A 56,812-nucleotide genomic window follows, 5' to 3' on the forward strand; every position below is an offset into this window, starting at 1 on the left:
AGGGCGAGCGCCGTGCCGGGCGTCAACTGGATGGTCGGGCGGGCCAGCGCCGGAGGTGCGGGCGTCGATGGCCTGGCCGGAGTGACTGCGGTCGGCGCAACAGTGGCGGGCGTGGTGACCGGGACGGTCGGTTGCGGCATGGTGGGGATCTTCGGCCGGATCATGAGCAGGGCTCCTTACGGGTCACTTGACGAGGGAGTCGATGACGGGCGCCAGCAGGCTGTCGGTCAGCAGGTAGCCGCCGAGGAGGAGCACGGCGACAAGCCACCAGGGCGGGCGGATGAGCTTGACGCCCAGGACCGTGACGCAGAGCAGGGCGAGCCAAAGCGGGACGCGCATGCGGTGATCTCCTGTCAGGCCGAGCAGCGGTGGGTGCGGGCGGCGAGTTCGGCGGCGGCGCGGGAGTCGTACTCGGCCGAAAAGTCGCAGCGGGGTGCGGTGCAGGCGGCCAAGTGGCGGTGCCTGCCGCGGTCGATGTAGGAGGCGACGTTCACGGGGCCGATACGGCGGACGTTGCGGAAGCGGCGGTTCATGGCGGTGCTCCTCTCACAGGTGGGCGGCAACGGAGGCGGTCATGGACGGGGGAAGGCCGAGCCGGGCGCGGACGGCGTCGGGGTCGGCGGGGCGGCCGGTGGTCGAGCGTTGTTCGTCGGCCAGTGCCCGGGCGCGCTGGATAAGGGCGGGTGGGAGCGTGACGGCGGGACCGGGCGGAGGCGGAGCCGGGACGGCTTCCGGTTCGGCGGGGGCGGGAACGGGGGTTGGTGCCGGCAGGTCTTCCGGCTCCGGACCGTCGACAGCAGCCGGAGCAGGGTCTCGTTGGTCGTGCGGAGTAGCCGTCGGCGAGTCTGTGAGCACCGGAGATTCCTGGCCGGGCGGTGTGTGGGCCAGCAGAGTGCCGCCGAAGAAGGCGATGGCGGGCCAGCCCGCGACCACCACGCGGAGCGAAGCGGGAACGTGGTCCAGGTCGAGGAGTCCGGCAGTGGCGACGTTGGCGCCGAGGGAGGCGGCAAGGGCCACCAGGAACCACAGCCGGGGACTACCCGCCGCCTGCCCCGTTCGCTGCAACTGGCGCATCCGGCGCCAGGAGGCGACCAGCAACAGGTCGACGCTGACGGGATAGGCCCACGCCTTCCATCCGCCCTGTCCGGCCGCTGCGGCGAGGTCGTGCAAGTGGGAGAAGGACAGGGCGCCCGCGATGACGGCCTGGACGACGACGGCGTCCACACGGACCAGGTGGGCACGCATCGGCTCCGGTTCCTTCCTGTTTCGGGCATGGGAGGGGTAGGGACATGGCGTGAGGCGGTCACGCCGGCCGTAGGGGGGAGGGAACGTGCTACTCGGTCACCGGGCGCGCGGTGGGCGTGGCGCCGGTCGAGGGGGACGGCCCGGCCGATGCGACGGCGACGGCGAGCCGGAAGCGGTCGAGCCGGGGCAGTTCAGGGACCAGAGCCGAGGTGCCGCGGCAGACGGCCGCCGCCTCTTCGAGCGAGAGAAGAGGAGAGCGGACGCGGGACCATCCGCCGGACGAGTCGCCGACGACCGCGACGCCGGGCCGGTCGGCAGGAATGGACGTGGCGGCCAGCGCTGCTTCGGGAGAGATGTCGGCCAGGGCCATGTTCGCCGACGCTTCGTCATTGACGCGGTGGCAAACGCGGCCGGTCAGTTGGGCACGCAGCATGGTGGCGCCCTTGCCGAGTTCCGAGCCGAAGCGCTGCCCGCAGACTTCGAGGTAGATGCCGGCCGCGCGGCCGAGCTGGGCGAGGCGGATGAGCTTGGTGACCAACGCGTCGCGCCGCTTCTCGTCATCCCGGTTCGCGGCGAGGAAGAGTTCCGCCACCTCGTCAACGACCAGCACTACCGGGACTGGCCGTACGGCGTCCGGCAGCCCCCAGACGTCCGAGGTGAGAACAGCGTCCGGATCGGCACCGCTGAGCCCGATCAGCCGAAACCGGTCTTCCATCTCTTCCAGCAGCGCGTCGAGGAGGTCGTTCGCCCGATCCGGGTCGTCGGCCAGCGCCGACAACCGGGGTGCGAAGGGCGCCAGTTCGACACCCCATTTGCAGTCGATCCCGACGAGGACGACCCGCTGCCGGGCCAGGCCGCACAGCAGGTTGCGCAGGTAGACGGACTTTCCGGACTGCGTGGCGCCGAGGATCAGTTCGTGCGGCACGGTGCGAAAGTCGCGTACGTGCCAGTCGCCGTCCTCTCGCAGCGCCAGCGGCAGGCAAAGCGGCTCGGCCGCAGCCTGACGCCGGGCGGGCCGCACATCGGCGAGCATGTCCCACCCGACGAGCCGCAGTTCGAGCCAGCCGGGTTTCATGGGGCGTACGTGGACGGCGTGGGCGCCCCAGGCATGGCGCAGTCGGTCGGCCGAGGCGGTGAAGTCCTCGGGCGCCTGCCCGGTCGCCATGCGCAGCCGCATGACGAGACCGGATGCGTTGGGCCGGGGGAAGGACCGCCGGGGCGGCACGGGTGCCGCCTGCCGCCCGATCACCCGGGCCGTGGCGACCCGGACGGCGGAAGCCGGGACCGTCAGGCCGCACGCGTCCATCGTCGCCCGGTACGACAGCAGCACCCGCAACGCGACGACCGGATACCCGACCAGCCACCAGAACACCACCGGCATCCGCCGACGGACCACCAGCAGCGCGACCACAAGGAGCAGGACCAGCAGCAGCACCCAGGTAACGTCAGTCATGGCGATCAACCCTGGGCCGCAACCGGCGCGTTGACCATGACAGCGTCGGCCCGGTAGGCGATGCCGTGACGGCTACGCCCGCCGAACTCGCTCTCCCACGGCCGGGCGACCAGGCCCGACAGGATGACCGGCGCGCCCATGACCAGGCCGTCTCCGATCCCCTCTTCGGGAATGGTCACCTTGATCATGTCCGAGCCGCCGGCCGCGATGAACACCAGCTCCAGCGTCATGAGCCGCTGGTTGGTCACCGGGTCCACGGCGACCTCGCCGGTCTGACGGTCCCTGACCTTGACCTCGGGGAGCTTGGTGACGAGCAGCGTCGCGGCGGAGGTGTCTACGGGGATCACACGCACTGTCAGTACCTCACGGAGTCTTCGGGCGCCCTGAGATCGGCGCCGAGCGGGCTGAATAGCCCCCTAGACAGCAGCGGGGGCGACCACCCCAACTGTCTAGGGGGGTTGACAGTGAAGGTAGCCGACGACCCATCAACTGTCTAGGGGGGTATACGGCGTGGCCGCGAAACCGTGCGAGAGGGCTATCGAACGGCCCAGTGGAGGACGGTCGCGTCGTCGTGCGCCTTGCCTCGCGGCCAGCGCCGACCGTCGGGGTCGCTCTTCTCGGCCTCTCGCACACGGCGGATCAGTTCGTCCGGCCCGGAGGAAGCAAGCACGTCCAAGTACTCTGCCCAGTCGGCGATTTGGAAGCGATCGACGAGCCGGGTCGCGCCGTCACTCAGAAGCGTCACGGTGGACAGCGAGTCAAGCGCCACCGTGCCGGCCAGCGCGTGTTCGGCCGCCTGCGGGTCGGGGCCGGCGATCCAGAAGCCGTCCGGCTGGTTGCGCAGACCGGTCAAAGCCTCCCGGTAGTCGGCGAGCGCGGCGGAATGCTCGGGTGAGCCGGTGGGCAGCGCGTCGACCGGCCCGCGCAGTCGCTTGCCGACTTCGTCCAGGCGCCGGTCGGTGACGACGGTCGCACTGCCGTCCTCCTCCTCCAGGAGCAACGAGGAATCACCCAGGACCAGGTACTCCAGCCTTTCCCCGTTGATCCGTGCGGCGACGACCGTACTGGTGGGACTGGCCCGGTACGCCAGGTCACAGCTGTCGCCGTGCAGCGAGCGGACGCGGCCGATCGAGTCGGCCAGGCACTCGGTGAGCGGCCGGGCGGGGGACCTGGAGATGGCTTGGAGCAGCAGGCCGCCCAGCGTCCCGGAGAACCAGGCGACACCGTGCGTGCACCCAGTCTCGGCACCACCGACGCCGGCGCCGTCGAGGAGCACGACCGCTCCGGGAGCGGCGGCGGCGAAGTCCTCGTTCTCTCGTTCCGGGTCGGCGGGGAGCGTGGCGAGGTCGACCCTCACACCGCCGTCTCCTCGTCGTGCCGGTACAGGGGGCAGAGCAGTTCCACGGACTGCGGTTCGCTGGTCTCGGGGTCGTACTCGACACCCACCAGAGTGGAGAACCGGCGGTCGCCGACCTGGCCCCACATCACGTTCAGGTCGTTGGCGAGGAGCTGCACGACACCGAGGGAACCTTGCGTGTGGATACCGGCGATCGCGAGCAGCGAGCCGTTTCCGTCCGGTCGCGGCAGCCGGCCGAGGTAGCCGACGTCGTACGGCCGGACCGGGTCGCTGTCCTGCCCCGAGCGGTACACGGTGCCGGTCTGCCGGTCCACGACGGTCCAGGGCCCGTCTTCCGCACGCTCCCAGTGGAGAACCGGGTCCTGGGCGTAGGTGTCCCACATGGCCTGGGACATGCGGGGGCCGCAGACCACGATCAGGCCGTCCCGGTTGAGGTCGATCTCGCCGGTCACCGGCACATGCTCCGAGGCGACGTCGAGCCCGTACGACCGCGCCAGGTCTTCCAGCCGCTTGCCGGAACTGACGTCGTCCACGGCGACGACGGTCCGACCGCGTTCGTCGTCCCGCCGCAACGGTGTGGCGACGGTGACGGCGCCCCGGCCGAGGAAGGCCCCTTCCGGCGCCGGACCGGTGTGCCGGATCTGGTGGATCCGCCCGCGGCTCAGGCCGGCCTTCGCGGCGATCTGCGCGTACGACAACCCTTGGGCGTGCAGGTCCTGAACCACTCGGCGACGAAGGCGGGCCAGCTCAGTCACCTCTTGCTGCGCGTCCGCCAAGCGAGTCGTCACCTCGCGCAACAGCAGGTACGGATCATCGATCGTCATGATCCGTTGGAGCTCGTCCGACATGACCTCACCTCCTAGCAGTACCCAGGAGTCTAGGGCCCTAGACGGAATGGGAGGCAGCCGCCGCCCGGTACGCACACCGATCACGTAGAAGCGCGATCTCCTCCGGGGGACACCTCTCGGGCTCACACCTCACCGCCAACTATGCGAACCCGCGATCGCACCGCTTTCTGCGCCCTCATACGCTCGCCCGCACCAGATCGGCCCAGACGAAGCGCCCGTCAGGCAAGATCGTGTAGCCCCAGTTCTTCGCCAAGGCATCGATCAGCCGTAGCCCACGACCTCCCTCTTCACGGCTGGTGACGGGGCACAGGTGAGGCACGCGAGCGCCGCCCTGGTCGACCACCTTGATGCGCACGAGATCGTCACCAAGGCCGACGACCACCAAGAACCACCCACCAGGCATGCCACTCCGCGTATGCCGCAGGGCGTTCGTCGCCAGCTCGCTCACGACCAGGACGGCGTCTTCGACCGGACCACGGTCCGCGAGCAGGGAGGCCACGAAGTGACGGGCATTGGACACCTCTTCCGGCAGGCCGGGGAAGACACGGCACCACTTGGTGAGCATGGGAACCTCTCCGTTCGTCTAGGGGGCTAGACAGCGTGACGGCAGAGTATTCCCAGCGATGAGCAGCATTCTAGGCATGTCGAGGAATTATTCCTCTATTGGGTGAGGGCATCCCCCAGGTCGCGGAACTCCTTCATCACCCGCAACAGCAGCTCGCGCACCTCATCACCGAAGACGGCAGCGCGCTCGAAGCGCTCGAAGGTCTCCTCGTAGGCGGCCACTTCAGCAGCGTCAGTGGACACCCGTTCGTTGTCGAAGGTCTCGATCACGACCGCCCGCTGGTCGCACAAGGTGAAGCCGTGCCGCGGCAGCACCGGCACCGGCCGGCGCCAGGGAATCACCCCCAGCCGTACCGTGCTCAGACTCTCCACCGCCAGCAGCCGGTCGAACTGCGCCAGCATCAGCGCCGGACTCCCGGGCCAGGTCCGCAACACGGCCTCGGTGACCACGAACACCGACTCCCGCCCCGGCTCGTACAGGACGCTCTGCCGATCCACACGGGCAGCGACGGCCCGACCGACAGCCTCGGGTGTCGAGCGCGGGGCGCTCTGGAAGACGTGCCGGGCGTACTCCGCGCTCTGCAACATGGCCGGCAGTACGACGCACTGGAACGAGCGCACGGACTGAGCGGACCGCACCTCTTCATCAACGGTCGTGCCCTCGGCGACGTCAACAGCGGTCGACTCGTCGTCCTCGGCGGCAAGCACGCCCGCCAGCAGCTCCCACACCTCACGAGAGACCGACTCATCCACGCCGAGGGCGCCCACGATCCGGTCGAGCACATCCCGGCTCGGAACCATGCGCCCGGTCTCGATCTTCGACACGGTCGGCTGACCTACGCCGGCCCGCTGTGCCAGCACGGCACCCGTCAGACCCGACTCTCCACGAAGCACACGAAGACGCGCACCCAGCGCCTTCATCCGCTCCCGCCGCTCACTCCCCATGTCCAGGGTTCTACACCACCCGCCACCAGGCACCCGTACGACCGGACACAGCGACCACCAACCGAACGTGATTCAAACTTTCTCTACTGGTTCAAGGCCCGCGCACGGCGCGGGCGCGCGCCGCCTCTGCGGCGCGGCCTGCCTCCTGTCTTCGCCCCGGCTGGCCGCGCCCGGCGGCGCGCTCGGCGACTGCGGGAACATCGTGGGGAGAAACCCGCTGCGGCTGGGGCGGTCGGCTCCACGGCTTCAGGCAGCCAATTTGGCGCGAGCCTCGAAGATCATGACCCAAGATCGGGCACTAACGGGCAGGCTTACAAACCTGCGCGATCCGCGGGATAGTGTAATGGGCCATGATCACTCGCGCCAAATCAGCTCCAGCTCAAAGCCGCACCACCGACCTGATCCGCGATCGCTAGCTTTTCGGATCCCACTCAGCCAAATAGCTCTTCCGTGTCGCAGAGTTCAGAATTTGATTGGAAATGTCATCCATCATTTTGACGATTTCCACTCTGACGTCATTCCAGTCGGTAAGCCTGATGTAGTCTTCTTCGCCGTGAGCGATTCTGTTTCGAGCCGCAAGCAATTGCTCATCGATCAGGTCTTCGTACGATGCGTATCGAGAAAAGTCACACCCCACCGAACACAAAATGTCACAGAGTCGCTCGTAGTTCAGATTCGAGAAAGTCCTGACCGCGTCACGACTGGTGGGAATCTTGGCGCGGGATGACGCATCCTCTCGAATATCGCGAATTAGGGTCGCATGTATAAACGATCTATTCGTTGTCTCGAATTCCTCAAGCCTTGCCCGCATTGCCAGCGCCGCCAGCTCTGGACGCAGTTGCACATAAGACAACCTGAGGGATGCTAGGTAGCACAAGTAGGCGTGCGCGCAGTTCTTCACGAACCCTTCCCAATGGGCATAGAGAAGAGCAATAGAAGCACGGAGCAACGCGGGGCGAATACCGAATTCAGCCCTCTCCACCTGCCCCTTGAAAACGCTGAGCTCTTTTTTCCTCCAGCCCAGATCTGCCGAGATATAGTCGTAGAGACCTTCGGTCGTGCGAATCTTCATTTGAGCGACCTCAGGGGCGGAAAAAGTCCTTGGCGGCAGGAATGGTAAGCGGAATGCGCGTGGTTCCACGTACGCCACCACGAGCCTGCGAACGGAAGAAGGTCTCTGACCACATGTCTTCGACACGCCCTCGGAGCGCCCCCGCTCGATCCTCTTCTGGCACTCGAGCCCACGCCTCCAGGTTGCTTGCGACCCCGACTGAAATGGCTTCAAACGCGGAGACCGAGAAACCTCCGAGAAACCGCCCCTTCGAATTGTCATAACGCCTGAAGGAGTCAGATTCCAGAGCCTCGGAAAGGAGGGAAAAGGTGTCCCGGAAGACCTTCCCCCAACTCGGCCTATCAAAGCCTTCACTGCCCGCCAATTCGAGCATCTTATCCGTCAAGAAGACGTCGACGCTCTCCATTTCCTTCAGCTCCTGAAGGGTGCTTGAGATAAGACTGAGGAATCGACAGACAAGTTCGAGATCGTACTGCTCTTCAGCGGCCCGGCTAGAGATTAGTGCACAGGCATTGAAGCTGGAATCATTCCGCAGCTCCTCAAGCCAGAGGAAAAAATCACGGTTCCTCATGATGAGCTGGCAGTTTCTGACCTCTTGGGCCGAGGGTACTTCGCCACCAGAGTTCAAGCGATCAAAGAGCTCATACTTTGCTTTCTCGTCGCTTTCAGGCAATAGAATTTTGAAGTCAAGCTTGCTCCTCTTGAGGGAAACCCTCTGCCCAGGGGTGAGCGCTGCACCTTCTTCTGTGCCCTCGAAGCTCAAACCCTCCAGGGAGGGAAGGTAGCGCGTCCCCTGCAGTTGGCTCGGCGGGAGTAGCTCGCCTTTCTCCTCATCCCTCAGCTCGCCCATGAACTCCAAAATCGTTGAAAGCCTTTGGAGGCCATCAATCACTTCCCAGACTCCGTCGTGCCGCTGCATGACGAAGATCGAAGGAAGTGGGATACCTAGGAGAATACTTTCAATCAGTCGCGACTTCTTCGGCGGTGTCCAGCGAAAGAGGCGCTGGAATTCCGGCCGAATCACCAATTCACGATCACGGTATAGATTCACGATCTCACCGATGGACATTGCGTAGGCGTCTGCCTTGACCGTCGAGCGACCAGCCTCGATCTCGTCCTGCAGGGTCATTTCACGCACACTCCAAGTCAGTTAGTCCACGGCTGGGATCATCATTCCATCTCAGGCCCGGCTTAGGCATGGCACTGCCGCACCTCTCGCGAAGGAGCGAAGTAGACCAGCATGAGGCAGGTGACGGCACACGAGCAAGCGCCCTCCCTGGCCGTCTCCGGGCCGTGGAAGGGCGCTCCATGGTGACCAACGTCGACAGGTGCCGACAGCTCGGCAGCAGGTCAGGGCGCTGATCGATCCGGCGGCCGCAGGTCACGGCCGCCCGTGATCAGTTGTGGCTGAACTGGCTCCTAACGGCCAGACTCGCGCTCAACTCTCCTGGTCGTCGATCCCGCCGATGGCGTCAGGGAATGACTCCAGGAACTCGCGCCGCGCAGGATCCTGCTCCGCTTCGGCCAGGTCGGCGAGCACCTTAAGGAACCGTTCGCGTTGGTCTGAGGGCAGTTGCAGCAGCACCCAGCCCACGCTCTCCATCATCTTCACCGCGGAGTCCGGATCCACTTCCTCATCCCCGCAGCTCTCCAGCCACCAAACGATGTCCACGAGCAGGCCGGTGAGTGCCGGCACGAGCGGATCCGTGTCAGTCATCCGTACAACGTAGCCGAGCCCTCCGACACCGCTTTCGTCGACAGTGCGCTGGCAGCTCGGCAGCAGGTCAGGACAGCGACAGAACACAGACGCAGCGTGGCTGAGGCCGGTGGGGGCTCAGCGAGGCATACGCGCGCCTGACCGGTCGGCGCACCCGCCGTCGTGGCTGGCTGTCGTCGGCTGAGGCTCATTAGGGTGCTCCGCATGACCGCCGAAGCCCCCGCCTGTCCCGAGTGCAGCCAGCCCATGCGGTTCGGCGGCTTCGTGCTCTGCAAGCGGGAGGACGAGGGCCGGCGGGCGTGCCGGGCGCTGTGGCGGTGTGCCGGTCGGCATGTTTGGTGGGCTGGGCCGACCGGCCGGATGAGCCACTGGAGATATGCCCCTCCCCGAAGCTGTTCCGCTGACATCCACGAGTGACATCAACGGCGACGGACGGCGACGCCAACTAGCGGCCGTGTGCGGCACCGGTGTCCGAGGCGAGCCCCGGCCGGATCGGGACGAGAACGAACTTGTAAAGCGGCGCTCAGCCCAGTCAGTTCAAGGTGAGAAAGAAAAGCCGGCGGACTGGTCGAGGTGAAACGGTGAGCCCGCGCGAGTGGGCACCCAACCCTGCTGCAGGGCGGCCTTGACGGCGTCGGCGACATCGGAGGGCACTACCGCCTTGACCAGGCGTTCAAGCCAGTTGCCAGTGTGAGCCTGGTCCGTCGTGACGATGAGAGTCGTCCCAGGATGAACCGCATGCTTCACGGCGTAAGTGCACGGCGACCAACAGAGAGCCTGGCCGTAGGTGGGCCTACGTCGCAGCCACCAGCGATAGCCCGTGCCGTCGACGACTATGCGCCACGCTCCCTTACGGCCCAGTGCCATATCTGCCCCCTCGATGCCGGGATGTTAGCGGACCAGGCCAACAGGGAGGCCCGGTAGATGGCCGGGCCGTCCAAGGTCACCCAACGCCAACCGAGAACGATAGAAGCCCACGGCATCTGAGCAGCTCAGAGCCGTGGGCCTCTTCAGTCCGGCTGGTCAGCGAGACCGCGATCAGCAGACCGGCAAGTCGGGCTGCCTGGAGAGGCAGTCGCGGCATGCCAGTCGCGTGTCGGGATCGCGTGGTCGATCGCGGCGAGCACTTGGTAACCGGCGAACCGCTCACCAGGCGTCAATACCGCTTCACCGCAGATCAGCGGGGTAGCTGCCACCGAGAACCCCAAGCCCCCACAAGCTGATGCCTGGAAAGAGTGGTCTTCTTGTCAGTGCCAGCCACTACTGTGTTGCAAGATCGTCGTGTCGACGCTGACGCAGGGGGATGCATGGGTGGTCAATTGCGCGTTGGTCAGGTGTATCGCTACGCCAATGGCAAGGACCCCGGCCCGGCGATGCTGGACGGGTACCCCAACTTCCACCACGTGACTCACTCACCAAAGCTCCCACGCGCCTTGCTTGAGGCTGGCATCAACGGCATGGCGAAGGTGCGCACGCCGGATGGGGAGAGGCGACCGGTCATTCTCATCCGCTCCAGCCCCTGGAAGGCGGGCACCGAGCAGACTCCTTGGCATGACGTGTTCGACATGGACAATGGGCACGTCCGCTACTTCGGCGACCACAAGGTCACCACCACTGTCGATCCCGGAAAGACCAACGGAAACGCTGCCCTACTTGATGCCTTCAATGGGCACCAGGGACGTACACCGGAAGAACGTGCCAGCGCCGTCCCGTTGCTGCTATTCCGCGCGGTCTCGCGTAGCGGCAAGGTGAAGGGACACGTCGAGTTCTGCGGACTGGGCATCATCGAGCGAGCCGAGCGACTGGTCCAGTGGGGCGGCAGCGAGCACACAACGTTCACGAACTACGTCTACGACATAGCGCTCATCGACCTGACTCACGAGGACGACAAGATCTCGTGGGAGTGGATCGGCTCCCGTAGAGACAAGTCCGTGACCGACGCCGCGGCGCTCGAACTCGCTCCGCGGGCTTGGCGCGAGTGGGTCAAACACGGAAACTCAGCGCTACCAAGGCTTCGCCGGCGGGTTGCTCGCGCCAAGGTGACCAAGGTGCCCGAACAGCGACCCAAGCCGGGTACCACCGAGGCCAAGGACCTGGAGCTGATCTACAAGTACTTCGACGGACGCAAGCACGACTTTGAGGCTATCGCCTCTGCGGTCGCAGCCCGTGTACTGCGCGGTGCTGGCAACAGCTACGTCGAGGGATGGCTGACGCGGCGGTCCGGAGACGGAGGAGCGGACTTTGTCGGTCGACTCGACATCGGCAGCGGACTGGCTGGCACTAGTCTCGTCGTCCTCGGACAGGCGAAGTGCGTCAAGCTCGACAGCCTCGTGACGGCCGAGCAGATTGCTCGCGTCGTCGCTCGGCTTAGACGCGGCTGGATCGGGGTGTATGTCACCACTGGTGCCTACTCTGTTCCCGCGCAGACCGAGATGGTCGAGGACCAATACCCGATCGTGCTGATCAATGGATTGAATCTGGCTCGGGAACTCAGGAGCATGGCCCGTGACGATCACGGGGGAGACCTCGAAGCCTGCATCGAGCACATACTGACCGTGCGCGAGACCACGGTCACGAATCGGCGCCCTGAAGAGATTCTGTTGGAGTAACGCCCTTGCGCCTACGGCCGGTTCATAAACGGCTGCAGTGAATGATAGGCATAGTCGCACGCTGACCGGCGGAAACGCGGACTGCCTAGGCACCCGAGTTACGTGCCTGGCCCGGATGCTGGCGTGTCGTAGAGCCTGGCGTACTCCTTCGCTGGCGAGCCCTGCCTTGTGATGGCCCGGGACGGAGGAACGTCAGCCCAAGGTCGCGCACCCCCCCAATTTGAGATGAAGTGCATGGCCAGCAATCGCAGGGCACCTCAGGTGCTCATACGCGCGATCGCGAACAGGCTCCGATGTACTAGAGGTCCATGCACGGGTCAGGGTCTGGCTCGAGATTTGCTTGATTACTTTCCTCACCCTTCCAGAGGGTGAGCTTCTCAAGCAAATCGTCCGATGGCGGGGACCATCCGAACACGGCGCTTAGCACGTGGATGCCAAGGCGAGGCGGGACAGCATTTCCGATTTGTTGACCAACGTCGTTCCCAGACCACGGATAATCCCAAGGAAACGTTTGCAGCTTACCGGCCTCCGAAAAGGTGAATCGCTGGAGCTCTTCACCGGTCTCGGAAACTAGGCGATTACGCGAGATTTTTCCCGTTACCGTGGCCGAAGGCTCCCACGACCCTCGGCGTCCTCGCGCCCTGGGGTTTCCTCCCGTGCCATAATTGGAGATCACGAAGAAGGGATACGGGCGATTCAATACATCCCCCATGCTCACCCAAGGGTTCAGGCGACTATCGCCAATCGCGCGGTCGACGCCTTTTCGGTACGCCCGATGAGTAGGCTCGGGAAGACTCACCTTTTTCGCGTCTTTGCGAGCGATAAGAACCGCCCTTTTACGCGTCTGCGGTACGCCATATTCCTCGGTACGGAGGATCCCGCTGTCTGCTGCATACCCCTCAGCCGCCAGGACCTCCTCGTAGGCTTGCCAAACTGGCAGCACGGCTGGGACCTGTTCAAGCACAATAGCCTTGAATGGTCTGCCGCTGTCGATCGCCTCTAGAGCCCAACGCAAGGGTTCCAATACAAGCCCGGTTCGCTCGTCCTCCATTTTTGCAAGGTCACGATCAATTTGATCACGAGGCTCCCGAGCGGCGACGCGCTTAATGAAGGCCAATACATCATCGAGTGCTCTGCGCCCAGCGCCGCTGCCGGCAACCGTGAAGGTCTGGCATGGTGGCCCGCCTGCAAGAACATCTGCGTCAGGGAAATCCGATGGTCCGTAGTCGCGGACATCACCCTCGATCGTTGCCAGGCCGGCCGCGCGTCGGGTTGCGCAAGCGGCTCCGTCCCACTCGATGCCTACAGTCGCGACACCGAGCTTCTCTGCTGCCACGTCAAGCCCGCCAGGGCCAGCAAAGAGGTCCACGATCTGGGTAGGTTGCACTTGATCTCCAGGAGTCGTTGCGGTCTGACCCGGCACGTCAGCTCACAAGCGATCGTTCAGCAGCAATCGATGAGCGTACCGGACGGCACTGACAACAGGACTCGCAGCGAGGTCATCCGTCCACACACGACGCAGGCTGAGTCCTCGTGGCACAGATCGGTAGATGTGGCGTCAGATATCGAGCACATGCAGGTTGTGCGAGGCTAGAACAAGAAGTCTGCGTCTACGCCCCTCCTTTGGTCCGCCGATTCATCGGGAATGGCGACCCAGTCCCCTGGCCCCAGGGTAAATCCATGGCCTTGCGCCACGGTTCGATCGCTGACCCACGTGCCGCACAGGAGAAGGATTCCTTGTTTTGCAGCTTTCTCCTTGATTGCGCGAGCCCGGCGCATAGGGTCTTGATTTCCCGCACACACCGTGAGTATGACGCTTCTCTCGATCACAATCTTGGGCAGGTAGGTGAACAACCTGAGTAGCCTCACCTCCTGCCCTCGCCCGAGCTCGAATACTTGGTTTGCTTGAATCTTAGAAAGTAGGGTGAGCGGATTTATCGGCAACGGGGTCCAGTCATACAGAGGAACGCCCCATTGATTGCGGGCGTCCACGGCGATGCCTCGCTTTCCGTCCTTGTTCCCTTTACCTCTATAAAGCCATGATGTATGAGTTCGAATCAACCAGCTGCGATGAACGTTGTCTTTCAGGCGCATCTGGGTGCAGATGCACAGGTGGCAATGTGCCTCTGTCGGGATCGCCCAGTTGTCGCCCACCGTGCTCTTCAAGTCGACCGGCACACCCGCGAGCTCAATATCAAGCGGCCTGGCCTTCTTCCATTTGAAAACACGCTGCACTTCATATTCCAGCTTTGCCCCGACGGACGCGCGCTCTCCTGGATGAACATCCTCCGATAGAAGGTCATAGCGACCAGTGCGCGCACCATCGAGAACGTAGTCAATTGAAGATCGGATGGCTTCCGTGAAGCCAGCAGCCAAGTCGTACTTCCTCAGCTCCCCGAGGACGAGTTGGAGTTCCTTGTCATCCGCGGGGCCGTGCAAGACCCGTCCTTCCGACCGGCAGTCCTCGCCTTGGCACGCCGAACCCAACGGCTGTAGCTTCAGTCTCCCCACGACTGCCCCACCCTCGTCATGTAGCTCGATGTCGCAGGCAGCCTAGCCAGATGGTCTGACAGGATCCGAGCCAACCCCGTTGCGCAGGTGGACTGTTCTGTGGACCATTCATGGACGAATCGGTTGCAGTTGACCGCTCACGGGCTCAATAACCAGGTCAAATACCCGGGACGGCAACGGCCTCCGGAGCCGTGTGCGCAGGTTCGAATCCTGCCGGGGGCACTTCGCAGGGAGTGTCCGAAACCCCGTAGTCAGTGGAAACACTGGGTGCGGGGTTTTCTGCGTCCCGGGTGGAGGAATCAGAGGGCGCCCCGGTTCTGGGTTCGGGTGGGCGGGCTCGTGGGCTCTTCGCGTGTGCGGGCCGGGCTTGGGGGCGGTTTCGAGGGGGTGCCCGCTGTGCGCATGCGGGCGTAGGAGTAGACGCAGGCCGCCAGGGCCAGGTCCGACAGGAGCATGTAGGCGATGGAGTACGAGGACTTGGCGCTGTAGACGGCGCCCATGACCAGGGGCGGGACGAAGCCGCCCAGGCCGCCTGTCGCGCCGACGATGCCCGTGACGCTGCCCACCTGGGGCTGGGGGGTGACCCGGGAGACCAGGGCGAAGACCGAGCCGCTGGCCGTGCCGAGGCCCGCCGCCATCAGCAGGAGGCAGATCGTGGCGGTGGGGACCAGGACCGGGTCGAAGGACTGGATGATCGCCAGGACCGCCACCAGGCCGAGCGCCCACGCGGTGACGACGGCCGGGTGGACGCGGTCGGCGAGCCAGCCGCCGAGGGGGCGGAAGACCACCGTGACGAGGGCGAAGCCGGCCGCTCGGGTGCCGGCGTCGGTGGGAGTGAGGCCGTACCAGGTGCGCAGGTAGGTGGGGAGGTAGACGCCGAACGCGACGATGCCGCCGAAGCCGATCGCGTAGAGCGCCGACAGTTCCCAGGTGACGCGGAGACGGGCGGCCCGGCCGAGGCGCGCGGCGAGCGGCGTCGAGGGGATCTCGCGGTCGGGGCGGTCGTTGATCAGGAAGGCGGCCAGGACGGCGTACACCGCCAGCGCGATCGCCATCACCAGGAACGGCAGGTTCTCGCCCCGGTGGTACATGCGCGGGGTGAGGAAGCCGGACAGCGCCACCCCGCCCATCCCCATGCCGAAGATGCCGAGGGCCGCGCCCCGGTGCGCGGGCGGGAACCAGGAGTTGACCAGCGGCACGCCGATCGCGAACGTAGTGCCGCCGAGGCCCAGCACGAAGCCCACCAGGAGCAGGGCCGCGTACGACGACCGGGCCGGGATCAGGAGCAGCACGGGGATGATCGTCAGCGCGCTGGTCAGCGGGAACATCAGGCGGGCGCCGTAGCGGTCGGTGAGCGCGCCGACCGGGACCCGGCCGAGTGAGCCGACCAGCACCGGGACCGCCACCAGGAGGGACTGGGCCGAGGCGCCCATGTGCAGCCGGTCGTCGAAGTCGCCGGCGAGCGGGGCGACGAGGTTCCAGGCCCAGAAGGTGAGGGTGAAGCCGACGGTGGCCATGACCAGGTTGCGCCAGGCCGCCGCGGAGGGTCTGTCACCGGTCATCGCTCACACTCCCAGGAGGTCGGCCGCCCAGACTGCCCCTCCCCTCGCGACGACTCCCATGGTCGGGGACCGGGTGGCGGTCCGCATCCCGGGCGTCCCGGCGGGCCCGCGCCGGCTCAGTCGCCCTCCGGCGGACTCCACGCGGCGACGAGGTCCAGCAGGCCGGGGAAGCGGGCGTTCAGGTCGGCCACCCGGACCCGGCTGCGGCGCTCCAGGCCGTACTGGCGCTGCCGGGTGACGCCCGCCTCGCGCAGGGCCCGGAAGTGGTGGGTCAGCGAGGACTTGGGCCGGTCCAGGCCGAACCAGCCGCAGGTGTGGTCGTACTCCTGCGACTCCAGGAGGAGTTTGCGGACGATCCGCAGTCTGAGCGGGTCGCTGAGCGCGCCCAGCACGGTTTCCAGCCTGATGTCGGCGACGGCCGGCTCGGGCAGCGGGTCCGGGAGGCCGGAGGGCTCCGGCGGCTCCTCGATGCCCACGGCCGTCTGGGTCGCTTCGGTCCTGTGCCCGGTCACTGCGGCTCCCTCTCGCGGACTTTCTGTACGACTCAGATCGTACTGCATGCTAGGTTCGACTCCTCTCGTACAAGTACGGCTTGACTCGTACTGCGTTCTGACATCCAAGGGAGGACTGTGTGATGACGACGGCGACGACCGGTGCGCGCGCCCGGGAAGCGGTGGACGGCGGCGAGGTGCCCGTCCGGTGGGTGTGGCTCGCCGCCTGGCCGGTGACGGCGGTGTTCGTGCTGTCCAACGCGGCCACCCCGCTGTATGTGCTGTGGCAGCGCGAGCTGGGGTTCGGCCGGGGCACGCTGACGGTGGTCTTCGCCTGCTACATCGCCGGGCTGCTCGGGTCCCTGCTGGTTTCCGGGGTCGTCTCCGACCGGCTCGGGCGCAAGCCGGTGCTGCTGCCCGCGCTGGGGCTCGCCCTCGTCGCCTGCCTGGTCTTCGCGACGGCCGGCGGGGTGGGGGCGCTGATCGCGGCACGGTTGTGCACCGGGGTCGCGGTGGGGGCGGTGGTCTCGGCCGGGATGGCCGCGGTGACGGATGTGGCGGGGCCCGGCCGGCGGCGGCTCGCGGCGCTGCTCGCCTCCTGCGCGATGGTGTTCGGGGCGGGCGTGGGACCGCTGCTGGCCGGCGTGCTGTCCGAGACGCTGCCCGGGCCCGCGGTCACCGTGTTCGCGGTGGAGGCGGTGCTGCTGGTGTCGGCCGTCGTGGTGGTCCTCCGCATGCCGGCACGGGGGCCGGTGCGCAGGGACGCCGGCGGCGGATGGTTCCGGGTGCCGGGAGTGCCCCGGGGGGCCGGGTGGCAGCTCGCCCTCGGGATCGCCGTGTTCGCGCCCGGCATCACCGCCACGTCCTTCGTGCTGTCGCTCGGGCCGTCGTTGCTGGCCGGACTGCTCGGCACGGGCAGCCGGGCCGTCTCCGGGGCGCTGGCGTTCGCGATGTTCCTGTGCGCCACGGGGGTGCAGTTCGCGGTGCGGCGGCTGGCGCGGCGTACGGTGCTGGCCGCGGGTGCCGGGGCGACCGCGCTCGGCATGGCCGCGCTCGTCTGCGCCGTGCACACCGGGTCGGTCGCGGCGCTGGCCGGGGCGGCGCTGCTGGCCGGGGCCGGACAGGGGATGGGGCAGCTCGGAGGGTTGTCGCTGCTGAACTCGGCGGTGCCCGGGGCGCGGCTGGCCGAGGCCAACGCGGCGTTCAATGTGGGAGGTTACCTTCCCGCCGGGCTGCTTCCGGTGAGCGCGGGATATCTGAGTGACGCGGTGGGGCTGACGGCGGGGGCGACGGTCTTCGGTACGGCGCTGGCGGGGCTGGCCGTGGCGGGCGGCGCGGTGGTGCTGCTCGGGCGGAGGCGCGTGACCGAGGCCGGCTGACCGGCCCGCCGTCCTCCCCCGGCGCCCCTCACGCCGTTCGCTTGCGGGACGCGGTCTTCTTCGCCGCGGTCTTCGTCGCCGTCTTCGCCGTCGTCTTCTTTCCCGCCGTGCTCTTCGCCGTCGACGTCTTCTTCGCCGTCCCCTCCCCCGCCTTGGACGTCGACTTGCGGGCGGGAGCCGTCTTCTTCGCGGCCGGGGTCTTCTTCGCCGACGTGGACTTCCTGGTGCCCGTCTCCTTCGGCTCCGAAGCGCTCCGGCGGAGCTGCCTGACCTCGGCCTCCTCGTCCGGGGCGGCGCGGGACTCGCGGGCCGCCCGGACGCTGTTCTCCAGGGCGGCCATCAGGTCCAGCACCTTGCCGCCGGTGGCGGGCGCCGGGGTCTCGGGCGGGACCTCGCCGGTGGCCTTCGCGGCGATGACCTCCTCCAGCGCCTCCCGGTACTCGTCGTGCAGGTCCTCCAGGTCGACCTCGCCGAGCGTGTCCATCAGGGCGTCCGCGAGGTCCAGCTCCTTGTCGCGGATGGTGACGTGCTCGTCCGGCGCGACGCCCTCCGGGGCCCGGACCTCGTCCGGCCACAGCAGGCCGTGCATGGCGATGGCGTCGTCGACCACGCGCAGCATGCCGAGCCGCTCCCGGCCGCGCAGCGCGTACTTGGCGATGGCGACCTTGTGGCTGCGCTTGAGTGCCTCGCGCAGCAGCGTGTACGGCTTGGCGGCCTGGGCCCCGCCGGCCGCGAGGTAGTACGCCGCGCCCATCTGGAGCGGGTCGATCCGGTCGGCCGGCACGAAGGCCACGATCTCGATGGTGCGGGCGGTGGGGATGGGCAGGTGGGAGAGGTCGTCGTCGGTGATCGGGATCATCGTGCCGTCGGCGTCCTCGTACGCCTTGCCGATCTCGGCCTGGGCGACCTCGCGGTCCTCCAGCTCGCACACCTTGCGGTAGCGGATGCGGCCGTTGTCCTCGGTGTGGATCTGGCGGAAGGAGATGGCGTGGCTCTCCGTGGCGTTCACCAGCTTGATCGGGATGCTGACCAGGCCGAAGGAGATCGCGCCGTTCCAAATCGATCGCACGTGCCGCACCCTTCCATCGCCGTTTTTTCCGGTTCGTCTGGGATTGTCATCCTATGACGCCTATCACGGAGGTGGAGGGGCGCCGGGTCGCGCTCAGCAACCTGGAGAAGGTGCTCTATCCGGAGACCGGCTTCACCAAAGGTGAGCTGCTGCACTACTACGCGACCACCGCCGCCGCCCTGCTGCCCCACCTGCGCGACCGGGCGGTGTCCTTCCTGCGCTATCCGGACGGTCCCGGAGGCCAGCTGTTCTTCACCAAGAACGTGCCGCCGGGTACGCCCGAGTGGGTCACCACCGCCGAGGTCCCCCGGTCCTCCGCGGACAGCCCGGCCCGGATGGTGGTCGTACAGGATCTGCCGAGCCTGGTGTGGGCGGCGAACCTGGTCACCGAGTTCCACACCCACCAGTGGCTGGTGCAGCGCCCCGAGGAGGCGGACCGGCTGGTCTTCGACCTGGACCCGGGGCCGCCCGCGCACATCGTGCACTGCTGCGAGGTCGCCTGGTGGCTGCGCGAGCGGCTCGCGGCGGACGGGATCGAGGCGTACCCGAAGACCGCCGGGTCCAAGGGGCTGCATCTGCTGGCGGCGGTGCGCGGCAGCTCGCCGGAGCGGACGTCGGAGTACGCGAAGGCGCTCGCGGTGGAGGCGGAGCGGGCACTGCCCCGGCTGGTGGTGCACCGGATGACGAAGAGCCTCCGGCCGGGGAAGGTGTTCGTCGACTGGAGCCAGAACGCGGCCCGCAAGACCACGGCCGCCCCCTACACCGTGCGCGCCCGCCCGGCCCCGCTGGTGTCCGCTCCGGTGACCTGGCAGGAGGTCGCCGACTGCCGCGCCCCCGCGCAGCTGGAGTTCCGGCCCGAGGACCTCGCCCCGCGCCTGACGGACCACGGCGACCTGATGGCACCCCTCCTGGACGCGAAGTCGGCCACCGTGCTGCCGTGACCGGCGACCGCCCGCCGCCCTGACCTGACCGGCGACACCCCTCCGCACCGCCCCGCCCGGCGACCGCCCACCACCCAGCCCCGCCCGGCGACCGCCCACCGCGATCCGCGACCGCCCGCCGCCCTACCGTGACCGGCGCCGTCCGCCGCGCTCAGACCCTTCGCCAGACGTTCCGGTCCCGGGCCATCCCGTGCAGTGCCTCCACGTCCGCCGGCTTGAGCACCCCGCCCAGCCGGGCCAGGTCCGCCAGCTCCGGGTCCCGCAGGACGCGCACTCCCCGCGGCGCCGTCGCCACGGTGACCTCGGCCGGGTCCACCAGTGCCAGCACCGGGCGGACCTCGGCGGTCAGCGCGTAGGAGGCGCGGTCGGCGGCGGAGCGCAGCGGGCGCAGCAGCGGCTCGGGCTCGCGGCGGCCCAGGGCGACCATCGGGTCGGCGATCCGGACCCGGGCCCGGCGGGCGTACACGGCGTGGACGGCGAACAGGCCGCCGGGGCCGATCACCAGGTGGTGGATGCGGTCGCCGCCGGGCAGCGGGACGGAGTGCAGGGTGTGCCAGCCGGCGCCCTCCAGCGCGTCCAGCGCCCGGCCGGCGGCCTGCTCGGCGGTCAGGGCGCGCCGCCGGGGGTCGGGGCGCAGGCGGTGCGCGGGGCCGGGACGGCGGTCCAGGGCGACGAGCAGGGCCTCGCCGGGGCGGTTGGGGGCCAGATCGTCGTCGGGGTGCAGGGTCAGCCGGGCGAGTTCGGCGGGGGTCGGCACGGGCGGCGGGCCCACGGTCACCGGGCCGGTGAGGAAGGGTTTCAGGGCCTCGAGCACGGCGTCCCGGCTGTCCTCGCCGAGGAGGTTGACCCGGCCGGTCTCACGGTCGTACCAGGCGACGCCGGCTCCGTCCTCGCGGCAGACGTACAGCCGCTCACCACCGTGCCGGAAGGCCGGCACCACGCGCAGTCCGCTCATGCGCCATCACCCCTCGACCATGGGAACAGGCGGGGTGCTCCGGGGGCAAGACCGGTTACCGTGGAGGGCGGCCCTGTGCGGGGAGTTGGGGAGGCGCCGTTGCGGACCCGCGGAATACAGCCCGACGTGCCGGCTCCGCAGAGCCCGTGGAACGAGATCGTGCCCGGTCTGTGGATGGGCGGCCACGAGTTCCTGGACCGTTCCGGGCGGCTGGAGCCCGCCGTCGTACGAGACGAGTTCGACGTGGTGCAGACGCTGCTGCGGCTGCCGGGGCACGGGCCCGGTCCTGGTGTGGAGCACCGTGTGTGGCCGATCCCGGACGGGCCGCTGGACGGCACGCAGCTGGCCGGGGTGATCCGGCTGGCCCGTGCGGTGAACGAGGCGCTGGAGGCCGGCCGCCGGGTGCTGGTGCGCTGTTTCCACGGGTACAACCGCTCGGGGCTGGTCGTCGCGCACGCGTTGGTCCAACGGGGTGACACGGCCGACCAGGCGATCCAGTTGATCCGGGCCCGGCGCTCGGCGTGGGCGCTGCACAACGAGCTGTTCGTGGAGTACCTGCGGACGGGGCTCGCGACCGTACGGCTGCTGGAGGAGCTGTCCGAGTAGCGCCTTGCCTCCTCGCTCCCGGTACGCGAAGCAGTACAAAGCAGACTTCCGTCAGAATGTAGGGATGCCAGCCCGTCGTTCCGCGCGTACCGCCCTCTCCCTGGCCGCCGCCGTCCTGCTGTCGGCGTCGGCGGCGGCCTGCGGGGACACCGGTGCGTTGCGCGGCGCCGGGCCCACCACGACCGCCGTCAGCCCCACCCGCCTGTGGCCGGACCTCAGGCCGGCGTCCAGCCCGGCCTACCCGTACGCCGTGGCGACGCGGGAGACCGTCAAGGGCGTCACGGTGCCCGCCGGCGGCGCCCGGAAGGTGGACCCGGTGGACGTGGTCGAGGCGGAGCTGGCGGCACATCCCGGCGACTACGGGTCCAAGGGGGCGTACCACGCGACGGTGGACCGGGTGCGGCAGTGCCGGCCGGGCGGGCAGCGGGCCCGCTGTCCGCTGCTCAAGCCGTACTACCGGGACCTGACCGGGGACGGCCGGGCGGACCTGACGCTCGGTTTCCGGCTGTACCCGACCAACCAGACGGCGGTGCGGGTCTACACCGTCGAGGGGCGCCGGCTGGTGCAGGTGCTGGCCGACAACGACGCGCTCACCGGCGTGGAGCTGGCCGGCCGGGCGCTGATCGAGCGCTCCCCCGCCGACACCTCCGGCTACGAGTACCGCACCACCTGGGTGTGGGACCCGGGCCAGCGCGCGATGGTGTTCTCCCGCGACGAGTACCTGCACGTCGGCGACGGACGGCACGGCAAGAAGAAGCCGTCCCCGTCGCCCTCCGCCTCCCCGGGTGCGCGATGAGGCTCGCGCTGCCGCACTGGTCCGGGACGCTCGCCGTCAAGGCCGCCGCGTTCATGACGGTGATGTGCTGCGCGCTGGCCGCGCTGCTCGGTGTGCTGGTGCACGTCTCGGTGACCGACCAGACCGTCGGCCAGGCCCGTGACCTGGCGCTGTCCCGGCTGGCGGACGCCACCGAGGCGTACGAGGCCGGGGACAGGCTGCTGCCGGGCGCCCGGGTGGACCCCGCGGAGCTGCCGCCGGCGCTGCGCCGGCTGGCGCTGGCCGGACAGCGCGGCACGATGGTCGCGGCGTACCGGGGGCGCCCGGCCATGTGGGCGGCGGGGCCGGTGGCCGGGCACCGGGCGCTGGGTGTGGCGGTCGACTACTCGCAGCAGTCCCGCACCATCGCCGGTCTCGACCGGTCGATCGTGTGGTCGTCGGGACTGGCGATCGGGGCGACCGTGCTGGTCGGCGTGTTCGCGGTGACCCGGGTGACGCGGCGGCTGCACGGCACCGCGCGGGTGGCGCGCAGGATCACCGCCGGCGACCTGGACGCCCGGGTGAACGACCCCCGTACGAAGGACCCGTCCCGGCCGCCGGACGAGGTCGCCGCGGTGGCCGCCGCGCTGGACTCGATGGCGGCCTCCTTGCAGGGCAAGCTGCTGAGCGAGCAGCGGTTCACCGCGGACGTGGCGCACGAGCTGCGCACCCCGCTGACCGGGCTGCACGCGGCGGCCGAGCTGCTGCCGCCGGGCCGGCCGACGGAGCTGGTCCGGGACCGGGTGGCGGCGCTGCGCACGCTGACGGAGGACCTGCTGGAGATCTCCCGGCTGGACACCGGGCGGGAGCGGCTGGAGTCGGACACGGAGGCGCTGGGCGCGCTGGCCGAGCGGGTGGTACGGGCCTCGGGCACCGACACCGAGGTGCGTGTCCTGCGGGACGTCCGGGTGGAGACCGACCGGCGGCGGCTGGAGCGGGTGCTGGGGAATCTGGTGGCCAACGCGCACCGGCACGGAGCGCCTCCGGTGGTGCTGACCGTGGACGGGCCGGTGGTGACCGTGCGGGACCACGGGCCCGGGTATCCGGAGTACCTGGTGACGCACGGACCGCAGCGGTTCCGCACGGAGGGCGGGGCGACCGGGCACGGGCTGGGGCTGACCATCGCGGTGGGGCAGGCGGAGGTACTGGGTGCCGCGCTGGACTTCCGCAATGCGGTGGAGGGAGGCGCGGTCGCCGTGCTGAGGCTGCCCGGAGGCGGGTAGCGGGCGGGATTTCCGTGAGCCGGTGGCCCTGCTGGGCGCGCCCGGCCGCCGAACAACGGACACAAGACGCACCATTTCGGTAAGTTCCGGGCATGACGAAGGCCGGAAGCACCCTGGCGGCGGCCACCGTTCCCGCGCGCGCCGTGCGCCTTCCGCGGCGCCGGGGGATCGAGCTGTCCCTGCTCGTGCTGGCCGTCCTGCTGTCCGTGTACGGCTACTGCGCGGTGGGGCTGGCCCGGTCCGGGACCGTTCCGCCGGGTGCCGTCGGGTACGGCGCCGGGCTCGGCGTGCTCGCCCTGTTCGCCCACATCGCGGTGCGGATCCGGGCGCCGTACGCCGATCCGCTGCCGCTGCCCATCGGGGTGCTGCTCAACGGGCTGGGGCTGGTCCTGATCTACCGGCTGGACCTGGAGACCCCGGGCGACCGGGCGGCCCCGACCCAGCTGGTGTGGTCCACGCTGGGCGTCGGGCTGTTCATCGGCGTGGTGCTGGTGCTGCGGGACCACCGGGTGCTCCAGCGGTACGCGTACGTCTGCGTGGTGGCCGCCCTCGTCCTGCTGGCGCTGCCGATCCTGTTCCCGGCGGTCAACGGGGCCCGGATCTGGATCCGGGTCGCCGGGTTCTCCATCCAGCCCGGCGAGTTCGCGAAGGTGCTGCTCGCGGTGTTCTTCGCCGCCTATCTGGCCGCCAACCGCAGCGCGCTGGCGTACACCGGCCGCCGGCTGTGGCGGTTGCAGTTCCCGACCGGGCGGGTGCTCGGGCCGATCCTGACGATCTGGCTGGTGAGTGTGGGCGTCCTGGTGCTGGAGCGGGACCTCGGGACCTCGCTGCTGTTCTTCGGGCTGTTCGTGGTGCTGCTGTACGTGGCCACCGGGCGCACCGGGTGGATCGCGGTGGGGCTGCTGCTCGCCGTACTGGGCGCGGTCGCCGTGGGACGGCTGGAGCCGCATGTGGGCGGGCGGATCGAGGACTGGCTGCACCCGTTCGCCACCATCGAGGCCGGACGGGGTCCCAACCAGCTCGCCCAGTCCCTGTTCGCCTTCGCGGCCGGCGGGATGCTGGGCACCGGGCTGGGGCTCGGGCACTCCATCCTGATCGGCTTCGCGACCAAGTCGGACTTCATCCTGGCGACGGCCGGGGAGGAGCTGGGGCTCGCCGGGCTCGCGGCGATCGTGCTGCTGTACGCGCTGCTGGTGGAGCGCGGCTACCGGGCGGGGCTGGCGCTGCGCGAGCCGTTCGGCCGGCTCCTCGCGGTGGGGCTCGCCTCGATCGTGGCGCTCCAGGTGTTCGTGATCGCGGGCGGGGTGACCGGGCTGATCCCGCTGACCGGCATGGCGATGCCGTTCCTCGCCCAGGGCGGCTCCTCGGTGGTCACCAACTGGGCGATCGTGGCGCTGCTGGTCCGGGTGAGCGATTCGGCGCGCAGCCAGTACGACGGCCGGGAGGCGCCATGACCGAGTACGGCTCGCTGCCCGAGGGCGGGCGGCCGATGGCGCGGTACATCCGGCACGCCTGCGCGTTCTGCGCCCTGCTGCTGGCGGCGCTGCTGGCCAACGCGGCCCGGGTGCAGGTCGTGCAGTCCCGGGAGTACGACGGCAATCCGGCCAACCGGCGCGGCACGATCGCCCGTTACCAGCAGCCGCGCGGGGACATCCTGGTGGACGGCCGGCCGGTCACCGGCTCGGTGGACACCGGCGAGCAGCTGCGGTACGAACGCACTTACGCGGACGGCCCGTTGTACGCGCCGGTCACCGGTTTCTCCTCGCAGAAGTACGGCACCACGTTCCTGGAGCACACCGAGGACGGAGTGCTGTCCGGCACCGATCCGCTGCTCGCGCCGCTGCCGCTGTGGCGCGACGTGACGCGGGGACGTGCCGCCGGCGGTGACGTCGTGACCACCCTCGACCGGCGGGCGCAGGAGGCCGCGTACCGGGGGCTGTCCGGGCGCAAGGGCGCGGTGGCGGCGGTGGAGCCGGCCACGGGCCGGATCCTGGCGCTGGTGACCAGCCCGTCGTACGACCCGGCGGAGCTGTCGGGCAACAACGAGGCGGTGACGGCCGCGTGGGCCCGGCTCAACGACGATCCGGAGAAGCCGATGCTCAACCGGGCGGTGCGGCAGACGTATCCGCCGGGGTCGACGTTCAAGGTGGTCACCGCGGCGGCGGCGCTGGACGCGGGTGTGGTCACGGACCTGGACGAGCGCACCGACTCGCCCGACCCCTACCGGCTGCCCGGCACCACCACGCGGCTGACCAACGAGGGCGACGGCTGTGCGGACGCCTCGGTGCGGGATGCCTTCGAGTGGTCCTGCAACACGGTCTTCGCCAAGCTGGGCGTGGACGTGGGGGTGCGGGACATGGGGGCCATGGCGCAGGCGCTGGGGTTCAACGACTCCGAGGTGCGCATCCCGTTCTCCGTGGCGCCCAGCACCTTCGACACGAGTGTGGACCGGGCGCAGCTCGCGCTGTCCTCGATCGGGCAGTACAACACGCGGGCCACGCCGTTGCAGATGGCGATGGTCGCCGCGGCGGTCGCGGACGGCGGTGTGCTGCGTCCGCCGTACCTGGTGGAGCGGACCACCCGGCACGGCGGCGAGCCCCTGTCCGGGAGCGGGGCGCGGCCGGGCCGGCAGGTGATGCGGCCGGCCACCGCGGCGCGGCTCGCGGAGCTGATGGCCGGGGTGGTCCGGGAGGGCACCGGCACCAACGCGGCCCTGCCCGGCGTGCTGGTCGGCGGCAAGACCGGCACGGCACAGCACGGGGTCGGCAACACGGGGGTGCCGTACGCCTGGTTCGTCTCCTGGGCGAAGTCCGAGGACGCGCCGGAGCCGCAGGTGGCGGTCGCGGTGGTGGTGGAGGACGCGTCGGCGGACCGCGGCGAGATCAGCGGCAACGGCGACGCGGCCCCGATCGCGCGGGAGGTGATGCGGGCCGTGGTCGGCGGGTGAGGCGGGTCAGCCGGCGGGCCGGAGCATCTCGGAGCGGATCCGCAGGGTGGTGCGGGCGGCCTCCTGGAGGTCCACGTCGGCGGGGTCGCGCACGGAGCGGTCGATCTTTCCGGCGACGGCCGCCGTGTTGCCGTCCGCCCAGGCGCAGACGCCGTAGATCAGGGTGACCGTGGCGCTCTTCTGGCGGAGCACCTGGCAGCTGACGGGAGTGGGGGCGCCGGACGGGGTGACGTCCCTGGCGGGCCGCTCCACGGTCACGCCGTCGGCCTCGGCGGCGCCCTTGAGCAGGCCCCGGCGGATCGCGGAGGTGTTCTTGAACCGGCCGTACATGCCGGAGACGAGCAGCATGGCCCGGCCGTCGTCGCCGGGCGGGGCGTAGCGGCCCACGGTGGCGTGGACGTCCTTGGCGTCCCAGGCGCCGTCGGCCTCGTCCTCGATCCCCTTGCCCTCGGTGCCGGAGAGGTCCTCGGCGAGGGTGTACTCGCCGCCGAGCAGGCCGTGCGGCAGGACCAGCTTGTTCCTCGCCGCCGGGAAACCGCTGCCGGCCACCATGCCGAGCACCACGAGACCGGCGACGACGACCGTGACGACTCCGCCCACGATGCCGAGCACCAGACCGACCCGGCGCTTCCTCGGGGGCGGCGCCATGGGCGGCACGCCCCAGCCGGGGTAGGGCTGCTGCGGCGGGTAGGGCTGCCGGCCCGGGTACGGCTGCGGCGGGTACGGCTGCTGCTGGGGATACGGCGCCTGCTGGGGATACGGCGCCTGCTGGGGGTACGGCGAGCCGTACGGGCCGGGGGCGGCCTGCGGGGGCTGCTGGCCGTAGGGCCCCGGGTACGGCGGCGGCTGCGACGGAGGCATGGACACGCCAGCACGCTACTTCACCCCGGTGGCCCGCCCGGCACCGCGTCCCGCGCACCCCGCCGCCTCCCGGGCGGCCGGTCAGTTCTCCGCCGTGCCCGACTCGATCGTCGCCGCCACCTCCGCCACCCGCTCCCGCTCCTCCGCGGCGAAGCGTTCGGCGTCCAGCCGGTCGGCCGACTCCTCGTCCTGGGCCATCAGCTGGTCCAGGTCCGAATCGCCGAGTTCGAAGACGCCCATGTCCAGGTAGGCCTGCTGCAGGCGCCTGCCCCACAGGCCGATGTCCTTGACGCACGGGACGATCCGGCTGAAGAGCAGCCTGCGGAACAGCCGCAGGAACTCGGAGTCCTCGCTGATCTGTGCCGCCTCGGCCTTCGGGATGCCGAAGTTCTCCAGCACCTCCGTCCCGCGCAGCCGGTCGCGCATCAGGTGGCAGCCCTCGATGACGAACTCCTCGCGCTCGCGCAGTTCGGCGTCGGTGAGCTGCCGGTAGTAGTCGCGCAGTGCCATCCGGCCGAAGGCCACGTGCCGGGCCTCGTCCTGCATGACGTAGGTCAGGATCTGCCGCGGCAGCGGCTTGTCCGTGGTGTCCCGGAGCATCCCGAAGGCGGCCAGCGCCAGGCCCTCGATCAGCACCTGCATGCCGAGATAGGGCATGTCCCAGCGGCTGTCGCGCAGGGTGTCGCCGAGCAGCGCCCGCAGGTCGTCGTTGACCGGATAGACCAGGCCCGTCTTCTCGTGCAGGAAGCGGCCGTATATCTCGGCGTGCCGGGCCTCGTCCATGGTCTGGGTCGCGGAGTAGAACTTGGCGTCCAGGTCGGGCGCCGACTCCACGATCCGCGCCGCGCAGATCATCGCGCCCTGCTCGCCGTGCAGGAACTGGCTGAACTGCCAGGAGGCGTAGTGCCGGCGCAGTTCGCCCTTGTCCTTCTCGGAGAGCTTGTCCCAATGGCGGGTGCCGTACAGGGACATGGCCTCCTCGGGCGTGCCGAGGGGGTCGCAGGGGTCCACCTCCAGGTCCCAGTCGATGCGGGTCCGCCCGTCCCACTGCTTGTCCTTGCCCTTCTGGTACAGGGCGAGCAGACGGTCGCGCCCGTCGTCGTACTCCCAGGTGAACCGGGCCGCGCCGGTGGCGGGCACCTGCCAGGGGGAGTCTCCCGGATCGTCGGCGTACAGGTCATGGGTCCGCATACTCCTCAGGCTCACGCCTGGATGCCGCGCCAACAAGTCCTGCGCAAGGGATTGACGACCTTACTGACAAGCAGTCTTATAAGAGCAGGACGACTACCCCCGGGTAACGAGGTGAGGGAGCCATGACGACCCTGACGGAAGCGGACGCGCTGGACGGGCTGCGCGACGCGCTCGGCCTGCTCAAGGACCGGGAACAGGTTGCCGAACGGCTGCTCGCCTCTTCCGCCAAGCACTCCTTCGACCCGGACAAGGAGCTGGACTGGGACGCGCCCTTCGAGGAGGGCAAGTGGTTCTGGCCGCCGGAGCTGGTCTCGCTGTACGACACCCCGATGTGGCGGCGGATGAGCGAGGAACAGCGCATCCTGCTCTCCCAGCACGAGGCGGCGGCGCTGGCCTCGCTCGGCATCTGGTTCGAGCTCATCCTGATGCAGCTGCTGGTCCGGCACATCTACGACAAGGCGGCGACGAGCGCGCACGTGCGGTACGCCCTCACCGAGATCGAGGACGAGTGCCGGCACTCGAAGATGTTCGCGCGCCTGATCTCGCACGGCGACACGCCCTGGTACCCGGTGAGCCGGGCCCACCAGAACCTGGGCCGCCTGTTCAAGACGATCTCGACCACTCCCGGTTCCTTCACCGCCACGCTGCTCGGCGAGGAGGTCCTGGACTGGATGCAGCGGCTGACCTTCCCGGACGAGCGGGTCCAGCCGCTGATCCGGGGCGTCACACGGATCCACGTGGTGGAGGAGGCCCGGCACGTCCGGTACGCCCGTGAGGAGCTGCGGCGCCAGATGGTGACCGCGCCGAGGTGGTCCCAGGAGTTCACCCGGGTCACCTCCGGCGAGTTCGCCCGGGTGTTCTCGGTCGCGTTCGTCAACCCGGAGGTGTACACGAACGTGGGTCTGGACAAGCGGGAGGCGATGGCCCAGGTGAAGGCGAGCGGGCACCGCCGCGAGATCATGCAGACGGGTGCCAAGCGGCTGACCGATTTCCTGGACGACATCGGTGTCCTGCGGGGCGTGGGGCGCCGGCTGTGGAGGTCCTCGGGCCTCCTGGCGTGATCCCGGCGGCCCGCCCGGGGGCGCGGAGCACGGCGCGAGTGCCCCTCGGCCGCCCGCGAGCGCCGCATGGCGGCCCCACCACGGCGGTTAGGCTGACCGCCATGACCCAGTCGGCCACCCCCGCATACCGCCGCCTGAGCGTCGAGGAGCGACGAAGCCAGCTCCTCGACGCCGCGCTCTCGCTCTTCGCGCACCGCGCGCCCGAGGACGTGTCCCTCGATGACGTGGCGGAGGCGGCCGGAGTCTCGCGCCCCCTGGTGTACCGCTACTTCCCGGGCGGCAAGCAGCAGCTCTACGAGGCCGCGCTCGGGTCGGCCGCCGAGCAGCTGAACCAGTGTTTCGACGAGCCCAACGAGACGTCCGCGCTGTCCCGTCTGTCCCGTGTCCTGGACCGCTACCTGGCCTTCGTCGACCAGCACGACACCGGTTTCAGCGCGCTGCTCCAGGGCGGCAGCGTGGTGGAGACCAGGCGCACCACCGCCATCGTGGACGGGGTGCGCCGGTCCGCCGCCGACCACATCTACCAGCACCTGGAGGTCGGCGACCCCGGTGCGCCGCTGCGGATGACCGTGCGCATGTGGATCGCGGCCGTGGAGGCGGCCTCCCTGATCTGGCTGGACAACGACAAACAGCCGCCGCCCGCGGAGCTGAGGGACTGGCTGGTGGAGCAGTTCGTGGCCGTCCTCACGGTCACGGCGGGCCGCGACCCGCAGACGGCGGCGCTCGTCGCCACGCTCTCCGAGGACGGCCGGGTACCGGCCCCGTGAAGAGCCAGGACACCCCCTTCGAGGGCGGTCCCATGGACGGGCGCGTGCTGCCCGTCCTGCTCGGCCCCACCGGACACCCCCCGAAGACCTACCGCATCCCCGTCCCGGACCCGGCCGGCGGCCGCCCCACGGTGCTGGTCTACCGGCGCGTGCCGCGCGGGCACAGCCGGCGGCTCGGGCTGGTCCAGGGCTGGAAGTACCGGTACGACCCGGACGACACCTCCGGCGGACGGCTCAGGTGGCCCTGGTCCAAGCCGGCCGCTCCGCCCGTCTCCCCGCCCGACGCCCCGCCGTCCGGCAAGCCGGGTGACACGAACGAGTGAAAGCGGTGCGCCGAACCGCGCAGGCTTCCCGCATATTGTGTGCCGACACGTCTGATTATCACCGTGCGACGGGAGACGGAGGGACCGCTCTCCCCGCACCGGAGGTGATGACGTGTCAGGAGTGCTTCTGCGTCTGGCCGGTACGGCCGCGGTGGCGGCCCAGGCCGTCCTCGCGCCCGTGTCCGCCGCGGCCGTACCGGACCCACGGCCGTCCGTGTCCGCGCCCGGCGCCCAGCCGGCCCCGGCCGCGCCCGGCGCACAGCCGTCGGTGGCCCGGCTGCTGACGGACCTTCAGCGGCTGTACCGGGAAACCGAGCGGGCCACCGAGACCTACAACGCCACCACGGAGAAGCTGGAGCGGCAGCGCGCCGAGGTGGCCCGGCTGGACGAGGAACTCGCCCGCGCCCGGCTGGCCCTGCGGAGCACGCGGCTGGACGCCGGCCGGCTGGCCCGGCAGCAGTACCAGAGCGGCGGCGGTCTCGGCCCCTACGTCCGCCTCCTGCTCGCGCGCGATCCGCAGCACGCGCTGGACGAGGGACATGTCATCGGGGAGCTGGCGCGCGAACGGGCCCGTACGGTGGCCCGGCTGACCGGCGCGGAGCGGCGCCAGGACGCCCTGGCCCGCGCGGCCCGCAAGGCGCTGGACACCCAGCTCGGCCTGGCCGCCCGGCAGAAGAGACAACGCGACGACGTCCGCACCAGGCTGGCCGGCGTGGAACGCGCACTGGCCGCCCTCACCGCGGACCAGCTCGCGGCCGTGGCCCGGCTGGAGGAACAGCAGGTCGCCGAGGCCCAGCGCGAACTGACCACCGCGGGCGCCCTGCCCGCCGGCGACCGCCCTGCCGCACCGGCGGCCGGCGCCGCCGGTGCCGCCGGTGCCGCCGGTGCCGCCGGTGCCGCCGGTGCCGCCGAGCGCGCGGTCCGCTACGCGCTGGACCAGGTCGGCAAGCCGTACCGGTGGGGCGCGGCGGGTCCCGACGCCTACGACTGCTCGGGGCTGACCTCGCGGGCCTGGGTCCGGGCGGGCGTCGCGGTGCCGCGCACCAGCCAGGAGCAGTGGGCCCGGCTGGCCAGGGTCCCGCTGGACCGGCTGCGCCCGGGAGACCTGGTGGTGTACTTCCCCGAGGCGACCCACGTGGCGATGTACGTGGGGGACGGGAAGGTCGTCCAGGCGCCGAGACCGGGCGGGAAGGTGAAGGTCTCGCCCCTCGCCTCCCATCCGGTGCTCGGCGCGGTCCGGCCGGGTACGGGCCAGCTCGGCTAGTCCTCGCAGAACTGCCTCGCCGCGGCTGCCGAGCCCTTGTCGTACCCCTCCTGCCAGTTCGGGTCCGCGGCGACGCCCTGCCGCTGGTTCTTCTGGCAGTCCGCCTTCATGTCGGCGAAGCCCTCTTTGTAGCCCTGCTTGAACTGGGCGCGGGCGTCATTCTGCTCCGTCTCCTCGACGGTGCCGCACCTCACCTCGGGCCCACCGATCTGCTGCGCGGTGATGGTGCCCTCCGCCTTGCCGACCTGGAGCGACCAGCCGCCGTTCGCGTCCGACCGCACCGTGCCCTCGTTTCCGGCGCCGGACTCCAGGGCGACCTGCTTGTTCGGCCTGAAGTCCTTGCCGGTGACCTGGACGACGTCGGCGGTGCCGGTCTTCGACAGACCGCAGCTCGGCGACGCCGCGCCGGCCGTCCCGGCGGAGAACGTCACCGCTCCCAGCGCCAGGGACGACACCGCCAGTGGTGTCAGGATTGCCAGACGCACCCGTCGACCGTTCATGGGAACTCCTATGGCTTGTCCCCCCTGCACACCTGTCCCAGCGTCCCTCCGCCGGTATCGGGTGTCAAAAGGGGGACGAAACCCTCAGGCTCCCGTGAGCGACCCCAGGTAGGCGGCCGTCTTCTCCGGGTCGTAGAAGAAGTCCTCGAAGTCGGCCGGGTCGTTGAACGCGTTGGCGAAACGGTCCGCCACGGGCTGGAGCGAGCCGGCCGCGCCGATGAGGTTCAGCACGTGCTCCGGCGGCGGCGCCAGCATGGCGTTGGTCCACTTGGTGACGTGCTGCGCGGTGGCCCAGTAGCGGTCGAAGGTGGCCCGCATCCACTCCTCGTCGAAGGGCTTGTCGCCGTGCTCCAGGATCGACGCCAGGTACGCCGCCGCGCACTTGGACGCCGAGTTGGAGCCCTGGCCGGTGATCGGGTCGTTGGCCACGACCACGTCGGCCACGCCCAGCACCAGACCGCCCGAGGGCAGCCGGCCGACGGGGTTGCGCACGGTCGGGGCGTAGCGTCCGGCCAGCGTGCCGCCCGCGTCGGTCAGTTCGGCCTTCGTGGCCCGCGCGTACTCCCAGGGCGTGAACTTCCGCATGAGTTCCAGGGTCAGGGAGAGGTGCTCGGCCGGGTCCTTGACGCCGCGGAAGGCGTCGAGCGGGCCGCCGGGTATGCCCTCCCAGAACAGGATGTCGGCCCGCCCGGACAGGGTCAGGGTCGGCATGACGAACAGTTCGCCGACGCCGGGGACCAGGTTGCAGCGGACCGCGTCGAACTCCGGGTGCTCCGGGCGCGGGCCGAGGCCGTGCACGTACGCCACCGCCAGCGCCCGCTGCGGCTCTGCGTACGGGGAGCGCTCGGGGTCGCGGGCGAACATCGACACCAGCTCGCCCTTGCCGGCCGCGACCAGGACGAGGTCGTAGGTGCGGGAGAAGTAGTCCAGGTCGCCGACGGCCGCGCCGTGGATGACCAGCTGGCCGCCGCGCTGCGCGAAGGTCTCCATCCAGCCGGCCATCTTCACCCGCTGGTCCACCGACTGCGCGAACCCGTCCAGCCTGCCCACCCAGTCGATGGCCCGCTGGGTGGGGCCCGGGTCGTGCGAGCCGGGCGCGGCGACCGAGACGCCGAGTCCCTCGATCTTCGGGGCCTGGGACTCCCAGAAGTTCAGCTGGAGGTCGCGCTCGTGCTGGAGTGCCGTGTGGAACATGCACTGCGTCGACATGACGCGACCGGTGCGGATCTCGTCCGGGGTCCGGTTCGACATCAGGGTGACCTCGTAGCCGTGCGACTGCAGGCCGAGGGCGAGCTGGAGGCCGGACTGGCCGGCTCCTACGACGAGTATCTTCCGCATGGGGTGGTGTCTCCTACAGGGGCTCGGACCGGACTACTCGGGGGTTTCGTCCAGCGCGTGGCCGACGAGGGCCAGGAGGGTCTCGATGACCGAGAACCGCCGTCGCGCGTCCATGATCATGACAGGGATGTGCGCCGGTATCGTCAGCGCCTCCCGGACGTCCTCCGGCTCGAACCGCTCGCTGCCGTCGAAGTGGTTGACCGCGACGACGTACGGCAGCCCGCAGCTCTCGAAGTAGTCCAGCGCGGGGAAACAGTCCTTCAGGCGGCGGGTGTCGGCCATGACGACGGCGCCGATCGCGCCGCGCACCAGGTCGTCCCACATGAACCAGAACCGCTGCTGGCCCGGCGTGCCGAACAGGTAGAGCACCAGGTCGTCGTCGAGCGTGATGCGGCCGAAGTCCATGGCCACGGTGGTGGTGAGCTTGCCCGGCGTGGCCGACAGGTCGTCGGTGCCCTCGCTGGCCTCGGTCATCAGCGCCTCGGTCTGCAAAGGCGTGATCTCCGAGACGGAGGTGACCAGGGTTGTCTTGCCGACGCCGAAGCCGCCCGCCACCACGATCTTCGTCGCGATGGGAGCGCGCGTGCGGTCGGTCTGCCAGGACTTCAGGTCCTCGTCCGGCTCGGCGAAGGAGCCGGCGAGGGACGGGCCCCCGAAGGCGGCGGTGGCGTCAGAGACGGCGGAGTCCACTCAGCACCCTTTCCAGCAGCGCGCGGTCCGGGCGGCCGGTGCCGTGACCGGTTCCGGTGCCGTACACACGGATCTTTCCCTGGTCCGCGAGGTCGCTCAGGAGAACGCGGACCACGCCGAGCGGCATCTTCAGCAGCGCGGCAATCTCGGCCACCGTGCGCATACGGCGGCACAGTTCGACGATGGCCCGCATCTCGGGCATGCCCGGGGTGCCCTGCGAGCCTTGCGTCAGTTCCTTGCGCTCCTCCGGGGCGTCCAGCGCGGCGACGAACGTCTCCACGAGGAGGACGTGGCCGAAGCGGGTACGGCCGCCGGTGAGCGAGTAGGGGCGGACGCGGGCGGGTTTGCGGTCGCCGCCGCGTACCGGGAGCCGCTGCTTGCCGGGCTCGTTCGCGGGGCCGCTCACCGGGTGCTCCCCGTCGACTCGGACTCCATGGATTTCCGCAGCTCGCTGCGGAGTTCGGGCGTCAGGACATGCCCGGCACGGCCCACGAACAGCGCCATGTGGTATGCCACGACGCTCATGTCGCACTCGGCGCTGCCGTGCACGCCGAGCAGCGAGCCGTCGCTGATCGACATCACGAACAGGCTGCCTTCGTCCATCGCGATCATGGTGTGCTTGACCCCGCCGAACTCCAGCAGCCGGGCGGCGCCCACGGTGAGGCTGCCGATGCCGGAGACGATGGTGGCGAGGTCGGCGGAGGACCCGCGCGGGCCCTTCGCCGGGCGGGCCGCACGGGACTGCTCCGTGTGGGCCGGGTCGGACGACAGCAGCAGCAGTCCGTCCGAGGAGACCACGGCGACGGACTGGATGCCGGGTACTTCCTCGACCAGGTTGGTCAGCAGCCAGTGCAGGTTACGGGCTTCACTGCTCAGTCCGTAGGTTGTGGGCGCGGTCAACTGCTTGCCTCCTCGGCTGTGCCCCCCGTGGCTTCTTCGGCGTGTGCGTAACTGGTCGGCCGCCGGTGGCCGGCCGTCTTCTCGGCGATCTCCGCCTCCACGTCTCGGTAGCCGGCCGCGGCGCCGTTGCGGAAGCCGCCGAGCCTGCGGCGCAGGGCCTCGGCGTCGACGCGGGTGCCTCGCTGGCGGGACGGGGCGGCGGGGGCGGTGATCTTGGGTGTGCGCTTGGGGAGACCCTTGCTGGTGAGCCGCTCCGGCTCGTCGGCCTCGCCGTCGGCCTCCGGGGTGGCGTCCGCACCGCCCGTTGCGTCGTCGGCTGCGGCCGGTCCCGCCGGGGTGTCCCGGTCGTCGGCGGCCGGGGCCTTCGCCGGTTCCGCCGGCTCCTCCTGGGGTGCCGGCAGGAGGAGTTCCATCGTGGTCTCGGCCGGGGTCTCCGCCGGCTTGGGACGGGTCTCCGCGGGGCCGGCGGGAGGGGTGGCCTGTTCGTGGGTGTCCCGTACGGCCTGTTCGGCCAGGGCCACCAGCGGGTCCTTGGTACGGGCCCGCAGGACGTTGGAGTTGGCCTCCGCGTCGGCGCCGGGGAGGGTGAAGGTGCCCGTGGTGCTGGAGGACGCGGTCGTCGGCGGGAGCGTCGTCGCCGGGGCCTCGGCGAGGAGCTGGGCCGGCAGGACCACGACCGCCGCCGTGCCGCCCTGCTTCTGCTCGCGCAGCTGGACCCGCGCGCCGTGGCGGTGGGCGAGGCGCGCGACGACGTACAGGCCGAGGCCGAGGCCGTCGGCGTCCTCCTGGTCGTAGAGGGACCGGGGGTCGAAGTCGGTGAGGCGGGCGTTGAGGCGGGCCAGCCGCTCCTTGGCCACGCCGATGCCCTCGTCCTGGACCGAGAGCATGACCTCGCCCGACTCCAGGAGCCAGCCGGAGACCTCCACCGGCAGGTCCGGCGGGGAGAACGAGGTGGCGTTCTCCATCAGTTCGGCCAGCAGGTGGGAGAGGTCGTCGGCGGCGAATCCGGCCACGTGGGCGTGCGGGGGCAGGGCGGCGATGCGGACGCGTTCGTAGCGCTCGATCTCGCTGACCGCCGCCCGGACCACGTCGACCAGCGGCACCGGGCCGGGGTGCTGCTGGACGTGCTCGGTGCCGGCGAGGACCAGCAGGTTCTCGCTGTGCCGGCGCATGACCGTGGCGAAGTGGTCCAGCTTGAACAGGGTGGACAGGCGCTCGGGGTCCTGCTCCCGCTCCTCCAGGCCCTCGATGACCGCGAGCTGGCGCTCGACCAGGCCCAGGGTGCGCAGGGCCAGGTTGACGAAGGTGGAGCCGATGCTGGTGCGCAGCCGCTCCAGCTGGGCGGCGGACTCGGCGAGTTCGGCGCGCAGTTCCTCGCGGGCGTCGGCCATCTTCTGGCGCTGGCCCACCAGGTGCTTGCGGTCGGTCTCCAGGGTGGCCACCCGCTCGTGCAGGGCGGCGGCGTGCGCGTGCAGCGCGTTGACCGAGCGCACCACCTGGGCGAACTCGTCGTTGCGGCCGGTGAAGGCGATCGGGTCCTGGGCCGCGGGGTCCTCGGCCTCGGCCAGGCGGGCCGAGCCGCGGCGCAGCACCGACAGCGGGCGGGTCAGACTGCGGGCCATGGCGGTGGCGATGCCGACCGCGACCAGCAGCAGCACGCCGAGGACGGCGACGCGGATCTCCAGGGCGGTGACGTCGTCGTCCCGGAGCTTCTCCAGGTCCTTGGTGCGGTGGTCGTAGAGCGCGGACTCGGCGCCGCGCATCAGGTCGACGCGGGCGGACAGGGCCGCGTCCAGCTTCTTGGCGCCGACGGTCGGCTCGATGTCGGCGAGGGACGGCTGGTCGGTGAGCGTGGCCAGGTACTTCTCGGCCGAGTTGACCTCGGCTCCGGTGACCGTGGAGTCGTAGGAGTCGACGGCCGCCTCGGGGGCGGTCGCGCGGAAGCCGGCGAGGGCCGCGTCGGCGCGCAGCCCGGCCTGCCGGGCGGCGGCGGTGAGCGCGTCGCGCTGCTTGCGCTCCGCGTCGCTGCCGGTGGCGGAGGTGGTGGGCAGGCCGGTGACGGGGTCGATGACCGTGCGTTCGTGGGAGGGGACGTTCAGCGCGGCCAGCAGCAGGCCGCGGGCGGCGGCGGACTGCTGGACGGCCGAGTCCAGTTCGGCGAGGGCGTGGGCGCCGGAGCCGGCCCGCGGGGGCATCCGCTCGGCCAGCCGCTCGGCGAGGCGGTGCAGTTCGGTGATCGCCGCCGAGTAGGCCTGATGGGTCCGGAGGGCGTCGGTGCGGCCGGTGAGGGCGGCCCGGCGGGCCTTGTCGACGCCGTCGAGCGCGGTGCGCAGGCGGCCCGGGAGGTCGGGGTCGGCCCGCAGTTCCCCGGCCTGCCGGTCCACGCGGGCACTGCGGTCCTCGGTGGGCGCCTTGGACCTGGGGCGGCCGGCCGCGACGTAGGAGGTGACCTCGTCGCGTTCGTCGGCGAGGGAGTGGGCGAGGGTGAGCGCGTCCTGGGTGCGGGTGGCGAGCGTCACCAGTTCCTGGCTGTCGCCGACGTCCCGCGAGGCGGTGAGCAGCGCGGGCGCGCCGGCTCCGGCCACGGCGGCGGCCACCACGGCGACGGCGACGATCAGCCGGCTGCGCACATGGGTGGGGCGGCCGGTGCCCACGGGGGTCTGCGGGACGGTCCCCGCGGGGGCCGGCTGACTGCCTGTGCGCCGAGGCCGCTTCTTCTGCACCGGTGCTCGCATTCCTGAACTCGTCTACCCAGGGGCCCGGGTGGTACCCCGTCATCTCGGGGCCAAGTGGTGCGTACACCCGGTTCGTATGGTTCCCGACCCTCCCAGCGCCGGTGGGCAGGGGCCGCGCATCACCTGACCCGCCACCCGAAGGAGTGAACATCGGAGGGGAGTTGGCGGGCAAGTTCCTCCGGCGTGTGCCCGGCTCGTGCGCGGCGGGCCGGTTGGACGCGCGCGGCAGGCTTTGGCAGTATTCGCCACCACGTCTTCCCGGAGTAGATCATTCCTGCCCAAACCAGGCGCCTGACCTGCGGGGTCATGGGAATTACCCGGGACTTGGCGGTGTTCGGCGCACCGTGTGAAGGGGTCGTGCAGACTGACCGGGTGCGCACTGATCTCGTTTCGGAACCCGGCGACGCGACCCGACCCAACGAGGACTTCGCCGGTGTCGGACTACCCGCCTCCGGACAGGGAGGTTGCGTGGTCGTCCTGGACGGAGTGACGTCGCCGAGCGGTGGGACGGGCTGTCTGCACTCCGTGCCCTGGTTCACCGCGCGACTGGGCGGGGCGCTGACCGAACTGACCGTTTCCGGCCGAGATCTGACGCTGCCGGAGATTCTCGCGCGGGCGATCCGGCGCACCGCCGACGCCCACGCGGACACCTGTGACCTTTCTCACCCGCGAACGCCCCAGGCAACCGTCGCCCTGGCCCGCTGGTCGGCCGCCGAGGTCGAGTACCTGGTGCTGTGCGACTCGGCGCTGCTGCTGCGGGGGTCCGACGGGGCGGTGACCGCGGTGCTGGACGACCGGCTCGCCCGGCTGCCGCGCTCCGCGCTGGCCTCGGACGCCGTGGTCGACGCGCACGTGCGCAACAAGGAGGGCGGCTTCTTCACGGCCGCCGCCGACCCGGCCGTGGCCGCCCGCGCGGTCACCGGTGTGCTGCCCCGGGACGCGGTGCGGGCGCTGGCCGCGCTGACGGACGGCGCGACCCGCTGGACGGAGACGTTCGGCGAGGGTGACTGGACGGCGCTGTTCGATGTGGTCGCCGAGGAGGGTGCCCGGTCGCTGGTCGAGCGGGTACGGGAGCTGGAGGCGGCGGACCGGGAGGAGCGGGTGTTCCTGGGGCGGGGCAAGACGCACGACGACGCGACGGTGGTGTACGCGGAGCTGTGAGCCGCTATTTCGCCATGACGTCGTTCAGCCCGTGCAGCAGCCGGGCCAGCTCGGCGACCTCGCGGCGGTCCCAGTGGGCGAGCTGGCGGACGTAGCGGGCGCGGCGGGCCTCGCGGACGGTGCCGACGCGGCGGCTGCCCTCCTCGGTGAGGGTGACCAGCCAGGCGCGGCCGTCGGCCGGGTCGGGTTCGCGGGCGATCAGGCCGAGTTCCTCCAGGGCGCGCAGCTGCCGGGACATGGTGGCCTTGCCGACGCCGATGTAGGCGGCGAGTTCGGTGGCGCGCTGGCCGCCCAGTTCGTCCAGCCGGATGAGCAGGCCGTAGGCGGAGGACTCCAGGTCGGGGTGGACCTCGCGGGCCATCTCGGCCTGGTTGGCCCGGGCGCGCCGCAGCAGCACGGTCAACTCGCGTTCCAGCGCCAGGAATTCCTGGTCTGCACCACTGGGCGTCATCTGGCTGGCGGCGTGAAGTCCCCCGCTGTTTCTGTCCTCGTGCACGTCAGCACCCCTGATCGGTTTCGCGTTCCTGAAAGTTTCTGTCACACGTCGTCGTTGCCGCAGCTCGGTCAGTATTTCGCAGGCGTAGACCAACGGCGTCGTCCGGACCCTCTTCCACGCCGTCATCTACGTGCGTAGCTTCTTTACCACGGCCTTACTGGCATGCCCACGTCCAGTGGCCCGGCGGTCACCCCCCACGATCCCCACCTCCCTCCCCACTCCCCATCCCGGAGGCGCGCCATGACCGTGCTCAGACCCGGTCCCACCCGTCGTATCCGCCCGCTCCGCCCGCGCCCCGCGGCCGTCCTCGTCACGGCCCTGCTCGCGGCGCTCTCCCTCACGCTGCCCCTCACCTCCGCCCGGGCCGCGGACGCGCCCGGCCGCGGCTCCGCCTACATGGGCATCGGCGTCCTCGCCCACGACGGCCGGGACGGCACCCCCAGCACCGGCGACGCCACCCAGACCGAGGGCGTGGACGTCTCGGCGTACCAGGGCAACGTCGCCTGGTCCACGCTGTGGGGCAGCGGGGTGCGCTGGGCGTACACGAAGGCGACGGAAGGCACGTACTACACGAACCCGTACTTCGCCCAGCAGTACAACGGCTCCTACAACGTGGGCATGATCCGCGGCGCCTACCACTTCGCCACCCCGGACACCACCAGCGGCGCCACCCAGGCCAACTACTTCGTCGACCACGGCGGCGGCTGGTCGGGTGACGGCAAGACCCTGCCCGGCGCCCTCGACATCGAGTGGAACCCGTACGGCGCCGCCTGCTACGGCAAGACCGCGAGCCAGATGGTCGGCTGGATCGCCGACTTCATCAACACCTACAAGGCGCGCACCGGGCGGTACGCCGTGATCTACACGGCCACCAGCTGGTGGACCCAGTGCACCGGCAACTACGGCGGCTTCGCGACGAACAACCCGCTGTGGATCGCCCGCTACGCCACCGACCCGGGGACGCTGCCGGCCGGGTGGTCGTTCTACACGATGTGGCAGTACACCTCCTCCGGCCCGACCGTCGGCGACCACGACAAGTTCAACGGCGCCCTGGACCGGGTGCAGGCACTGGCCAACGGCTGAGGCGGCGGCCGGCCACGGGCCGGACGCGAGCGGGGGCGGCTCCGGCGCACACCCGTGCGCGTCCGGCGCGTACGGGCGGCGGCCGCGGGCCGTCCTCCCCCGCCGCCGCCCTGCGTTGGTGCTCCGCCCCGTCCGGGATCATGCTGGTCAGGAGAGCCTGCCGAGCAAGGGCGAGATGAGCGGCGATGGAGCGACAGTCGACGTACACGGCCACGGCCACCATCGATGAGCGGGGCATCCTGACCGGCTGGAGCGACGGCGCGCGGCGGCTGCTCGGCTACGACTCCCCGGCGGTGATCGGCCGGCCCGCCGCCGCGCTGCTCGCCACCGACCCGGCCGCGGCCCGCCGGACGCTGGCCGGCCAGGGCCGCTGGCACGGCACCGTCCCGCTGCGTCACCAGGACGGCCGGCGCCTGGAACTGGACGTGCTCGCCCACCGCCGGACCTCCGGCACCGGGCGCACCGACTGGCTCGTGGTGAGCGCGGTGACGGACCGGCCGCAGCCGCCCCGCGGCGACCCCCTGGAGGAGTGGACCTTCCTCCAGTCCCCCTTTCCGCTGGCCGTCTTCGGCCCCGACCTGCGCCTGCTGCGGGCCAACCGCCGGCTGGAGGACGCCCTCGCCCTGCCCGAGGCCGCGATGCGCGGGCTGCGCCTGGCCCACATCGTGCCCGGCACCGCGAGCGAGGAGGCGGAGCGGTCCATGCGGGCCGCGCTGGAGTCCGGGCGGCCGCAGGAGGCGCGCGGCCGGCTCGGCCCGGACCTCGCCCGGACCCTCGCCCTGACCCCGCTGAAGGACGCCGACGGCCGGGTCCGGGCCGTCTGCCTGTCCCTGCCGCCGCCGGACCCCGGCGCCGCCGGCCCGCGGCGCCCGGCGGGCGAGGCCGACGGCCGCGCCGCGACGACGGCGGACCAGGTCCTCGCCGCCCAGGAACTCGGCAAGGCCACCGTCCCCCGGCTGGCCGACGCCATGACGGTCGACCTGCTGGACCCGCCGCGCTCCGGCCCGGCGGCCCGCCGCCTGGCCAGGTCGTGCTGCGCCGGGCCGCCCTGCGCGCGGACCCGGGCGGCGGGCCCGCCCGGGGCACCTGCGTCGGCGAGGCGGTCGTCTGCCCGGCCGGCTCGCCGCCCGCCCGGTGCCTGGCGACGGCCCGCCCGCTGCTGTACGACACGGCCGAACCGGGCATCGCCGAATGGGCGGCGCTGGACCCTTGCGCCGGGTGGCTGCGCGCGTCCGGGACGCGGTTTCTGCTGGCCGTGCCGCTGCTCACCGGGGACGGCCCGCTCGGTGTGGCCCTGTTCGGCCGCACTCCCGGGCGGGAGCCCTTCGGTCCGCAGGACGTGCGGCTCGCCGAGGAGTTCGCCGCCAAGGCCGCCGCCTGCATCGAGCAGGCCCGCGCCGAGGCCCCGCCCCGCGCTCCGGCACCCCTGCCGCACGGCCTGCCGCCGCACCCACCACCCGGCCAGGCCGCCCTGGAGATCGCCACCCGCTGGCTGCCGGCCGCGACCGGGACCGGTCCGGGCGGCGACTGGTTCGACGTGATCCCGCTGTCGGGGGCGCGGGTGGCGCTCGTCGCGGGGGACGTGGTGGGCCACGGCATCCGCGTCTCCGCCACCGTGGGCCGGCTGCGCACGGCGGTACGCACCCTGGCCGACGTGGACCTGCCGCCCGACGAGCTGCTCACCCACCTGGACGACCTGGTGCTGCGGCTGGCCGCCGACGAGGGCAGCGCGGACCCGGCCGCCGAGAGTGCCGGCGGCATCGGCACCACCTGCCTGTACGCCGTCTACGACCCCGTCTCGCGCCGGTGCGGCGCGGCCCGGGCCGGGCATCCGCCGCCCGCCGTGGTGACCCCGGACGGCACCGTCCGCTTCCTCGACGTGCCCGCCGGACCGCCGCTGGGCATGGGCGGTCCGCCCTTCGAGACGGTCGAGACGGAACTGCCCGAGGGCAGCCTCCTCGCGCTCTGCACGAACGGGCCGTCCGGGGCCGGCGACCACGCCCTCGGCCGGGCGCTGGAAAGGGTGCCCGAGGAGCCCGCGTCCTCGCTGGACTCGGTGTGCGACCGGGTCCTCACCGAGCTGCTCGGCCACCGCCCCGAGGACGACACCGCCCTGCTGATGGCCCGCACCCGGGCCCTGCACGGGGACCGGGTGGCCTGCTGGGAACTGGACAACGAGCCGACCGTCGTCTCCCGGGTCCGCCGGTACGTGGACGAGCAGCTGTCCGCCTGGGACCTGGAGGAGGCCACGTTCACCACCGAGCTGATCGCCAGCGAGCTGGTCACCAACGCCCTGCGCTACGGCCGCCCGCCCATCCGGCTGCGGCTGCTCCGCCCGGGCACCGGCCTGATCTGCGAGGTGTACGACGCCGGCGGCAGCACGCCGCACATGCGCCGGGCCCGGATCTTCGACGAGGGCGGCCGGGGCCTGCTGCTGGTCGCCCAGCTCGCCGAGCGCTGGGGCACCCGGCACGAGCGGACCGGCAAGACGGTGTGGGCGGAGCAGTCCCTGACCGCGCTCTGAGCGGGACCCCGTACCCGGGCGCGGCCGGGGCCCGGACTCCTTCACGGAAAATCCCGGGCCCCGGCCCTTCCCGCGGCGTCCGTCACGCCGCCACGGGAACCGCCGGCTCCGCGCCGTTCACGGCCGGCGCGAGCGCCAGTTCCAGGACCTGGCGGACGTCGGTGACGGTGTGGACGTCGAGCTTGTCCAGCACCTCGGCCGGGACGTCGTCCAGGTCGGCCTCGTTGCGCTTGGGAATGATCACGGTGGTCACCCCGGCGCGGTGGGCGGCGAGCAGCTTCTGCTTCACTCCGCCGATGGGCAGCACGCGGCCGGTCAGCGAGACCTCGCCGGTCATGGCGACGTCGGTGCGGACCAGGCGGCCGGAGAGCAGCGAGGCGAGGGCCGTGGTCATCGTGATGCCCGCGCTCGGTCCGTCCTTGGGCACCGCGCCCGCCGGGAAGTGGATGTGCACGCCGCGGTCCTTCAGGCCGGCCACCGGCAGCTCCAGCTCGGCGCCGTGGCTGCGCAGGAAGCTCAGCGCGATCTGCGCCGACTCCTTCATCACGTCGCCCAGCTGGCCGGTGAGGGTCAGGCCCGCCGCGCCCGTCTCCGGGTCGGCCAGGGACGCCTCCACGTAGAGCACGTCGCCGCCGGCGCCGGTGACCGCGAGACCGGTCGCCACACCGGGCACGGCCGTACGGCGCTCGGCCGGGTCCTGCGCGGACTCGGGCACGTGGTGCGGCCGGCCGATCAGGTCGCGCAGATCGCCGTCGGTGACGGTGAACGGCAGCTCCCGCTCGCCCAGTTCGTGCTGGGCGGCGACCTTGCGGAGCAGGCGCGCGATCGAGCGCTCCAGGGTGCGGACGCCCGCCTCGCGGGTGTACTCCCCGGCGAGCTTGCGCAGCGCGCTCTCCTCCAGGGTGACCTCGTCCCGGTCCAGGCCGGCCCGCTCCAGTTGGCGCGGGAGCAGGTGGTCACGGGCGATGACGACCTTCTCGTCCTCCGTGTAGCCGTCCAGGCGGACGATCTCCATGCGGTCGGCGAGCGCCTCCGGGATGGCCTCCAGGACGTTGGCGGTGGCGAGGAAGACCACGTCGGAGAGGTCGAGTTCGACCTCCAGGTAGTGGTCGCGGAAGGTGTGGTTCTGCGCCGGGTCGAGGACTTCGAGCAGGGCGGCGGCCGGGTCGCCCCGGAAGTCGGAGCCGACCTTGTCGATCTCGTCCAGCAGGACCACCGGGTTCATCGACCCGGCCTCCTTGACCGCGCGCACGATCCGGCCGGGCAGCGCGCCGACGTACGTACGGCGGTGGCCGCGGATCTCGGCCTCGTCGCGGACGCCGCCGAGGGCGACCCGGACGAACTTGCGGCCCATGGCGTGCGCCACGGACTCCCCCAGGCTGGTCTTGCCGACGCCGGGCGGCCCCACCAGAGCGAGCACGGCGCCTCCGCGCCGCCCGCCGATGACGCCGAGGCCCCGGTCGGTGCGCCGCTTGCGCACGGCCAGGTACTCGGTGATGCGCTCCTTGACGTCCTCCAGGCCCGCGTGCTCGGCGTCCAGCACGGCCTTGGCGCCCCGGATGTCGTACGCGTCCTCGGTCCGCTCGTTCCACGGCATCTCCAGGACGGTGTCCAGCCAGGTGCGGATCCAGGAACCCTCGGGCGACTGGTCGGAGGCGCGCTCCAGCTTGTCGACCTCCTTCAGGGCGGCCTCGCGGACCTTTTCCGGCAGGTCGGCGGCCTCCACGCGGGCGCGGTAGTCGTCGGACTCCTCGCCCTCCTGCTCGCCGTTCAGCTCGCGCAGTTCCTTGCGGACGGCCTCCAGCTGACGGCGCAGCAGGAACTCGCGCTGCTGCTTGTCGACGCCTTCCTGGACGTCCTTGGCGATGGTCTCGGCCACCTCCTGCTCGGCGAGGTGGTCGCGCAGTTGCTGGGTGGCGAGGCGGAGGCGGGCCACCGGGTCGGCGGTCTCCAGCAGTTCGACCTTCTGGTCGGTGGTCAGGAAGGGCGAGTAGCCGGAGTTGTCGGCGAGCGCGGACACGTCGTCGATGGCCTGGACGCGGTCCACGACCTGCCAGGCGCCGCGCTTGCGCAGCCAGCTGGTGGCGAGCGCCTTGTACTCCTTGACCAGTTCGGCGACCTGGCCGGGCAGCGGCTCCGGGACGCTCTCCTCGACGCGGGCGCCCTCCACCCAGAGCGCGGCGCCCGGCCCGGTGGTGCCGGCGCCGATGCGGACCCGGCTGCGGCCGCGGATCAGGGCCCCGGGGTCACCGTCGGCCAGCCGGCCGACCTGCTCGACCGTGCCGAGGACGCCGGTCCTGGCGTACGTGCCGTCGATGCGCGGCACCAGCAGCACCTTGGGCTTTCCGGGTTCGGAACGGGCGGCGGCCTGCGCGGCCTCCACTGCGGCCCGTACCTCGGCGTCGCTCAGGTCCAGCGGAACCACCATCCCGGGCAGCACGACCTCGTCGTCGAGCGGCAGCACGGGCAGGGTCAGCGTGAACGCCGGTGACTCAGCAGCCATGATTTCCCCTTAGGCAGTCAACTTGAGCTATGCCGACTCAATGTTCTGGCGCCGCCGATTGTTCCCACGGGCTTGTTCGCTGTGAGCGATCGGATACGGCCAACGGGATGGCGGCCCGCGGCGGTTCGGACCCGGACCCCCGGACCCCGGCGGCGAAGACGGCCACGATCGGGCGGCACCCGGCCAGGCGGACGGCGGCGGTCCGCGCCCCGCCGAGGCGCCGCTCCGGCGCCGCCGGCGCCGGCGGGAACGGCGGCGCGTACGGCGGAGAGGGACCCGCCGCGGCGCGCGCCGCCGGCACCGGCGCGCGCACCGGACGGGCCACGCCCGCGCCGGAGTCCTCGGCGCCGCGCGCGGCGGTTCACGGCGCCGTTCCACCCGCCGGGCACCCGTGCGCCCCGCCCCGGGACCACTCGTCCGTGGCGTACCGCGCAATTCCCGTGACCGTCCGGCCCTGTTCGAGCAGGATGGAGGACATGACTGCCGTGTACGACACTCCCGTGGTCCTGGATCGACGCGAAGGCCCGTACGGCGAGGTGGTCCTGCGCAGGCACGGGGCGCGCCTGCAGATCATCGCCAACGGCTGCTTCCTGATGGACACCTCCGACGGCCGCTCGGAACGCCTGCTGGTCGACGCCGCGCGGGACGCGCTGGACGGGCGCCCCGCGCCGGCGGTGCTGATCGGCGGGCTGGGCGTGGGCTTCTCGCTCGCACACGCCGCGGCCGACCCGGGGTGGGGGCGGATCACCGTCGTGGAGCGGGAGCCCGCCGTCATCGGCTGGCACCGGGACGGCCCGCTGGCCGAGATCTCCGCCGGCGCGCTCGCCGACCCGCGCACCGCGATCGTGCGAGCGGATCTGGTGACCTACGTCAATGAGACATCCGACACGTTCGACGCGCTGTGTCTCGACATCGACAACGGCCCCGGCTGGACCGTCACCGAGGACAACGAAAGCCTCTATTCGCCGGCCGGACTCGCGGCCTGCACAAGGGTGTTGAGGCCCGGCGGAGTACTCGCCGTATGGTCCGCCGAACCCTCTCCGGAATTTGAAGGAACCTTGCGGAATGCCGGGTTCCAGCAGGTGCGTACCGAAGAGGTGCCCGTTGCCCGGGGCGTTCCCGACGCCGTCCACCTCGCCGTCCGACCTGGATAGCGACAGCGCGGTGAGTCCCCGTAATGTGCTGCCCTGACGCGGATCATGCAAGCGTCGAACGCAGACATGGGATCACCCCACGGATTCCGGAAAGCAACAACAGGGGCGGGCGATGGAGCAGACACACACCTCCCAGAGCGGCGCGGCGACGACCACCCCGGGCGCACAGCGCCGGGTACTGGTCGTCGAGGACGACCCCACGATCGTCGACGCCATCGCGGCCCGGCTCCGCGCCGAGGGATTTCTGGTGCAAACGGCGGCCGACGGGCCGGCCGCCGTCGACACGGCCGAGGCCTGGCAGCCCGACCTGCTGATCCTGGACATCATGCTGCCCGGCTTCGACGGCCTCGAGGTGTGCCGGCGGGTGCAGGCGCAGCGGCCGGTGCCGGTGCTGATGCTCACCGCGCGGGACGACGAGACGGACATGCTGGTCGGACTCGGCGTGGGCGCCGACGACTACATGACCAAGCCGTTCTCCATGCGGGAGCTGGCGGCCCGGGTGCACGTGCTGCTGCGCCGGGTGGAGCGGGCCGCGCTGGCCGCCGCCACGCCGCGCACCGGCATACTGCGCCTCGGCGAACTGGAGATCGACCACGCGCAGCGCCGGGTGCGGGTGAAGTCCGAGGACGTCCACCTGACGCCCACCGAGTTCGACCTGCTGGTGTGCCTGGCGAACACGCCGCGCGCGGTGCTCTCCCGCGAGCAGCTGCTGGCCGAGGTGTGGGACTGGGCGGACGCCTCCGGCACCCGCACGGTCGACAGCCACATCAAGGCGCTGCGCCGCAAGATCGGCGCCGAGCGCATCCGGACCGTGCACGGCGTGGGCTACGCGCTGGAGACACCGACCCCGTGAGCGACAGCGGGCGCCAGGCCGCACGGAGGAGCCCCGGGATCCTCGGCGAGGACCCCTGGGGCGGCGTACGCCCGTTCTCGATCAAGACCAAGCTGGGCGCGCTGGTCGTCATCGCGGTGCTGATCACCACCGGACTGTCGATCGTGGCGGTGCACACCAAGACGGAGCTGCGCTTCATCACGGTCTTCTCGATGATCGCCACCCTGCTCATCACGCAGTTCGTGGCGCACTCGCTGACCATGCCGCTGGACGAGATGAACGCGGTGGCCCGCTCCATCTCGCACGGCGACTACACGCGCCGGGTGCGGGAGAACCGCCGGGACGAACTCGGCGACCTGGCCCAGACGATCAACGTCATGGCCGACGAGCTGGAGGCCCAGGACAACCAGCGCAAGGAGCTGGTGGCGAACGTCTCGCACGAGCTGCGCACCCCGATCGCCGGGCTGCGCGCGGTGCTGGAGAACATCGTCGACGGCGTCACCGAGGCCGACCCGGAGACCATGCGGACGGCCCTGAAGCAGACCGAGCGGCTCGGCCGCCTGGTGGAGACCCTGCTGGACCTGTCCCGGCTGGACAACGGAGTGGTCCCGCTGAAGACCCGGCGCTTCGAGGTGTGGCCGTACCTGTCGGGCGTGCTGAAGGAGGCCAACATGGTCGCCTCCGCGCGCGCCGGCATCGCCTCCGGCTCGGGCAGCCACACCCGCACGGACGTCCATCTGCACCTGGACGTCTCGCCGCCGGAGCTGACCGCGCAGGCGGACCCCGAGCGCATCCACCAGGTCGTCGCCAACCTGATCGACAACGCGGTCAAGCACAGCCCGCCGCACGGCCGGGTCACCGTACGGGCGCGGCGCGGGCCGCAGCCGGAGTCGCTGGTGCTGGAGGTCATGGACGAAGGCCCCGGCATTCCCCGGTCGGAGTGGCACCGGGTCTTCGAGCGGTTCAACCGGGGTGCCGTCACCCGGCCGCACGGCCCGGGCAGCGACGGCGGCACCGGGCTCGGGCTGGCCATCGCCCGATGGGCCGTGGATCTGCACGGCGGCCGGATCGGAGTGGCCGAATCCGAGCGTGGCTGCCGGATCATCGTCACTCTTCCGGGACTGACTTCCCTGGCGAGTTGACGTAAGGTCCGCACCGGAAGCACAAGATCCACGTCAGTCGACGCGCGTTCGCGCAGCTCGACACGTGTGATCAGCGCAGGTCCGGGGCAGACGTCGGTCAACGGCGCGCCGGGCCGCGCCGCCGCACCCTCTCCTGCCCGGAACCCCGCTTGTTTCCCGCCATATCAAGCCCCGAAACAAGATTTCCGATGTGACTTACGCGACGATGACCATGCTCGACCTGACCTTCCCGGCCAGGGAGGCGTAGCCTTTATTCCCGCTGTCCATCACCTTGTGAAGCGGAAGAGGGCGGTTGCCGCCGTGTCGCCACAGTCCCCCAGTAACTCATCGAGCATCTCCACCGACGACCAAGCCGGGAAGAACCCCGCCGCCGCGTTCGGTGCGAACGAATGGCTCGTCGACGAGATCTATCAGCAGTACCTCCAGGACCCGAATTCCGTAGACCGCGCCTGGTGGGACTTCTTCGCCGACTACAAGCCGGGTGCTCCTGCCACCCCGGCCCCGGCGGGCGCTGCGGCCACGGGGGCCGCAGAGACCACCACGGCCCCGCAGGCACCCGCGGCCCCGGCCCCCCAGGCCGCCGCCCCGGCCCCGAAGCCCGCCGCGGCTCCCGCCCAGGCGCCCGCGGCTCCCGCCCAGGCCCCCGCGGCGAAGGCCGCCCCGGCCCAGCCGGCGCAACCCGCACAGGCGCCCGCTCAGCCGAAGGCCAAGGCCGCGCCCGCGAAGGAGGCCCCCGAGGGCCCCGAGCTGGTCACGCTGCGCGGCCCGTCCGCCGCCGTGGCGAAGAACATGGACGCCTCGCTGGAGATGCCGACCGCCACCTCGGTCCGCGCCGTCCCGGTGAAGCTGCTGTTCGACAACCGGATCGTCATCAACAACCACCTCAAGCGCGCCCGCGGCGGGAAGATCTCCTTCACGCACATCATCGGGTACGCGATGGTGCAGGCCATCAAGGCCATGCCGTCGATGAACTGGGCGTACGGCGTCAAGGACGGCAAGCCGACCCTGATCAAGCCGGCGCACGTCAACCTGGGCCTGGCCATCGACCTGGTCAAGCCCAACGGTGACCGCCAGCTCGTCGTGGCCGCCATCAAGAAGGCCGAGACGCTGAACTTCTTCGAGTTCTGGCAGGCCTACGAGGACATCGTCCGCCGCGCCCGCGACGGCAAGCTGACGATGGACGACTTCTCCGGCGTCACGGTCTCCCTGACCAACCCCGGCGGCCTCGGTACCGTCCACTCCGTGCCGCGCCTGATGCCCGGCCAGTCCGTGATCATGGGCGTCGGCTCCATGGACTACCCGGCGGAGTTCCAGGGCACCAGCCAGGACACCCTGAACAAGCTCGGCGTCTCCAAGGTCATGACGCTCACGTCGACCTACGACCACCGGGTCATCCAGGGCGCCGCCTCCGGCGAGTTCCTGCGCCAGGTCGCCAACCTGCTGCTCGGCGAGAACGGCTTCTACGACGACATCTTCGAGGCGCTGCGCATCCCCTACGAGCCGGTCCGCTGGCTCAAGGACATCGACGCCAGCCACGACGACGACGTCACCAAGGCCGCCCGCGTCTTCGAGCTGATCCACTCCTACCGGGTCCGCGGCCACGTCATGGCCGACACCGACCCGCTGGAGTACAAGCAGCGCAAGCACCCCGACCTGGACATCGTCGAGCACGGCCTCACCCTGTGGGACCTGGAGCGCGAGTTCGCCGTCGGCGGCTTCGCCGGCAAGTCGATGATGAAGCTGCGCGACATCCTCGGCGTGCTCCGCGACTCGTACTGCCGCACCACCGGCATCGAGTTCATGCACATCCAGGACCCCAAGCAGCGCAAGTGGATCCAGGACCGGGTGGAGCGCCCGCACTCCAAGATGGAGCGCGAGGAGCAGCTGCGCATCCTGCGCCGGCTGAACGCCGCCGAGGCGTTCGAAACCTTCCTGCAGACCAAGTACGTCGGCCAGAAGCGGTTCTCGCTGGAGGGCGGCGAGTCCGTCATCCCGCTGCTCGACGCGGTGATCGACTCCGCCGCCGAGTCCCGGCTGGACGAGGTCGTCATCGGCATGGCCCACCGCGGCCGGCTGAACGTCCTCGCCAACATCGTCGGCAAGTCGTACGCGCAGATCTTCCGCGAGTTCGAGGGCAACCTCGACCCGAAGTCGATGCACGGCTCCGGCGACGTGAAGTACCACCTGGGCGCCGAGGGCACCTTCACCGGCCTGGACGGCGAGCAGATCAAGGTCTCGCTGGTCGCCAACCCCTCCCACCTGGAGGCCGTCGACCCGGTCCTGGAGGGTGTCTCCCGCGCCAAGCAGGACATCATCAACAAGGGCGGCACGGACTTCACGGTGCTGCCGGTGGCGATCCACGGCGACGCGGCCTTCGCGGGCCAGGGCGTGGTGGCCGAGACCCTGAACATGTCGCAGCTGCGCGGCTACCGCACCGGCGGCACGGTCCACATCGTCATCAACAACCAGGTCGGCTTCACCGCGGCCCCCGAGTCCTCGCGTTCCTCCATGTACGCGACGGACGTGGCCCGCATGATCGAGGCCCCGATCTTCCACGTCAACGGCGACGACCCCGAGGCCGTCGTGCGCGTGGCGCGGCTCGCCTTCGAGTTCCGCCAGGCGTTCAACAAGGACGTGGTGATCGACCTCATCTGCTACCGCCGCCGCGGTCACAACGAGTCGGACAACCCGGCCTTCACCCAGCCGCTGATGTACGACCTGATCGACAAGAAGCGCTCGGTGCGCAAGCTGTACACCGAGTCGCTGATCGGTCGCGGCGACATCACCCTGGAGGAGGCCGAGCAGGCGCTCCAGGACTACCAGGGGCAGCTGGAGAAGGTCTTCACCGAGGTCCGCGAGGCCACCTCGCAGCCGGTCGCCGACGACGTCCGGGCGCCCCAGGACGGCTTCCCGGTCGCGGTGCCGACCGCGGTCTCCTCGGAGGTCGTCAAGCGGATCGCCGAGTCCCAGGTCAACATCCCCGACACCATCACCGTCCACCCGCGGCTGCTGCCGCAGCTCCAGCGCCGCGCGGCGATGGTGGAGGACGGCACGATCGACTGGGGCATGGGCGAGACCCTCGCCATCGGCTCGCTGCTGCTGGAGGGCACCCCGGTCCGGCTGGCCGGCCAGGACTCCCAGCGCGGCACGTTCGGCCAGCGCCACGCGGTGCTGATCGACCGGGAGACCGGCGAGGAGTACACCCCGCTGCAGTACCTCTCCGAGGACCAGGCGCGGCTGAACGTCTACAACTCGCTGCTGTCCGAGTACGCGGCGATGGGCTTCGAATACGGCTACTCGCTGGCCCGCCCGGACGCGCTGGTGATGTGGGAGGCCCAGTTCGGCGACTTCGTCAACGGCGCCCAGACGGTCGTCGACGAGTTCATCTCGTCGGCGGAGCAGAAGTGGAGCCAGACCTCCGGCGTCGTCCTGCTCCTGCCGCACGGCTACGAGGGCCAGGGCCCGGACCACTCCTCCGCGCGTCCCGAGCGGTTCCTCCAGCTGTGCGCGCAGAACAACATGACGGTCGCCATGCCGACCTCGCCGTCGAACTACTTCCACCTCCTGCGGTGGCAGGTGCACAACCCGCACCACAAGCCGCTGGTCGTCTTCACCCCGAAGTCGATGCTGCGCCTGAAGGCCGCCGCGTCGAAGGCGGAGGAGTTCACGAACGGCCAGTTCCGCCCGGTCATCGGCGACAGCACGGTCGACCCGGCCGCGGTCCGCAAGGTCGTCTTCTGCGCCGGCAAGGTCTACTACGACCTGGAGGCCGAGCGGCAGAAGCGGGGCGTCACGGACACGGCGATCATCCGCATCGAGCGGCTGTACCCGCTGCCGGGTGACGAGCTCCAGGCGGAGGTCAACAAGTACCCGAACGCCGAGAAGTACCTCTGGGCGCAGGAGGAGCCGGCGAACCAGGGTGCGTGGCCGTTCATCGCGCTCAACCTGATCGACCACCTGGACCTGGCGGTCGGCGCGGACATCCCGGCCGGCGAGCGGCTGCGGCGCATCTCGCGTCCGCACTCCTCGTCGCCGGCGGTGGGTTCCGCGAAGCGGCACCAGGCCGAGCAGGAGCAGCTCGTGCGTGAGGTGTTCGAGGCGTAGGCCTTCCGGAAAGGGCCCGGTACCGAGTTCGCGCTCGGTGCCGGGCCCTTTCGCGTCAGCCGAGGTACGCCTCGAAGTTTCAGTACGGCCTGACCCGTTGCCTCGCCGAGAGGGTGTGCGGGTGCTGCGCGCCGAGGGTCCGGGTGAGGGAGGCACCCCCGCGGCTCCCCCGCCGGGGACCGCGGCGGTACGGCGGTGCCGTCCGGTGTCGCGGGGTCGGCGCCGTCCGCCGCCGCGGCCGGTTCGGTCCGGGTCAGGGACACGGTGGGGGAGGACCGGCCGCCGCCCTCCGCGACGGCGCCCACGATCCTGCCCGCCTGCGCCGTCGGTTCGATGCCGGAACCGACGGAGACCTTAACGGGGGCCGGGGTGTCCGGACCGGCGCGCAGGGACGGTAACCGCCGACGACGGTCCCGTCGTCCAGGCGTATGCGTTCGGCTGGTGGCCGCGGCGCGCCCTATTCGTCGTCCTCGTCGTCGAGCCGGGCGAGCCAGGTGGCCAGCCGCTCCACGGGCACCTCGAAGTCCGGGTTCAGGTCCACGAACGTGCGCAACTGCTCGGCGAGCCACTCGAAGGTGACCTCTTCCTCGCCACGCCGCTTCTCCAGCTCCTCGATACCGCGGTCGGTGAAGTACATAGGGGCTACGTCTCCTGCGTAAACATCCAGCCGGCAACTCACCCCACCAGCGTATGCCGCCGGTGAGGCGGGCCGGACAGGGGCAGCCGCGCGACCGCCCGCGCCGCACGGGCCGGGCGCGGGGTCGCGCACCCACTCGAAAGAGTGTCTTGACTTCCCATGGCCGCGATATATCGTGTTTGACAGAGAATGCGATATGGCGTGTCACTGCCGTGCCCGGCCGAGGAGGTCCCATGTCCGAGTGGTCCGTCGCCGAACCCAGGAAGCTGACCTTCGACAGCCCCGTACGCGAGGTGCGGGTCCGCGTCATCGACGGCACGGTGAACGTGGTCGGCACGGAGGAGACGACGGCCCGCCTGGAGGTCTCGGAACTCGACGGCCCGCCCCTGGTGGTCACCCAGGACGGCACCACACTGACCGTGGCCTATGAGGACCTGCCCTGGAAGGGCCTCCTCAATTGGCTGGAGCGCAAGGGCCGGTGCCGCAGCGCCGTGGTCTCCCTGACGGTCCCGGCCGGCACGCGCGTGGAGGTGGGCGTGGTGGGCGCCGGCGCGGTGGTCTCGGGCATCCGCGGCCCGGCGGTGATCAGAGGGGTGAACGGCGACACGACCCTGGTCGGTGTCTCGGGCCCGGTCCGCGCGGAGACCGTCTCGGGAAACGTGGAGGCCCAGGCGGTCACCGGGGACCTGACGTTCCACTCGGTGTCGGGAGACCTCACGGTGGTCGAGGGCTCCGGCCCCTCCGTGCGGGCCGACACCGTGAGCGGCTCGATGATCGTCGACCTGGATCCGGACGGTCCCACGGACGTCGGCCTGACCAGCGTCTCCGGTGAGATCGCCATCCGCCTGCCGCACCCGGCGGACGCCGAGGTGGAGGCGAACACCGCGAGCGGGGTGATCTCCAACGCCTTCGACGGGCTGCGGGTGCACGGCCAGTGGGGCATGCACAAGATCACCGGCCGCCTCGGCGCGGGCACGGGCAGGCTGCGGGCCACCACGGTCTCCGGCTCGATAGCCCTGCTGCGCCGCCCGCCCCGGGACGAGGAGGAAACCCGCGCCGAAGCCCCGAGGCCCCCACACACCCCTGGCACCGGCACGGACCCGGGCGTGGGCACGGGTGCCGGCACTGACACGGGCACAGGCACAGGCACGGCGGACCGCACCACAGCCACCACACCCACCACGCCCACCGCCTCCACCGCACCGGACGCCCGAACGGCACCCCACCCGGCCGATCACTCCCCGACCGCCCCGGGGGACAATTCCGTCTCCGGCCAGGACGCCGCCGCCACCGGCGCACCGGCCGACGGCACGACCGACAAGAAGGTGCTCTGACATGCCTCCCGTCTTCGCCCACGGCCGCCTGCGCCTGTACCTGCTCAAGCTGCTCGCCGAGGCCCCGCGTCACGGCTACGAGGTGATCAGGCTCCTGGAGGAACGCTTCCAGGGTCTCTACGCCCCCTCGGCGGGCACGGTCTACCCGCGCCTGGCCAAACTGGAGGCGGAGGGCCTGGTCCGGCACACCACCGAGGGCGGCCGCAAGGTGTACGCCATCACGGACGCGGGCCGCGCCGAACTGGCCGACCGCAGCGGTGAGCTGGCCGACTTGGAGCTGGAGATCCGCGAGTCGGTCGCGGAACTGGCCGCCGAGATAAGGGCCGACGTGCGCGGCGCGGCCGGCGACCTGCGCCGCGAGATGCGGGCCGCCGCCACCGAGGCCCGCCGCGCACGGACGTCCGGCAGCGACTTCGCCCACGGGGAGTACGGCGAGCCGGGCGACAAGGAGGCGTGGAAGGCCGCCAAGGAGGAGATGCGCCGGGCCAAGCAGGAGTGGAAGGAGCAGGCGCGGCGCGCGAAGGACGAGAGCCGCCGGGCCCGCGAGGAGGCCCAGCGGGCCCGCCGCCAGGCGCAGGAGGCGCAGGCACGGGCACGGGTCCAGGCACAGGAGGAGGTGCAGCGCATCGCCCGGCGCGTCCAGGAAAGCGTCCAGGACCACTTCACGCGCGGCGACTGGCCGACGGGTCTCCGCGAGGGCCTGTCCGAACTGGCGAAGGAGGTCGGCGAGTTCGGCAAGGACTGGGGAAGGGATCTGGGCAAGGACTGGGGCAAGGACTTCGGCGGCAACTGGGGCTTCCCCCGCGCCGCCGAGGAGACGCCCCGGCCCGCTCCGCCCTCGGAACCGCACTACACCCAGGCCCCGGACGACTTCCCCGCCGAGTACGAACCGAGCTGGGCCCACGAGACGCCCACCGGCGACCCGGCCCGCGACCTGGACCGCCTCCTGGACCGCTTCCGCGACGACATCCGTGACGCGGCCCGGGACAACGGCATCACCCCGGCCCAGCTCCGGGAAACCCGCCACCACCTCACCAAGGCGGCGGCCCGCATCGCGGCGATCCTCCACCCACGCACCCCCTGACCGACACCGGCCAAGCGCACCGGAACCCGAGGCCGGCTTCCCGACGAACCCGACCGAGCCGACCGGCAAACCCCGACCGGGGCTCAGGAACGGAGCCCCGGAGACCCACCCTCCGGCCAGCCGGACGGACGGCCACGCTTCCGGGCCCGGCGCGAAGCCCCGCGACGCCCGCCCTCCAGCCGACCGAGCCGGGCGGACGAACGGGCCAGCCCCCGGGGTGGCCAGGGGCGGAGCCCCGAAGGCCCACCCTCTGCCAACCAAGACGGGCGGACGGGTAAACCCCCCAGATCCCGGGCGGAGCCCCGCGACGTTCGCCTCCCAGCCAACCGGGACGGGCGCACGAACGCGCCCACCCGGGGGCCAGGAGCTGAGCCGCGGAGACCCGCCCTCCAGCCAACCAGGACAAACAGGCGGGCAAACCCCCGGGGCCCCGCGCGGAGCCCCGCGACGCTCACCCTCCCGCCGACCGAGCCAGGTGGGCAGGTGGGCAAACCCTCGACACGCCCTCGAACGTCACACCGAAGTCCGCCAGCACCTCTCCGCCCACTCCCGGCAGAACCGTGAGCGCCAGCAGCAGATGCTCGCCTCCGATGAACCGCTCCCCCCGCCCGACCGCCACCCGCAACGCCCGCTCCAGCACATCCTTGGCCCCCCGGCCGAACCGGGGCCGGCGCCCGGCCCACCACGCCCGCTCCCCCGCGCCCTCGGCCATCGCTCCGACCCCGTGCACCTCCTCCACCCGGGCCACGACCTCCCCCACATCGATCCCCAGCCCCGCGAGCGCCTCCGCCTCGGCCCGGGTCAGCCCGGCCCTCCGCCG

52 protein-coding genes, 1 tRNA gene and 2 pseudogenes (2 of these 55 cut by a window edge) are annotated in these 56,812 nt (G+C 70.9%); 24 read left to right on the top strand and 31 right to left on the bottom strand.

The window, feature by feature from the left end:
* From SCK26_RS12600 to SCK26_RS12660, 13 genes are all read right to left on the bottom strand, one after another.
* Positions 1 to 164 carry the 5' portion of a SpdD-like protein gene (locus tag SCK26_RS12600; RefSeq protein WP_318201395.1) on the bottom strand. 133 nt of this gene lie to the left of the window's left edge, so the window shows 164 of its 297 coding nt (coding positions 1-164); the start codon lies at positions 162 to 164; its stop codon lies beyond the left edge, outside the window.
* A 19-nt stretch (positions 165 to 183) separates the two neighbouring features.
* Positions 184 to 339: a hypothetical protein gene (locus tag SCK26_RS12605; protein WP_318201396.1), complete on the bottom strand. Its 156-nt coding sequence runs from the start codon at positions 337 to 339 to the stop codon at positions 184 to 186.
* 14 nt (positions 340 to 353) lie between these two features.
* Positions 354 to 533, bottom strand: coding sequence for a mobile element transfer protein (locus SCK26_RS12610; RefSeq protein WP_030734401.1), 180 nt, complete (start codon positions 531 to 533; stop codon positions 354 to 356).
* A gap of 13 nt (positions 534 to 546) precedes the next feature.
* The gene (locus tag SCK26_RS12615; RefSeq protein ID WP_318201397.1) at positions 547 to 1,245 is read right to left on the bottom strand and encodes a DUF2637 domain-containing protein; all 699 of its coding nucleotides are present in this window, start codon (positions 1,243 to 1,245) and stop codon (positions 547 to 549) included.
* Positions 1,246 to 1,333: 88 nt separating this feature from the next.
* Entirely contained in the window at positions 1,334 to 2,698 is a 1,365-nt protein-coding gene (locus SCK26_RS12620) for an FtsK/SpoIIIE domain-containing protein (protein ID WP_318201398.1), read from the bottom strand.
* 5 nt (positions 2,699 to 2,703) lie between these two features.
* Entirely contained in the window at positions 2,704 to 3,051 is a 348-nt protein-coding gene (locus SCK26_RS12625; RefSeq protein WP_030782018.1) for a hypothetical protein, read from the bottom strand.
* Positions 3,052 to 3,233: 182 nt separating this feature from the next.
* Entirely contained in the window at positions 3,234 to 4,055 is an 822-nt protein-coding gene (locus SCK26_RS12630) for an integrase (protein WP_318201399.1), read from the bottom strand.
* Positions 4,052 to 4,903, bottom strand: coding sequence for a sigma-70 family RNA polymerase sigma factor (locus tag SCK26_RS12635; RefSeq protein ID WP_318201400.1), 852 nt, complete (start codon positions 4,901 to 4,903; stop codon positions 4,052 to 4,054). The genes SCK26_RS12630 and SCK26_RS12635 overlap by 4 nt, the downstream gene beginning before the upstream one ends.
* Positions 4,904 to 5,078: 175 nt before the next feature.
* Positions 5,079 to 5,468 carry an ATP-binding protein gene (locus SCK26_RS12640; protein WP_318201401.1) on the bottom strand — a complete coding sequence of 130 codons (390 nt, stop codon included), beginning with the start codon at positions 5,466 to 5,468 and terminating at the stop codon, positions 5,079 to 5,081.
* A 95-nt stretch (positions 5,469 to 5,563) separates the two neighbouring features.
* Positions 5,564 to 6,412: a helix-turn-helix transcriptional regulator gene (locus SCK26_RS12645; RefSeq protein ID WP_318201402.1), complete on the bottom strand. Its 849-nt coding sequence runs from the start codon at positions 6,410 to 6,412 to the stop codon at positions 5,564 to 5,566.
* A 412-nt stretch (positions 6,413 to 6,824) separates the two neighbouring features.
* Positions 6,825 to 7,484, bottom strand: a complete 660-nt coding sequence (locus SCK26_RS12650) for an MAE_28990/MAE_18760 family HEPN-like nuclease (protein ID WP_318201403.1) — start codon at positions 7,482 to 7,484, stop codon at positions 6,825 to 6,827.
* Positions 7,485 to 7,494: 10 nt separating this feature from the next.
* Positions 7,495 to 8,613, bottom strand: a complete 1,119-nt coding sequence (locus SCK26_RS12655) for a DUF262 domain-containing protein (protein WP_318201404.1) — start codon at positions 8,611 to 8,613, stop codon at positions 7,495 to 7,497.
* A gap of 309 nt (positions 8,614 to 8,922) precedes the next feature.
* Complete coding sequence (locus SCK26_RS12660; protein ID WP_318201405.1) at positions 8,923 to 9,201, bottom strand: hypothetical protein; 279 nt, start codon at positions 9,199 to 9,201, stop codon at positions 8,923 to 8,925.
* 1,307 nt (positions 9,202 to 10,508) lie between these two features.
* On the opposite strand from SCK26_RS12660, the gene SCK26_RS12665 reads away from it, so the two are divergent.
* A complete protein-coding gene (locus tag SCK26_RS12665) occupies positions 10,509 to 11,810 on the top strand; it encodes a restriction endonuclease (protein WP_318201406.1) in 1,302 nt (433 codons plus the stop codon).
* Positions 11,811 to 12,108: 298 nt separating this feature from the next.
* Here SCK26_RS12665 and SCK26_RS12670 read toward each other — a convergent pair whose 3' ends face one another.
* Together SCK26_RS12670 and SCK26_RS12675 are read right to left on the bottom strand one after the other, a co-directional pair.
* Complete coding sequence (locus tag SCK26_RS12670; protein ID WP_318201407.1) at positions 12,109 to 13,197, bottom strand: DNA cytosine methyltransferase; 1,089 nt, start codon at positions 13,195 to 13,197, stop codon at positions 12,109 to 12,111.
* A gap of 203 nt (positions 13,198 to 13,400) precedes the next feature.
* Complete coding sequence (locus SCK26_RS12675) at positions 13,401 to 14,249, bottom strand: NaeI family type II restriction endonuclease (protein ID WP_318201408.1); 849 nt, start codon at positions 14,247 to 14,249, stop codon at positions 13,401 to 13,403.
* 214 nt (positions 14,250 to 14,463) lie between these two features.
* Here SCK26_RS12675 and SCK26_RS12680 point away from each other — a divergent pair.
* Positions 14,464 to 14,540 (top strand) — tRNA-Arg (locus tag SCK26_RS12680).
* An 80-nt stretch (positions 14,541 to 14,620) separates the two neighbouring features.
* Here the strand turns inward: SCK26_RS12680 and SCK26_RS12685 are convergent.
* Both SCK26_RS12685 and SCK26_RS12690 read right to left on the bottom strand, forming a co-directional pair.
* The gene (locus tag SCK26_RS12685; protein WP_318201409.1) at positions 14,621 to 15,883 is read right to left on the bottom strand and encodes an MFS transporter; all 1,263 of its coding nucleotides are present in this window, start codon (positions 15,881 to 15,883) and stop codon (positions 14,621 to 14,623) included.
* A gap of 116 nt (positions 15,884 to 15,999) precedes the next feature.
* On the bottom strand, positions 16,000 to 16,395 hold the full coding sequence (locus SCK26_RS12690) for a helix-turn-helix transcriptional regulator (protein ID WP_318201410.1): 396 nt from the start codon (positions 16,393 to 16,395) through the stop codon (positions 16,000 to 16,002).
* A 122-nt stretch (positions 16,396 to 16,517) separates the two neighbouring features.
* Here SCK26_RS12690 and SCK26_RS12695 point away from each other — a divergent pair, with 122 nt between their 5' ends.
* Entirely contained in the window at positions 16,518 to 17,753 is a 1,236-nt protein-coding gene (locus tag SCK26_RS12695) for an MFS transporter (protein ID WP_318201411.1), read from the top strand.
* A 28-nt stretch (positions 17,754 to 17,781) separates the two neighbouring features.
* Here SCK26_RS12695 and SCK26_RS12700 read toward each other — a convergent pair whose 3' ends face one another.
* Positions 17,782 to 18,822, bottom strand: a complete 1,041-nt coding sequence (locus SCK26_RS12700) for a Ku protein (RefSeq protein ID WP_318201412.1) — start codon at positions 18,820 to 18,822, stop codon at positions 17,782 to 17,784.
* A 53-nt stretch (positions 18,823 to 18,875) separates the two neighbouring features.
* Between SCK26_RS12700 and ligD the strand changes: the two genes are divergently transcribed.
* Entirely contained in the window at positions 18,876 to 19,763 is an 888-nt protein-coding gene (ligD, locus tag SCK26_RS12705) for a non-homologous end-joining DNA ligase (RefSeq protein ID WP_318201413.1), read from the top strand.
* 151 nt (positions 19,764 to 19,914) lie between these two features.
* Here ligD and SCK26_RS12710 read toward each other — a convergent pair whose 3' ends face one another.
* Complete coding sequence (locus SCK26_RS12710; protein WP_318201414.1) at positions 19,915 to 20,718, bottom strand: nuclease-related domain-containing protein; 804 nt, start codon at positions 20,716 to 20,718, stop codon at positions 19,915 to 19,917.
* A 99-nt stretch (positions 20,719 to 20,817) separates the two neighbouring features.
* On the opposite strand from SCK26_RS12710, the gene SCK26_RS12715 reads away from it, so the two are divergent.
* The 5 genes from SCK26_RS12715 (at position 20,818) to SCK26_RS12735 (ending at position 26,308) form a co-directional block, all read left to right on the top strand.
* Positions 20,818 to 21,324: a dual specificity protein phosphatase family protein gene (locus tag SCK26_RS12715; protein WP_318201415.1), complete on the top strand. Its 507-nt coding sequence runs from the start codon at positions 20,818 to 20,820 to the stop codon at positions 21,322 to 21,324.
* A gap of 64 nt (positions 21,325 to 21,388) precedes the next feature.
* Positions 21,389 to 22,120, top strand: a complete 732-nt coding sequence (locus SCK26_RS12720; RefSeq protein ID WP_318201416.1) for a hypothetical protein — start codon at positions 21,389 to 21,391, stop codon at positions 22,118 to 22,120.
* Positions 22,117 to 23,361 carry a HAMP domain-containing sensor histidine kinase gene (locus SCK26_RS12725; protein WP_318201417.1) on the top strand — a complete coding sequence of 415 codons (1,245 nt, stop codon included), beginning with the start codon at positions 22,117 to 22,119 and terminating at the stop codon, positions 23,359 to 23,361. Before SCK26_RS12720 ends, SCK26_RS12725 begins: the two co-directional genes overlap by 4 nt.
* A 92-nt stretch (positions 23,362 to 23,453) precedes the next feature.
* Entirely contained in the window at positions 23,454 to 24,815 is a 1,362-nt protein-coding gene (locus SCK26_RS12730) for an FtsW/RodA/SpoVE family cell cycle protein (protein WP_318201418.1), read from the top strand.
* A gap of 35 nt (positions 24,816 to 24,850) precedes the next feature.
* Entirely contained in the window at positions 24,851 to 26,308 is a 1,458-nt protein-coding gene (locus SCK26_RS12735) for a penicillin-binding transpeptidase domain-containing protein (RefSeq protein WP_318205989.1), read from the top strand.
* A 6-nt stretch (positions 26,309 to 26,314) separates the two neighbouring features.
* Here the strand turns inward: SCK26_RS12735 and SCK26_RS12740 are convergent, their stop codons facing one another.
* Both SCK26_RS12740 and SCK26_RS12745 read right to left on the bottom strand, forming a co-directional pair.
* A complete protein-coding gene (locus SCK26_RS12740; RefSeq protein ID WP_318205990.1) occupies positions 26,315 to 27,169 on the bottom strand; it encodes a hypothetical protein in 855 nt (284 codons plus the stop codon).
* Between the two features lie 81 nt (positions 27,170 to 27,250).
* On the bottom strand, positions 27,251 to 28,360 hold the full coding sequence (locus SCK26_RS12745) for a ferritin-like domain-containing protein (RefSeq protein ID WP_318201419.1): 1,110 nt from the start codon (positions 28,358 to 28,360) through the stop codon (positions 27,251 to 27,253).
* Positions 28,361 to 28,482: 122 nt separating this feature from the next.
* Between SCK26_RS12745 and SCK26_RS12750 the strand changes: the two genes are divergently transcribed.
* From SCK26_RS12750 to SCK26_RS12765, 4 genes are all read left to right on the top strand, one after another.
* The gene (locus SCK26_RS12750) at positions 28,483 to 29,421 is read left to right on the top strand and encodes an AurF N-oxygenase family protein (RefSeq protein WP_318201420.1); all 939 of its coding nucleotides are present in this window, start codon (positions 28,483 to 28,485) and stop codon (positions 29,419 to 29,421) included.
* Between the two features lie 101 nt (positions 29,422 to 29,522).
* Entirely contained in the window at positions 29,523 to 30,188 is a 666-nt protein-coding gene (locus tag SCK26_RS12755; RefSeq protein ID WP_318201421.1) for a TetR/AcrR family transcriptional regulator, read from the top strand.
* Positions 30,185 to 30,511, top strand: coding sequence for a hypothetical protein (locus SCK26_RS12760; protein ID WP_318201422.1), 327 nt, complete (start codon positions 30,185 to 30,187; stop codon positions 30,509 to 30,511). The genes SCK26_RS12755 and SCK26_RS12760 overlap by 4 nt, the downstream gene beginning before the upstream one ends.
* 112 nt (positions 30,512 to 30,623) lie before the next feature.
* Positions 30,624 to 31,775, top strand: a complete 1,152-nt coding sequence (locus SCK26_RS12765; protein WP_318201423.1) for an NlpC/P60 family protein — start codon at positions 30,624 to 30,626, stop codon at positions 31,773 to 31,775.
* Here the strand turns inward: SCK26_RS12765 and SCK26_RS12770 are convergent.
* The 6 genes from SCK26_RS12770 to SCK26_RS12795 form a co-directional block, all read right to left on the bottom strand.
* A complete protein-coding gene (locus SCK26_RS12770; protein ID WP_318201424.1) occupies positions 31,772 to 32,260 on the bottom strand; it encodes a hypothetical protein in 489 nt (162 codons plus the stop codon). The genes SCK26_RS12765 and SCK26_RS12770 overlap by 4 nt on opposite strands.
* Before the next feature lie 99 nt (positions 32,261 to 32,359).
* Complete coding sequence (locus SCK26_RS12775) at positions 32,360 to 33,613, bottom strand: styrene monooxygenase/indole monooxygenase family protein (RefSeq protein ID WP_318201425.1); 1,254 nt, start codon at positions 33,611 to 33,613, stop codon at positions 32,360 to 32,362.
* 33 nt (positions 33,614 to 33,646) lie between these two features.
* Positions 33,647 to 34,303 (bottom strand): GTP-binding protein, encoded by a 657-nt coding sequence (locus SCK26_RS12780; protein WP_397954055.1) that lies wholly within the window; start codon positions 34,301 to 34,303, stop codon positions 33,647 to 33,649.
* Positions 34,284 to 34,709, bottom strand: a complete 426-nt coding sequence (locus tag SCK26_RS12785) for a DUF742 domain-containing protein (protein ID WP_318201426.1) — start codon at positions 34,707 to 34,709, stop codon at positions 34,284 to 34,286. Before SCK26_RS12785 ends, SCK26_RS12780 begins: the two co-directional genes overlap by 20 nt.
* Complete coding sequence (locus tag SCK26_RS12790) at positions 34,706 to 35,203, bottom strand: roadblock/LC7 domain-containing protein (protein WP_318201427.1); 498 nt, start codon at positions 35,201 to 35,203, stop codon at positions 34,706 to 34,708. The genes SCK26_RS12785 and SCK26_RS12790 overlap by 4 nt, the downstream gene beginning before the upstream one ends.
* The gene (locus tag SCK26_RS12795) at positions 35,200 to 37,938 is read right to left on the bottom strand and encodes a nitrate- and nitrite sensing domain-containing protein (RefSeq protein ID WP_318201428.1); all 2,739 of its coding nucleotides are present in this window, start codon (positions 37,936 to 37,938) and stop codon (positions 35,200 to 35,202) included. Before SCK26_RS12795 ends, SCK26_RS12790 begins: the two co-directional genes overlap by 4 nt.
* 372 nt (positions 37,939 to 38,310) lie before the next feature.
* On the opposite strand from SCK26_RS12795, the gene SCK26_RS12800 reads away from it, so the two are divergent.
* Positions 38,311 to 39,099, top strand: coding sequence for a protein phosphatase 2C domain-containing protein (locus SCK26_RS12800; RefSeq protein WP_318201429.1), 789 nt, complete (start codon positions 38,311 to 38,313; stop codon positions 39,097 to 39,099).
* A gap of 4 nt (positions 39,100 to 39,103) precedes the next feature.
* On the opposite strand, the gene SCK26_RS12805 is transcribed toward SCK26_RS12800, so the two are convergent.
* The gene (locus SCK26_RS12805) at positions 39,104 to 39,595 is read right to left on the bottom strand and encodes a MarR family winged helix-turn-helix transcriptional regulator (protein ID WP_412080735.1); all 492 of its coding nucleotides are present in this window, start codon (positions 39,593 to 39,595) and stop codon (positions 39,104 to 39,106) included.
* Between the two features lie 240 nt (positions 39,596 to 39,835).
* On the opposite strand from SCK26_RS12805, the gene SCK26_RS12810 reads away from it, so the two are divergent.
* The 4 genes and pseudogenes from SCK26_RS12810 to SCK26_RS12825 all read left to right on the top strand — a co-directional run bounded on the left by SCK26_RS12810 (position 39,836) and on the right by SCK26_RS12825 (position 43,202).
* Positions 39,836 to 40,678, top strand: a complete 843-nt coding sequence (locus SCK26_RS12810; RefSeq protein ID WP_318201430.1) for a lysozyme — start codon at positions 39,836 to 39,838, stop codon at positions 40,676 to 40,678.
* 185 nt (positions 40,679 to 40,863) lie between these two features.
* Positions 40,864 to 41,445, top strand: a pseudogene (locus tag SCK26_RS12815) (PAS domain-containing protein); the annotation flags it as partial.
* A 263-nt stretch (positions 41,446 to 41,708) separates the two neighbouring features.
* Positions 41,709 to 42,002, top strand: a pseudogene (locus tag SCK26_RS12820) (ATPase); the annotation flags it as partial.
* Positions 42,003 to 42,215: 213 nt separating this feature from the next.
* A complete protein-coding gene (locus tag SCK26_RS12825; protein ID WP_318205993.1) occupies positions 42,216 to 43,202 on the top strand; it encodes an ATP-binding SpoIIE family protein phosphatase in 987 nt (328 codons plus the stop codon).
* An 82-nt stretch (positions 43,203 to 43,284) separates the two neighbouring features.
* Here the strand turns inward: SCK26_RS12825 and lon are convergent, their stop codons facing one another.
* Positions 43,285 to 45,705 (bottom strand): endopeptidase La, encoded by a 2,421-nt coding sequence (lon, locus tag SCK26_RS12830; protein WP_318201431.1) that lies wholly within the window; start codon positions 45,703 to 45,705, stop codon positions 43,285 to 43,287.
* Positions 45,706 to 46,181: 476 nt separating this feature from the next.
* Between lon and SCK26_RS12835 the strand changes: the two genes are divergently transcribed.
* The 4 genes from SCK26_RS12835 (at position 46,182) to SCK26_RS12850 (ending at position 52,937) form a co-directional block, all read left to right on the top strand.
* On the top strand, positions 46,182 to 46,859 hold the full coding sequence (locus SCK26_RS12835) for a spermidine synthase (protein WP_318201432.1): 678 nt from the start codon (positions 46,182 to 46,184) through the stop codon (positions 46,857 to 46,859).
* A 112-nt stretch (positions 46,860 to 46,971) separates the two neighbouring features.
* Positions 46,972 to 47,712, top strand: coding sequence for a response regulator transcription factor (locus SCK26_RS12840; protein ID WP_030609901.1), 741 nt, complete (start codon positions 46,972 to 46,974; stop codon positions 47,710 to 47,712).
* Entirely contained in the window at positions 47,709 to 48,833 is a 1,125-nt protein-coding gene (locus SCK26_RS12845) for a sensor histidine kinase (protein WP_318201433.1), read from the top strand. Before SCK26_RS12840 ends, SCK26_RS12845 begins: the two co-directional genes overlap by 4 nt.
* Positions 48,834 to 49,133: 300 nt before the next feature.
* Positions 49,134 to 52,937 carry a multifunctional oxoglutarate decarboxylase/oxoglutarate dehydrogenase thiamine pyrophosphate-binding subunit/dihydrolipoyllysine-residue succinyltransferase subunit gene (locus tag SCK26_RS12850; protein ID WP_318201434.1) on the top strand — a complete coding sequence of 1,268 codons (3,804 nt, stop codon included), beginning with the start codon at positions 49,134 to 49,136 and terminating at the stop codon, positions 52,935 to 52,937.
* Between the two features lie 457 nt (positions 52,938 to 53,394).
* Here the strand turns inward: SCK26_RS12850 and SCK26_RS12855 are convergent, their stop codons facing one another.
* On the bottom strand, positions 53,395 to 53,574 hold the full coding sequence (locus tag SCK26_RS12855; protein WP_003992906.1) for a DUF6104 family protein: 180 nt from the start codon (positions 53,572 to 53,574) through the stop codon (positions 53,395 to 53,397).
* Between the two features lie 233 nt (positions 53,575 to 53,807).
* Here SCK26_RS12855 and SCK26_RS12860 point away from each other — a divergent pair, with 233 nt between their 5' ends.
* Both SCK26_RS12860 and SCK26_RS12865 read left to right on the top strand, forming a co-directional pair.
* Positions 53,808 to 54,908, top strand: a complete 1,101-nt coding sequence (locus SCK26_RS12860; RefSeq protein WP_318201435.1) for a hypothetical protein — start codon at positions 53,808 to 53,810, stop codon at positions 54,906 to 54,908.
* 1 nt (position 54,909) lies between these two features.
* Positions 54,910 to 55,992, top strand: a complete 1,083-nt coding sequence (locus SCK26_RS12865; protein WP_318201436.1) for a PadR family transcriptional regulator — start codon at positions 54,910 to 54,912, stop codon at positions 55,990 to 55,992.
* Positions 55,993 to 56,443: 451 nt separating this feature from the next.
* Here the strand turns inward: SCK26_RS12865 and SCK26_RS12870 are convergent, their stop codons facing one another.
* A protein-coding gene (locus SCK26_RS12870; protein ID WP_318201437.1) for a Clp protease N-terminal domain-containing protein crosses the window boundary here: on the bottom strand, positions 56,444 to 56,812 show its 3' portion. It continues 204 nt past the right edge of the window; the window shows 369 of its 573 coding nt (coding positions 205-573); the start codon falls outside the window, past its right edge — the gene reads right to left on this strand; its stop codon occupies positions 56,444 to 56,446.

The sequence above is a fragment of the Streptomyces sp. SCL15-4 genome, from assembly GCF_033366695.1.
Lineage (GTDB): Bacteria > Actinomycetota > Actinomycetes > Streptomycetales > Streptomycetaceae > Streptomyces.

Bases quoted from the DNA above. Each gene is read 5' to 3' on its own strand.
- SCK26_RS12635 (WP_318201400.1), bottom strand. From the start codon at position 4,903: ATGTCGGACGAGCTCCAACGGATCATGACGATCGATGATCCGTACCTG.
- SCK26_RS12855 (WP_003992906.1), bottom strand. From the start codon at position 53,574: ATGTACTTCACCGACCGCGGTATCGAGGAGCTGGAGAAGCGGCGTGGC.
- SCK26_RS12620 (WP_318201398.1), bottom strand. From the start codon at position 2,698: ATGACTGACGTTACCTGGGTGCTGCTGCTGGTCCTGCTCCTTGTGGTC.
- lon (WP_318201431.1), bottom strand. From the start codon at position 45,705: ATGGCTGCTGAGTCACCGGCGTTCACGCTGACCCTGCCCGTGCTGCCG.
- SCK26_RS12660 (WP_318201405.1), bottom strand. From the start codon at position 9,201: ATGACTGACACGGATCCGCTCGTGCCGGCACTCACCGGCCTGCTCGTG.
- SCK26_RS12685 (WP_318201409.1), bottom strand. From the start codon at position 15,883: ATGACCGGTGACAGACCCTCCGCGGCGGCCTGGCGCAACCTGGTCATG.
- SCK26_RS12695 (WP_318201411.1), top strand. From the start codon at position 16,518: ATGACGACGGCGACGACCGGTGCGCGCGCCCGGGAAGCGGTGGACGGC.
- SCK26_RS12735 (WP_318205989.1), top strand. From the start codon at position 24,851: ATGGCGCGGTACATCCGGCACGCCTGCGCGTTCTGCGCCCTGCTGCTG.
- SCK26_RS12610 (WP_030734401.1), bottom strand. From the start codon at position 533: ATGAACCGCCGCTTCCGCAACGTCCGCCGTATCGGCCCCGTGAACGTC.
- SCK26_RS12740 (WP_318205990.1), bottom strand. From the start codon at position 27,169: ATGCCTCCGTCGCAGCCGCCGCCGTACCCGGGGCCCTACGGCCAGCAG.
- SCK26_RS12795 (WP_318201428.1), bottom strand. From the start codon at position 37,938: ATGCGAGCACCGGTGCAGAAGAAGCGGCCTCGGCGCACAGGCAGTCAG.
- SCK26_RS12750 (WP_318201420.1), top strand. From the start codon at position 28,483: ATGACGACCCTGACGGAAGCGGACGCGCTGGACGGGCTGCGCGACGCG.
- SCK26_RS12665 (WP_318201406.1), top strand. From the start codon at position 10,509: ATGGGTGGTCAATTGCGCGTTGGTCAGGTGTATCGCTACGCCAATGGC.
- SCK26_RS12645 (WP_318201402.1), bottom strand. From the start codon at position 6,412: ATGGGGAGTGAGCGGCGGGAGCGGATGAAGGCGCTGGGTGCGCGTCTT.
- SCK26_RS12755 (WP_318201421.1), top strand. From the start codon at position 29,523: ATGACCCAGTCGGCCACCCCCGCATACCGCCGCCTGAGCGTCGAGGAG.
- SCK26_RS12835 (WP_318201432.1), top strand. From the start codon at position 46,182: ATGACTGCCGTGTACGACACTCCCGTGGTCCTGGATCGACGCGAAGGC.
- ligD (WP_318201413.1), top strand. From the start codon at position 18,876: ATGACGCCTATCACGGAGGTGGAGGGGCGCCGGGTCGCGCTCAGCAAC.
- SCK26_RS12605 (WP_318201396.1), bottom strand. From the start codon at position 339: ATGCGCGTCCCGCTTTGGCTCGCCCTGCTCTGCGTCACGGTCCTGGGC.
- SCK26_RS12655 (WP_318201404.1), bottom strand. From the start codon at position 8,613: ATGACCCTGCAGGACGAGATCGAGGCTGGTCGCTCGACGGTCAAGGCA.
- SCK26_RS12730 (WP_318201418.1), top strand. From the start codon at position 23,454: ATGACGAAGGCCGGAAGCACCCTGGCGGCGGCCACCGTTCCCGCGCGC.
- SCK26_RS12725 (WP_318201417.1), top strand. From the start codon at position 22,117: ATGAGGCTCGCGCTGCCGCACTGGTCCGGGACGCTCGCCGTCAAGGCC.
- SCK26_RS12650 (WP_318201403.1), bottom strand. From the start codon at position 7,484: ATGAAGATTCGCACGACCGAAGGTCTCTACGACTATATCTCGGCAGAT.
- SCK26_RS12860 (WP_318201435.1), top strand. From the start codon at position 53,808: ATGTCCGAGTGGTCCGTCGCCGAACCCAGGAAGCTGACCTTCGACAGC.
- SCK26_RS12615 (WP_318201397.1), bottom strand. From the start codon at position 1,245: ATGCGTGCCCACCTGGTCCGTGTGGACGCCGTCGTCGTCCAGGCCGTC.
- SCK26_RS12710 (WP_318201414.1), bottom strand. From the start codon at position 20,718: ATGAGCGGACTGCGCGTGGTGCCGGCCTTCCGGCACGGTGGTGAGCGG.
- SCK26_RS12865 (WP_318201436.1), top strand. From the start codon at position 54,910: ATGCCTCCCGTCTTCGCCCACGGCCGCCTGCGCCTGTACCTGCTCAAG.
- SCK26_RS12720 (WP_318201416.1), top strand. From the start codon at position 21,389: ATGCCAGCCCGTCGTTCCGCGCGTACCGCCCTCTCCCTGGCCGCCGCC.
- SCK26_RS12775 (WP_318201425.1), bottom strand. From the start codon at position 33,613: ATGCGGAAGATACTCGTCGTAGGAGCCGGCCAGTCCGGCCTCCAGCTC.
- SCK26_RS12810 (WP_318201430.1), top strand. From the start codon at position 39,836: ATGACCGTGCTCAGACCCGGTCCCACCCGTCGTATCCGCCCGCTCCGC.
- SCK26_RS12840 (WP_030609901.1), top strand. From the start codon at position 46,972: ATGGAGCAGACACACACCTCCCAGAGCGGCGCGGCGACGACCACCCCG.
- SCK26_RS12745 (WP_318201419.1), bottom strand. From the start codon at position 28,360: ATGCGGACCCATGACCTGTACGCCGACGATCCGGGAGACTCCCCCTGG.
- SCK26_RS12640 (WP_318201401.1), bottom strand. From the start codon at position 5,468: ATGCTCACCAAGTGGTGCCGTGTCTTCCCCGGCCTGCCGGAAGAGGTG.